The organism is Chitinophaga qingshengii (assembly GCF_014529935.1).
Taxonomy (GTDB): Bacteria; Bacteroidota; Bacteroidia; order Chitinophagales; family Chitinophagaceae; genus Chitinophaga; species Chitinophaga qingshengii.
The window spans coordinates 461,374-519,044 of the sequence record NZ_JACVFC010000004.1 but is presented as its reverse complement, the minus strand read 5'-3'; the positions used below and the strand labels follow the sequence as shown (position 1 = coordinate 519,044).

Annotated in this window: 39 protein-coding genes (2 of these 39 only partly in view); 10 read left to right on the top strand and 29 right to left on the bottom strand. The window is 48.9% G+C overall.

Features of this window, described 5'->3' with window-relative positions; all coding sequences use genetic code 11:
• Positions 1–242: the start of a prolipoprotein diacylglyceryl transferase family protein gene (locus tag ICL07_RS26530; RefSeq protein WP_188091076.1), read on the bottom strand. Its footprint begins 541 nt before the window's first position; only the first 242 of its 783 coding nucleotides appear in the window; the start codon lies at positions 240–242; the stop codon falls past the left edge of the window.
• Between the two features lie 44 nt (positions 243–286).
• On the opposite strand from ICL07_RS26530, the gene ICL07_RS26525 reads away from it, so the two are divergent.
• Positions 287–976, top strand: coding sequence for a peptidoglycan DD-metalloendopeptidase family protein (locus tag ICL07_RS26525; RefSeq protein ID WP_188091075.1), 690 nt, complete (start codon positions 287–289; stop codon positions 974–976).
• 60 nt (positions 977–1,036) lie between these two features.
• Here ICL07_RS26525 and ICL07_RS26520 read toward each other — a convergent pair whose 3' ends face one another.
• From ICL07_RS26520 to ICL07_RS26510, 3 genes are read right to left on the bottom strand one after another with little or no spacing between them, the layout of a single operon-like run.
• Positions 1,037–2,437: a RagB/SusD family nutrient uptake outer membrane protein gene (locus ICL07_RS26520; RefSeq protein ID WP_188091074.1), complete on the bottom strand. Its 1,401-nt coding sequence runs from the start codon at positions 2,435–2,437 to the stop codon at positions 1,037–1,039.
• 23 nt (positions 2,438–2,460) lie between these two features.
• Entirely contained in the window at positions 2,461–6,027 is a 3,567-nt protein-coding gene (locus ICL07_RS26515; RefSeq protein WP_188091073.1) for a SusC/RagA family TonB-linked outer membrane protein, read from the bottom strand.
• A gap of 26 nt (positions 6,028–6,053) precedes the next feature.
• The gene (locus tag ICL07_RS26510) at positions 6,054–7,073 is read right to left on the bottom strand and encodes a FecR family protein (RefSeq protein ID WP_188091072.1); all 1,020 of its coding nucleotides are present in this window, start codon (positions 7,071–7,073) and stop codon (positions 6,054–6,056) included.
• Positions 7,074–7,338: 265 nt separating this feature from the next.
• Here ICL07_RS26510 and ICL07_RS26505 point away from each other — a divergent pair, with 265 nt between their 5' ends.
• Positions 7,339–7,950 carry an RNA polymerase sigma factor gene (locus ICL07_RS26505; RefSeq protein WP_188091071.1) on the top strand — a complete coding sequence of 204 codons (612 nt, stop codon included), beginning with the start codon at positions 7,339–7,341 and terminating at the stop codon, positions 7,948–7,950.
• 54 nt (positions 7,951–8,004) lie between these two features.
• Entirely contained in the window at positions 8,005–8,856 is an 852-nt protein-coding gene (locus tag ICL07_RS26500; protein WP_188091070.1) for an endonuclease/exonuclease/phosphatase family protein, read from the top strand.
• An 83-nt stretch (positions 8,857–8,939) separates the two neighbouring features.
• On the opposite strand, the gene ICL07_RS26495 is transcribed toward ICL07_RS26500, so the two are convergent.
• Positions 8,940–9,695, bottom strand: coding sequence for a hypothetical protein (locus ICL07_RS26495; RefSeq protein WP_188091069.1), 756 nt, complete (start codon positions 9,693–9,695; stop codon positions 8,940–8,942).
• A gap of 145 nt (positions 9,696–9,840) precedes the next feature.
• Positions 9,841–11,145, bottom strand: a complete 1,305-nt coding sequence (locus tag ICL07_RS26490; RefSeq protein ID WP_188091068.1) for a M28 family peptidase — start codon at positions 11,143–11,145, stop codon at positions 9,841–9,843.
• A 176-nt stretch (positions 11,146–11,321) separates the two neighbouring features.
• On the opposite strand from ICL07_RS26490, the gene ruvB reads away from it, so the two are divergent.
• Complete coding sequence (gene ruvB / locus ICL07_RS26485) at positions 11,322–12,350, top strand: Holliday junction branch migration DNA helicase RuvB (protein WP_188091067.1); 1,029 nt, start codon at positions 11,322–11,324, stop codon at positions 12,348–12,350.
• A 114-nt stretch (positions 12,351–12,464) separates the two neighbouring features.
• Here the strand turns inward: ruvB and ICL07_RS26480 are convergent, their stop codons facing one another.
• The 3 genes from ICL07_RS26480 to ICL07_RS26470 all read right to left on the bottom strand — a co-directional run bounded on the left by ICL07_RS26480 (position 12,465) and on the right by ICL07_RS26470 (position 15,061).
• Positions 12,465–13,169 carry a response regulator transcription factor gene (locus tag ICL07_RS26480; protein ID WP_188091066.1) on the bottom strand — a complete coding sequence of 235 codons (705 nt, stop codon included), beginning with the start codon at positions 13,167–13,169 and terminating at the stop codon, positions 12,465–12,467.
• Positions 13,170–13,291: 122 nt separating this feature from the next.
• Complete coding sequence (locus ICL07_RS26475) at positions 13,292–14,083, bottom strand: DUF3108 domain-containing protein (protein WP_188091065.1); 792 nt, start codon at positions 14,081–14,083, stop codon at positions 13,292–13,294.
• Between the two features lie 9 nt (positions 14,084–14,092).
• A complete protein-coding gene (locus tag ICL07_RS26470) occupies positions 14,093–15,061 on the bottom strand; it encodes a lysylphosphatidylglycerol synthase domain-containing protein (protein ID WP_343071127.1) in 969 nt (322 codons plus the stop codon).
• A gap of 52 nt (positions 15,062–15,113) precedes the next feature.
• Between ICL07_RS26470 and ruvC the strand changes: the two genes are divergently transcribed.
• Both ruvC and ICL07_RS26460 read left to right on the top strand, forming a co-directional pair.
• The gene (gene ruvC / locus ICL07_RS26465; RefSeq protein ID WP_188091064.1) at positions 15,114–15,674 is read left to right on the top strand and encodes a crossover junction endodeoxyribonuclease RuvC; all 561 of its coding nucleotides are present in this window, start codon (positions 15,114–15,116) and stop codon (positions 15,672–15,674) included.
• A 175-nt stretch (positions 15,675–15,849) separates the two neighbouring features.
• Entirely contained in the window at positions 15,850–16,548 is a 699-nt protein-coding gene (locus tag ICL07_RS26460) for a response regulator transcription factor (RefSeq protein WP_078670371.1), read from the top strand.
• A gap of 2 nt (positions 16,549–16,550) precedes the next feature.
• On the opposite strand, the gene ICL07_RS26455 is transcribed toward ICL07_RS26460, so the two are convergent.
• The 4 genes from ICL07_RS26455 to rsmA form a co-directional block, all read right to left on the bottom strand.
• Positions 16,551–16,940 carry an HIT family protein gene (locus ICL07_RS26455; protein WP_188091063.1) on the bottom strand — a complete coding sequence of 130 codons (390 nt, stop codon included), beginning with the start codon at positions 16,938–16,940 and terminating at the stop codon, positions 16,551–16,553.
• Positions 16,941–17,110: 170 nt separating this feature from the next.
• Positions 17,111–17,584: a transcription elongation factor GreA gene (gene greA / locus ICL07_RS26450; protein WP_188091062.1), complete on the bottom strand. Its 474-nt coding sequence runs from the start codon at positions 17,582–17,584 to the stop codon at positions 17,111–17,113.
• A 186-nt stretch (positions 17,585–17,770) separates the two neighbouring features.
• A complete protein-coding gene (locus ICL07_RS26445; RefSeq protein WP_188091061.1) occupies positions 17,771–18,700 on the bottom strand; it encodes an NAD(P)-dependent oxidoreductase in 930 nt (309 codons plus the stop codon).
• Positions 18,697–19,527 carry a 16S rRNA (adenine(1518)-N(6)/adenine(1519)-N(6))-dimethyltransferase RsmA gene (gene rsmA / locus ICL07_RS26440; RefSeq protein WP_246485173.1) on the bottom strand — a complete coding sequence of 277 codons (831 nt, stop codon included), beginning with the start codon at positions 19,525–19,527 and terminating at the stop codon, positions 18,697–18,699. The genes ICL07_RS26445 and rsmA overlap by 4 nt, the downstream gene beginning before the upstream one ends.
• Before the next feature lie 16 nt (positions 19,528–19,543).
• Here rsmA and pdxA point away from each other — a divergent pair, with 16 nt between their 5' ends.
• On the top strand, positions 19,544–20,605 hold the full coding sequence (gene pdxA, locus ICL07_RS26435; RefSeq protein WP_188091060.1) for a 4-hydroxythreonine-4-phosphate dehydrogenase PdxA: 1,062 nt from the start codon (positions 19,544–19,546) through the stop codon (positions 20,603–20,605).
• Between the two features lie 3 nt (positions 20,606–20,608).
• Here the strand turns inward: pdxA and ICL07_RS26430 are convergent, their stop codons facing one another.
• From ICL07_RS26430 to ICL07_RS26370, 13 genes are all read right to left on the bottom strand, one after another.
• Positions 20,609–20,911, bottom strand: coding sequence for a winged helix-turn-helix domain-containing protein (locus ICL07_RS26430; RefSeq protein WP_188091059.1), 303 nt, complete (start codon positions 20,909–20,911; stop codon positions 20,609–20,611).
• A gap of 207 nt (positions 20,912–21,118) precedes the next feature.
• Positions 21,119–21,766 carry a hypothetical protein gene (locus ICL07_RS26425; RefSeq protein WP_188091058.1) on the bottom strand — a complete coding sequence of 216 codons (648 nt, stop codon included), beginning with the start codon at positions 21,764–21,766 and terminating at the stop codon, positions 21,119–21,121.
• A gap of 13 nt (positions 21,767–21,779) precedes the next feature.
• The gene (locus tag ICL07_RS26420; protein WP_188091057.1) at positions 21,780–23,933 is read right to left on the bottom strand and encodes a TonB-dependent receptor; all 2,154 of its coding nucleotides are present in this window, start codon (positions 23,931–23,933) and stop codon (positions 21,780–21,782) included.
• A 155-nt stretch (positions 23,934–24,088) separates the two neighbouring features.
• Positions 24,089–25,762, bottom strand: coding sequence for a tetratricopeptide repeat protein (locus ICL07_RS26415; protein ID WP_188091056.1), 1,674 nt, complete (start codon positions 25,760–25,762; stop codon positions 24,089–24,091).
• Positions 25,763–25,774: 12 nt separating this feature from the next.
• A complete protein-coding gene (locus ICL07_RS26410) occupies positions 25,775–26,776 on the bottom strand; it encodes a PorP/SprF family type IX secretion system membrane protein (RefSeq protein WP_188091055.1) in 1,002 nt (333 codons plus the stop codon).
• 26 nt (positions 26,777–26,802) lie between these two features.
• Positions 26,803–40,929, bottom strand: a complete 14,127-nt coding sequence (locus ICL07_RS26405) for a T9SS type B sorting domain-containing protein (protein ID WP_188091054.1) — start codon at positions 40,927–40,929, stop codon at positions 26,803–26,805.
• A 378-nt stretch (positions 40,930–41,307) separates the two neighbouring features.
• Complete coding sequence (atpA, locus tag ICL07_RS26400) at positions 41,308–42,885, bottom strand: F0F1 ATP synthase subunit alpha (protein ID WP_188091053.1); 1,578 nt, start codon at positions 42,883–42,885, stop codon at positions 41,308–41,310.
• A gap of 82 nt (positions 42,886–42,967) precedes the next feature.
• Positions 42,968–43,528: an ATP synthase F1 subunit delta gene (atpH, locus tag ICL07_RS26395; RefSeq protein WP_188091052.1), complete on the bottom strand. Its 561-nt coding sequence runs from the start codon at positions 43,526–43,528 to the stop codon at positions 42,968–42,970.
• Positions 43,529–43,589: 61 nt separating this feature from the next.
• Complete coding sequence (gene atpF, locus ICL07_RS26390; RefSeq protein ID WP_188091051.1) at positions 43,590–44,084, bottom strand: F0F1 ATP synthase subunit B; 495 nt, start codon at positions 44,082–44,084, stop codon at positions 43,590–43,592.
• A 154-nt stretch (positions 44,085–44,238) separates the two neighbouring features.
• Positions 44,239–44,496, bottom strand: coding sequence for an ATP synthase F0 subunit C (gene atpE, locus ICL07_RS26385; protein WP_078670146.1), 258 nt, complete (start codon positions 44,494–44,496; stop codon positions 44,239–44,241).
• Between the two features lie 39 nt (positions 44,497–44,535).
• Complete coding sequence (gene atpB / locus ICL07_RS26380) at positions 44,536–45,699, bottom strand: F0F1 ATP synthase subunit A (RefSeq protein WP_188091050.1); 1,164 nt, start codon at positions 45,697–45,699, stop codon at positions 44,536–44,538.
• A 236-nt stretch (positions 45,700–45,935) separates the two neighbouring features.
• Positions 45,936–47,696 carry an ABC transporter ATP-binding protein gene (locus ICL07_RS26375; protein ID WP_188091049.1) on the bottom strand — a complete coding sequence of 587 codons (1,761 nt, stop codon included), beginning with the start codon at positions 47,694–47,696 and terminating at the stop codon, positions 45,936–45,938.
• Between the two features lie 470 nt (positions 47,697–48,166).
• Positions 48,167–50,356, bottom strand: coding sequence for a hypothetical protein (locus tag ICL07_RS26370; protein ID WP_188091048.1), 2,190 nt, complete (start codon positions 50,354–50,356; stop codon positions 48,167–48,169).
• A 267-nt stretch (positions 50,357–50,623) separates the two neighbouring features.
• Here ICL07_RS26370 and ICL07_RS26365 point away from each other — a divergent pair, with 267 nt between their 5' ends.
• Entirely contained in the window at positions 50,624–51,307 is a 684-nt protein-coding gene (locus ICL07_RS26365) for a response regulator transcription factor (protein WP_168807594.1), read from the top strand.
• Between the two features lie 102 nt (positions 51,308–51,409).
• A complete protein-coding gene (locus tag ICL07_RS26360; protein ID WP_246485172.1) occupies positions 51,410–52,528 on the top strand; it encodes a sensor histidine kinase in 1,119 nt (372 codons plus the stop codon).
• A gap of 2 nt (positions 52,529–52,530) precedes the next feature.
• On the opposite strand, the gene ICL07_RS26355 is transcribed toward ICL07_RS26360, so the two are convergent.
• The gene (locus ICL07_RS26355) at positions 52,531–53,856 is read right to left on the bottom strand and encodes a porin (protein ID WP_223152108.1); all 1,326 of its coding nucleotides are present in this window, start codon (positions 53,854–53,856) and stop codon (positions 52,531–52,533) included.
• Positions 53,857–54,027: 171 nt separating this feature from the next.
• Between ICL07_RS26355 and ICL07_RS26350 the strand changes: the two genes are divergently transcribed.
• Positions 54,028–54,936: a helix-turn-helix transcriptional regulator gene (locus ICL07_RS26350; RefSeq protein WP_188091047.1), complete on the top strand. Its 909-nt coding sequence runs from the start codon at positions 54,028–54,030 to the stop codon at positions 54,934–54,936.
• 73 nt (positions 54,937–55,009) lie between these two features.
• On the opposite strand, the gene ICL07_RS26345 is transcribed toward ICL07_RS26350, so the two are convergent.
• Both ICL07_RS26345 and ICL07_RS26340 read right to left on the bottom strand, forming a co-directional pair.
• On the bottom strand, positions 55,010–56,494 hold the full coding sequence (locus ICL07_RS26345) for an MBOAT family O-acyltransferase (RefSeq protein WP_188091046.1): 1,485 nt from the start codon (positions 56,492–56,494) through the stop codon (positions 55,010–55,012).
• Positions 56,481–57,671, bottom strand: the 3' portion of a protein-coding gene (locus tag ICL07_RS26340; protein ID WP_188091045.1) for a GDSL-type esterase/lipase family protein. The gene runs 90 nt beyond the window's last position; only the last 1,191 of its 1,281 coding nucleotides appear in the window; its start codon lies off the right edge, out of view; its stop codon occupies positions 56,481–56,483. Before ICL07_RS26340 ends, ICL07_RS26345 begins: the two co-directional genes overlap by 14 nt.

Genomic DNA, 57,671 nt, shown 5'->3' with positions numbered 1-57,671 from the left:
GGAGGATTCTCCAGCGCTCCCAGTAAACGACTGCCCAGCAAGGCGCCAAAAGTAGCGCCGATAACAGACCAGATACGGTTGCCACTATCCACTTTATCACCCTGGCGCCGGCGCAGATACAGGAAATAACGGAAGCCGATAAACATACCGAGCGTTTCCGTTAGCACATGTAACGGGAAATGAAGCGCACCAACAGACACATATACAGGATACTCCACGGGGTAACTGATTATTTTATACACAAATTAATATTTATATTTAGATGTACAGTTTAAGCTGACAAAATATGTTACAGGAGGTATTAAAACAACACCAGTCCACCTTCCAACCCGTGATCACGCTGTTCCATCCCGATGAACAGCTGCTGGTCATGGATTTTACTGCCAACAACACATCTCTTACTAAACCTATCCTGAACAACATAGACCGTTTTTGCCGCTACATTACCCGTACCCTTGCCGATGCCGGTTGCCGGCTGGGTATTGGCGGATATAATGAACACCGCACGATCTATGCTGTCAGTCCACATTTCGACGCGGGAGAAGAGCCCCGCCGGCTGCACCTGGGTATCGATGTGTGGGGCGCCGCCGAAACACCGGTATCCGCGCCGCTCAAAGGGCATGTGCACAGTTTCCGCTTCAACGACCATTTCGGCGACTACGGCGCTACTATCATTCTCGAACATCAACTGGACGGCTATACGTTCTATACATTATACGGACACCTCAGCATCTCCAACCTGCGAGGGCTATACGAAAAAATGCCCATAGCCGCCGGACAAGCGTTTGCCTGGTTCGGTACCCCGGCGGAAAACGGCGGCTGGCCCCCTCATCTGCATTTCCAGATCATTGCCGATATGATGCACTACCGGGGCGATTATCCCGGCGTATGCCGCTACAGCGAACGGGAAAAGTACCTGCAAAATTGTCCCGACCCCGATCTGATCCTCCAACTGAACCGGAATACACACGGATAAAAAAAAGGCCGCCGGCAATCCGGCGACCTGCTTGTATGGTTGGTTGGTTTTTGGTTTTTCCTATTTCGAGTTCTGCTGCAAAGACTTGTTATAAGCCAGTGCTTTCACCGAAAAAGGCATGATCCACATCAGCGACTCCGGCTTGATGGAATACGTGTTTGTACCCTCTACCTTGTTGATGGTAGCCTTGTATTGCGGATCATTATTGAAGCGGCGAAGGGTGAGGTAGTGCAAGCCGGTGCCGCGGTATTCGCATAACAGTTCACGGCGTATCAGGCGGATAGCCTCTTCTGTAGTAGTGGCCGTAACATCCGCATAGTTAGCCGGCAGTATACGTTTACGGCGTACTGTATTCAGTGCCGTCATCGCCTCTCCAGGCTTGCCGTTGCGGGCGAGGCATTCTGCTTTCACATAATACATTTCAGGCGTACGGATACCACCTACGTTGACGTTGTCAGTTCTCCGGTAAGACCAGATCGTTTCCGCATTGGCGCCCAGGCTCCTGGGAGCAAAATTCACCAGCCGGCGCACATCGCCGTTGTCATACAACGCAGAATCCGCATAACGCATAGAAGAGGCATAGAAGCCCTGGTTAGGCACAATACCGCCGCCGTAATGGAATATATAGTTTTCCGGGCTGGTAAACTCAAACTTGGGCACCGTTACTGAAGGCGTCGGTTTTTCCAGGACGGTCTTATTCTCATTATAATAGCCCACATAATCGAACAGTGCGCTGTTTTCAGCCAGTGCCTGATCGGCAAAAGCCGCCGCTTCACTGTAATGCTTCATGAACAGGTGAACACGCGCCAGGAACGCGTAACTGGTGCCTTTACTGGCATACAGGCTATTTTCCGCTACCCTGGGCAAGTCTGGCAGGGCGGCAGTAACCTCCTGCAGGATAAAATCATAGATCTGCTGAACAGACACCTGTTTAGGCTGATCTTCCGGATCACCTGTGATATTGAAGGGTACCGCAGGATCTGTGTTGGCAGTAGCGGCATCATACATTTTAGCGTAGGATGTAACGAGGTAGAAATACAACATACTCCTGCCAATACGTGCCTGGGCCACCAGCTGCGCTTTCTCCGCTGCGGTACCTGTAGTAGCATCGGGCACATTGTTCACCAGTGTATTGTAAATAAAAATACCACTGTAGGCACTGTTATATCCTCCATCATCCACCACCAGCTCCGCCCGGTTTTTGTCTTCCTGCCAGTTAAAATTGATGTTGGTAAGGTTGACGGCCACCTGCTGCTGTAACGGTTGATAAAACTCATTACCCACCACTACCTGGTTGGTATAATCAAAAGTGTGGGCGTTTTTACTTTCCATCAACGGCTTATAGTCCGCCAGCGTTTGTGGGATTTTTTCTCCCTTGGGCACAATCTCCAGGTATTTTTTACAGCTGGCAGCGCCTATCATCAGGCTTCCTCCCAAAACAAACAGCATAATCTTTTTCATATACATATCTTTTGTGCTGATGATTAAAGTGTGATGTTAAAGCCTGCGTTATAGGTGGGCATTACCGGCAGGTAACGGCCGCCCGTACGCAGGTTTGCGGCTTCAGGATCTATTCCCAGTCCATTAAACCCGATATAGAACAGGTTATCTGCCTGGAAACGGATACGGGCATCCGCTATCTTAGCTTTTCTGATCCATTGTTTGGGCAGCGAGTAGCTCAGTGCCAGGTTGCGCGCCTTAATGTAGGAAGCACTCACTACATTTTGATCACCGTAACGATAATAAGCAGGACGGAAACTGGTTCTACGCGGATCGTATTCCCAGGAAATACGGGGCACATTCGTGTACTGTTCATCACCCGGTTGTTTCCAGACTTTATCAGCCACGCCGCTCAACAGCGTACCGCTATTAGGCTGGATCTCAATAACGGCCGCATCGCCGCGCATGACATTACCCAGGTGGTAAACGAACATAAAGGAGAACTGGAAATTGCGCCAGTTGATGTTATTAATCAATGCGCCGCTGAAAATCGGAACAAGGGAACCACTGTATACTGCGATATTAGGATCAGTCACCGCTACGTTGGCAGCGACACCATCCAGTGTATATATCATCGGTTCGCCGTAATTATTGAGTCCGGCATAGGGATAACTATACATGCTCTTATACGGCTTGCCCTCCAGGAAATTACTTCCGTTCTCCGCATCAGATATTAAAATGGAAGCGGTGCCTGGTTTGAGGTCCACACGGGTCACTTTGTTTTTATTATAGGAACCGTTGAGGGTAACATCCCAACCGAAATTACGCTGGCGAATAAGCTGCCCTTTCAGCATCAGCTCCACACCTTTATTCTCCATGGCGCCGTTGTTGATAATAGCAGAAGCAAAACCCAGCGCCGGATCAATGGTGACAGTAGTCAACAGGTCATCGCTTTTTCGCTTATACACATCAATTGCACCAGACAAACGGTCCTTCAACAAGGCAAAGTCAACACCGAAGTTGGTGGTGGTAGTGCGCTCCCAGCGCAGATTTGGATTAGGCGGCGATTTAATATTCCCTATCTGGTTGTTCGTTAAGGTGTTCAGGGTATAAGAGACTGTCATAAACGGCCCGGCATCCTTTGCCACATTACCATTGATACCGTAGGAAGCCCGCAGTTTCAGGAGATTGAGCCAGGAAATATCTTCCATGAATTTCTCTTTGCTCATGATCCAGCTGCCACCTGCAGACCACATCGGCCGGTATTGATAAGCCGGATTGGTACCAAACAGGTTGGAGAGGTCATACCGGATACTGCCGCTAACCATGTACTTCTCATCGTAGGTATAGCTGCCGTTTCCGTAGAAAGAGAAATAACGGTTGATGGTCTCTCCTTTTGTCAGCAGATCTTTATAACTGTATATCCTTCCTGAACGCCTGTTTAGCCCGGTGATACCGTTGAGCAGTTCCGCCGGGTTATTGATCGGCACATATTGCAATGTGAGCGGGTCGTAGCCCCACATAGCCATAAAATCCCGGTTATTTTTTAATTCACGGGTTTCAGATCCGGCAATGGCAACGATTTCATGGCTACCGAAAGATTTGTTCACATTCATCTGGTTACGCAGCGTATAGGCGCGCAGGTAGTTATTGAATGTACGGTAGCCGTTGCCCTGCGGGAACTTATTCGCCACATTTCCTTTGGTGTCCAGGTAGGTGAAACTATTCAGCTTATCCCGCATATAGTAGGATTCCGCCTCCAGGAACTGTTCGGATTTCCCGCTGTTCTTTTCATACTGGAACATGCCTTCGTAGGAAATCCAGGGACGTATTCTGGCCGTTAGTTTGCCGTAAACACGGGTTCTCAGGTCCAGTTGCCGTACCTGGTTGTAGTTTTGTTCATCCTGCAACACCTGATCGATTGAATTGAGATTGTATTTTTTATAGTCGGCTATTTCGTCGGTCCGCAGCCGGTTCCGCAGTGGCAGCGGGTTACCGTTCTGATCGAAGATGGGCTCGAAGGGCAACTGGTCGTTGATCGCATCCGGCAGGTTCATCGCATCTGCGCCAGGGCCTTGGGAATCGCCATAATTCAGGAACACGCCCGCTTCCGCTGTCAGCCATTTGTTAACGGTCAACACATTGCGCAGGTTCAGGCCCAGGTTTTTATTGTTATCGCTGCGTTGATATCCCTGTTCATTGCGGAAAGTGGCGGAAAAGTTAAAAGCATTACCGGTAGTAGCTTTGGAGAGGGACAGGTTATATTGCTGATTAGCAGCAGGACGCAACAGCTGCAACACCTGTTTGTTGTACAGATTCATCCCCCGCAGCTGATTCATTTGTGCATCCGCTTCCTCCCGCGTAATTTTCCCTTCTGCCAGTTGCAGCATGATCTCCACAGCCGGTGTAACAGCGCCGGCATAGTTGCGCAGGCGGCTGGCCTCCTGTAACGGATTGGCTTTATATCCCGGGTTGTTGTCAAAATAATTTAGCGTGAGGTCTACCATTTCACTGGCACTGGCTTTCTTCTGATAGGAAAGGTCATACTTCGGTTTCACGGCAAAGTCGCCCGAGAAGGCAATACGGGTGGTACCTGCTTTGGCTTTTTTGGTGGTGATAACGATAACACCATTAGCTGCCCGCGCACCATAGATAGAAGCTGCAGCAGCATCTTTCAGCACGGTGATATTCTCAATATCTTCCGGGTTGATGTTGGGAATAAAATCTTTCAGTTTCATGGTATTGATGTCATAGGCCGTATTTTCCACCGGGAAACCGTCGATCACATATAAAGGCGCACCAGTGGCTTTGAACGTACTGGTACCACGGATACTGATATCACCATTATAGCTGACCACACCTGGCAACGTACCTTCCAGCACCTGTTTCAGGCTGGAGATACGGCGTTTCTCCAGGTCGGCAGCTTTTACGGTAGCAAAAGCACCGGTAGCGCGCTCTTTGGAGATGGTCTGATAACCGGTAACCACCACTTCATCCAGTGTTTTGCTTTCCAGGAATACGTTGATCATAGCGCGGGTACCCACCAGCTCCCGCTTCCGCTCCATGCCGGCATAGGTAAAAATCAACGCCATAGCATTCACCGGCACGCTGATAATATAATAACCGGTATTATCGGTGACCGCCCATTTCTTTCCTCCTTCCAGCTGAATGGTTACACCCGGCAGCGGTGTATTGGCGTAGTCTTTCACCAGACCGCTGATAGTACGAGTTTCTTCATCGGCCGGTGTAGCGCCGGGAACCAGGCTCTCCGCCTTCTTCTCTTTGTGCTGACGGGCTACAATGGTGTAATGGTTTTTGTCTACATACAAAAACAGCAGCTCAGCAGGATACAGGATGCTTTTCAGCACTTCTTCCACCGGGCGGTCTTTCATACTTTCTACCACTACGTTGGTGGTTTTGTTTTTCAGCAGAGCGCCTTCATACATAAAGGTAGTGCCATAAATAGCGGTCACCCTTTCCAGTGCATATTGTACCGGCACAGGCGCTGCTGTGCGGATGACGCGTTGTTGTGCCCTTGCCACAACACTGGTGAGTAACAGTACGCATAGGTACAGGAAGCCACGAAGGCTTTGTCTGGTACAAATCCTCATTGATCTTGGTTTTTATATTGATCTGTTTAATATCCGCGCTGCCCGTTATCTTTCAGGTACAGCGTATCATTGTTCTTTTCAATTTTTACATTCAGTATTGCAGACAATTCAAACAATACATTATTTACATTATCCAGGGATAACGTCCCTTCCAGGGTGCGGTTGGCAATGGATGTATCTTGCAGTATGATGGTAAAACCATAGGTATCCTGCAATGCGTGTATAATATCCCCGACAGTGGTTTGTTTTAATAACATTTTATGGTCGCGCCATGCCAGTGCAATGTTGGCGTCAGCGGTATTTTTCAGCAGCTGCTGTTGCTGATTGTTATACGTAGCTTGTTCATTTGGTTGCAGTATCAGTATTTGTTCTTTTTCGGGAGAAGAGACTTTTACCTTCCCTTTTTGCAGGTATACCTCGGTAACGCCTCTACGCCGTTTTACATTGAAGACAGTGCCCAGCACTTCTATCTTCACGTTGCCTGCATGCACCGTAAAGTGCTGCGCGGCGGGCATTTCAGCATGCCTGACATCGAAGAGGGCTTCACCATCCAACCATACTTCCCGACGGCCATCTTTCCAGGTATGGTAGGTCAGCGTGGAGTGAGCGTTCAGAATAACCACCGATGAGTCGGGCAGTTTCACCCGGACTTGCTGACCATAGCCGCTTTCCACCCGATGCACACCTGAGGATTGCAGGAAGTACCAGGCTGTCAATATCAGTAGCGGTAACAGTACTGCCGCCGCCAGCCAGCGTTTGCGGTAGCTCCTGGTAATAGGCAACACCGGTGTTGCCGTAGTGATACCGGCCTGTATCTGCGCCCATACCTGTGCCTTATCTCCTGTTGCAGGGGTGATACGTTCCAGACAGCAAATAGCCTGTAATGTTTCCACCGCCTGTTCCATCGCCGCTGCATTGGGTGGCGCGCCGTCCCGGTAAGCCTCCCAGAAGGCTGTCGCCTCCGGTGTGGCATACCTCACCCACTCCCGGAAGAAGGCATCTTCCAGAAAATCATCTTTCGTAAATAAATAATAGTTCTTCTCCAATTATCAGTTCTTCGTTTGCAGCACAGTAATCATCACAGGAGCGTTAGTAACAACAACCCCATGCTCCAACAGAACACAAGGAATTCGCAAAACACCCCACTTTTTTTCAATTTTTTTATAATTTTTTAATTAAAACTTATAGAAGTACTGATTTTATTGACATTATATGCATGTATATTTTTCATATTTATTTATGATTATATGAGAGCGGAACAACCGGGTACGGCTATACATTTTTTTGTACATTTAGCCGATTAAGCGGGAGATGGACCTTTTAACAGTAACTGACACTACACTCTGGACAGCCATACAACAAGGCGATGAACAGGCGTTCGCTCAACTGTACGACCGTTATTTTGAACGGTTGTATGAGTATGGTATGCGATTGCATGCCAACGATGATGTAGTGAAAGATGTGATACAGGAATTATTCATCAAACTGTGGACAAACAAAGAAAATCTTAGCACCACGGTAGATGCCCGTCCCTACCTGTTTGTAGCGCTACGCGGCACATTGTACAACCGGCTGCGTCCCCGGCGGAATGCCATACTTGTGGCCTTCGATCAGCAGGAACATGATTTCCTGGCCCACTTCTCTACCGAGCACGCCTATATTAAAAAGGAACAGCTGCAGGCCAAACATCAGCAGTTATTACAGGCGTTGAATCAACTCAATGCACGCCAGAAGGAAATCCTGTATCTCCGTTATTTCGAGGAACTGGATTACGATCAGATTGCCGGTATTATGGGCATTTCGGTGAAAGGCGCCTATAAACTCTCTGCCCGCGCACTCAAAAACATGCGGGAGCTGCTGGGTATTTCCACTGCTATCCTGCTCACACAGCTTGCAGCATTAAAAACAGCCATTTATCCTTAGCAGCTTGACATAAAGCCCCGTGATTGATATTTTTACCAGCTAAACAGTTATTATATGAGAAAGATATGGCTGACAGGCGTGTTATCCCTGCTCATGGGCGCAGCAATGGCACAGGCGCCGTTGCAGGTAATGACATTCAACATCCGGCTGAATACCAAAAGCGATAGTCTGAATGCATGGCCTTACCGGAAAGAAAAAGTAGCATCGGAAGTATTATTTCACCAGGCCAATACCCTGGGAGTACAGGAAGCACTGTTTGACCAGATGGAAGACCTGCGCCGGCTTTTACCTGGCTACAAATCCATTGGAGGCGGCCGTGAAGACGGCAAAAACAAAGGCGAGTTCTCCGCGATCTTCTATGATACGACGCGGTTGCAATTACTCAAAACGGAGACATTCTGGTTATCAGAAACCCCGGAAGTCCACGGCAGCAAAGGCTGGGACGCCGCTATTACGCGTATAGTAACCTGGGGCCTGTTCAGGGATAAACAAACCAAAAAGATATTCTATCATTTTAACACTCACTTCGATCATATGGGCAAAGTGGCACGCCGTGAAAGCGCCCGCTTCCTGTTACAACAGGTACATAAGATTGCCGGCAACACACCGGCTGTTATCACGGGCGACTTCAACGCCACTCCGGAAGATGAGCCTATCCGCGTAGTGATGGACAATAACAATCCCCTGCATTTCACTGATAGCAAAAGTATCAGCGTAACGCCGCACTACGGGCCTACCGGCACTTTCAACGGATGGCACCCGGCTGAAGTAGATGACCAGCCTATCGACTATATTTTTCTGAAAGGGAAATTTAAGGTATTACAACATGCTTCCATCTCCCAAACATGGGGCGGTCGCTTTGCATCCGATCATTTTGCCGTATTGGCGAAAATCATACTGCAATAATTAAAAACAAAGAAGGCAGGGAAATGACAAGCACCTTTCCCTGCTTCTTTGCAAGCTTTTTGCCGAATAGTTTACGTTCACAATCAATCGTGGGTGTGTTCAACGCTCATGCTGTTTTCCAGTGCGTCCACCACTTTGTTATGCAGGTTTCCGTTAACGTCTACACTGATTTTAAGTTTTCCACTGGTGAAAGAGCCGGTGAAATCACCCACCTGCAGTTTGGTTAAAATCAGGTCCATTGAAATTTTGAGAGAGCCTTTCCAGTCGATTTTTTTGTCTGTCACCACCACATCTTTTCCTTGCGCCTGTAATTCGATCACGCCGGAGAGCAGGATTTCCATCGGGATTTTTTTGCCATCCCAGGTCAGGAATCCTATTAACCTTACTGCAGGATCTTTTTTGTCGCCTTCCACTCTGGCATACACTTTCACCTTTTGATAAGTGCCCAGCGGGATTCTGATAGCGCCCAGTTGTGCGGGGATTTGTTTCAGGTCAATCTGACGGTCTGTTTTCAGCTTAAATTCCAGTTCATCTTTTCCGCGTTTGGCGTCGAAGCGGATTTCCCTTAAGCGGGCAGTGGCGGTGTCCCACGTAATGTCGAACCCTCCGGAAGCCTTGGCCATGGAGGCATCGCCGGTAATGGCTGATAAACGGCCCGCGGCATCGGGTGTTAACGTGTACGTTGGATTTACCGCAGCGATTTCGTAGTTGATAGATGTAGAGTCCTTCACATCAGGCGTTGGTTGCTGATCAGGCCCCGACATGTCTTTTGAACATGATGCGAGCATCATGGATGCAATGCCAAGCGCACCGCAGAATTGTAGGATTCCGGTTTTCATATTGATATGGTTTTAAATGACTACTTGGGGAAATATTGGCCATAAAAATAAACAAGAAAACCGAAAAAAGAACAGATGATGTATTAATTAAAAATAAAAAATCCGGTTGCGTGACGCAACCGGATGAATATATGATGTCGCTTCCCTATTGGGAAACAGGGGTAATACGTGTAGGCGTTGACGTTCCATTCACAATCGTTCCTGAACTCACCGCAATCGCTTTAATAATATCTGTAATGTTTTTAACATCGAGTGTAGACACCTCATCTTTCACGGTATGATAGTATTTGTCTTTATCAATCTGCGTGGTAGAGATCGTATGGGCAGGCACGCCCAATTTGGCCAGGTTAGCGTTGTCTGAGCGATAAAACAGGTTTTGCTCCGGATAAGGATCGGGATAAAAACGGAAAGCAGAACCACTCAGATTCTTTTGCAGGATCGTACCAAAATCTGATTTTTCAAACCCGGTAATAAACGCGCTGTTCTTACCAAATTTGGATTCCTTACCGATCATTTCAATGTTAAACATCGCGACTACTTTCGCAGGGTCCATTTGCTGAGAGAAGTAAGCAGAACCGTAGCCACCCATCTCTTCTGCGGTGAAGGCTACAAAAATCAGCGAACGGGCAGGCCGTTTCTTCTTATAATAATCTGCCAGCATAATCACCGCGGTGGTACCGGATGCATCATCATCCGCACCGTTGGCGATACTGTCACCATCAACCGGCGGTAATATACCCAGGTGATCATAGTGACCGGAATAGATCACATATTCATCTGGTTTGGCTGCACCTTTGATCATCCCCACCACATTGGTGAATTGTTGTGCGTGAATGCTGCGGGTTTGATCTACTGACCAGTTATCATCCGCCTTCAACGGTTCTCTTTCCAATATCAGCACCATTTGCCGGGTGGCCGTATCGGCGGGCACTTCCTGCTCGGTAGCATACATACGGCTGGAGATAGAGCCTTCCAGATTAGCCAGATAGGCATCTAAGGAAGGAGCCAGCCAGGCCACTATGTTCTTTTGCATGGACTTGCGTTTGCCTAAAACAGCACGCAGCTCATCCGCATTAGTCACCTTTATTTCCAGGCATTGGGCGGTATCCCGGTGCAGCTGTACATGCCTGGAGGCGCCTATTGTCAGTACCGGCCAGTTTTGGGCAACACCGTTCACCGTCAGCGTAGTGGCTACTGTATGAAGACCATAACGGGAAAAACTTTGCAGGTAATTTTGTTCACCGGACAACGGTGCTAAACCAGCTTTCCTAAATTCATTGCTGATAAAGGCAGCAGCCTTGTCAATAGAGGGCGTTCCCGATTGACGGCCCTGCATATCGTCGGCCGCCAGCGTGTTAATAATGCGGGCTACTTCTTTTTGCGATATCTGCTGACCGTAAGCGGAGGTAAGCATACATCCCGCAGCCAGCGATAAAATCATTTTTTTCATGAGCAGTCTGGTCTTTTGTCTTTTTGGTTGTTTAGCGGTGGCATCAGCCGGCTGTAAGATACAGTCATCTGTTTTACCAGTATACAATGCTAAGGATTTTCCGGCGGGTTGCATTAACATGTTTGTAGGATACCGCAATCGGCTGCATTTAATTTGGTATTTTTGATCAGTATATTATGTCCAATCCGCAATTAAGACCAGAAGAAAATAAACTCAGTGCCGCTGAGAAGGAGTTTGAGAACAGTATCCGGCCCCGGGAAATCATAGATTTTTCGGGCCAGGAGCAGATCATCGAAAACCTGAAGATATTTATCAAAGCCGCCAAAATGCGGGATGAAGCGCTGGACCATGTTTTGTTCCACGGTCCTCCCGGACTTGGGAAAACCACCCTGTCGCGCATTGTGGCCAATGAGCTGGGCGTAAATATCCGGGAAACCTCCGGGCCGGTGATCGAAAAACCTGGTGATCTGGCCGGGTTGCTGACCAACCTGGAAGACAAGGATGTACTGTTCATCGACGAAATACACCGGCTGAGCACCGTGGTGGAAGAATACCTGTATTCCGCCATGGAAGACTATCGCATCGATATTATGATTGATACCGGGCCTAATGCCCGTTCTATACAGCTGAACCTGCATCCTTTCACGCTCATCGGGGCTACTACCCGTTCAGGGTTGCTCACCGCTCCCCTGTTGTCCCGTTTCGGCATCAAGTCGAGGATGGAATACTACAATGCCGCCACACTACAGAAGATCATCTGGCGTGCAGCCGGTCTGTTAGGGACTAAAATCACTTCTGATGCCGCCGGAGAGATTGCCCGCCGTTCCCGTGGTACCCCCCGTATTGCCAACGGCCTGCTGCGCCGCGTGCGCGACTTTGCCATGGTAATCGGTAACGGGGTGATAGACCTGGAAATAGCGCAACTCAGTCTCAAAGCCCTCAATGTAGATGAATACGGCCTCGATGAAATGGATAACCGTATTCTGCGGGTGATCATCGAAAACTTTAAAGGCGGACCGGTAGGTATCACTACCATTGCTACTGCGGTGGGAGAAGAAGCCGGTACCCTGGAAGAAGTATATGAACCGTTCCTGATCCAGGAAGGTTTTATCAAACGTACGCCCCGGGGCCGTGAGGTAACGGAAAAAGCGTATGTGCATTTGGGTACTACACCGTTCAGAGGTGGCTCCAATCTGTTATTCTGATCAATCCAGGGATCTGCATAAAAAAAGCACCCACCGTGTGGGTGCTTTTTTATAAAACACAATATGTTATTCACTTCAATCTTCGCTAACCAGCGAAAATCATGTATTCCACGGTTACAGTTCTTTCACTACCAACCTAAACCCGTTACCATGAATATTCACGATCTCGATATTCGGATCGTCTTTCAGGTATTTGCGGAGTTTAGCGATGTATACGTCCATACTGCGGCCGTTGAAGTAGGTATCGCTGCCCCATATCTTTTTGAGGGCCAGTTCCCTTGGCAGGAGGTCGTTTTTATGTTCGCAGAGCATGTGCAGCAGTTCGTTTTCCTTAGGGGAAAGCGTGTGGCTGTCGCCGTTATGGGCGAGGGTGCGTAAGCGGGAGTTGAAGGCGTATGAACCGATCTGGAATTCGTGTTGTTCTTCTTCCTTGCTGTTCAGTTCCTGGTTGCGTTTCAGGATGGCTTTGATTTTCAGCAGCAGCAGTTCGCTGTCGAACGGTTTGGCGATATAATCATCGGCCCCCAGTTTATAGCCCTGGATGATATCTTCCTTCATGGTTTTGGCAGAAAGGAAAAACAGCGGGATATCGGGGTCTACGTCCCGGATTTCTTCCGCCAGTTTGAAGCCGTCCATATTGGGCATCATAATATCCAGCAGGCAGATATCGAATTTTTCGCGGCGGAAAGCGGCCAGTGCCAGGATGCCGTCGCGGCATAATTCCACATCGTAATCATTCAATTCCAGGTAGTTTTTAAGTACCATGCCCAGGTTGGTATCATCTTCTGCCAGTAATATCTTCGGTTTACGTTCTTCCATAATCATAAAGGGTTGATTATAACAAATATAAAGTTTTTCTGCGGCCTGAAAGGTCGGTAAATTTTGGACGGCCACAGCCCAAAGAATTGTTAAATCTATTCATTTTCAGGCCGGTAAATATTTTATCGTTGTTTGATCAACGAACTAAAGGGGTAGCGGAGGTGATTGTAATTAACCATGTCTACAATAATATTCCCTACGGAGATGGGGCTTTCTACCCGCAGCGGTACCTTATTACCATCGTCGCTGACCCATACCGCCATTTTCTCTCCACCCTCAAAGATGGTGCCTTTGATCAGCAGGGGCTTGAATTTGATAGCCCTGAATTTGCCGAAGCGGGTATTGACTTCTTCTTTACCAAGATACCGGATATAGATATTATACACCTGGTCATCCAGGAACATGGCGAAAGGTATTTTATCGCCTTCCTTGTATTTGGAGAAGTCGATATTGCGGGCGTAGTAGATGGCGCTGATAACGTCCTGCACACAGGGTGGTACGGTAAAGGTACCGTTGGTACTGGTGGCCTGGTGGGCTGCCTGGTTAAATATGACGTTGTTATAAATTTTATAACCGCCTTCGTTTACATTGCGGAGGAACTTCAGTGGCTGCATGGTGGCCGTGTCAAGCCAGGTTTCGTACTTATCGCGTACTTTAAAGATCCAGTCGTACGCGCGGAAGGTGCGGCCATCGCCGGTGATGTGGTATACATCGCGGTTAGCGAAATGTTCGAGGGCGACAGTAAAAACGGCCTCCCCGGCGCCGACGTACATCTTACCAAGGTTATACATCACCTTAAAAGTGATGGTTTCTCCCACATTAAAACTGGTATTACGGATAGAACAGAATTCATTTTGCGCACGAGCGGGGGTTACACAGGCGAAGCATAAGATGATGAGTAGAAGATACCTCATTGCTGGAAGCTATTTGTCCTTAAAAATTTTTACACCCAGGAGCAGCACACTTCCCATTACTGCCGGTAAACAAAGGTTGATTAACCAGATACCACCGGTGGCTGCTATAATAACGGCCGTATTAGTGCTGAGCAATCCGAGAAAATAGATGCTGACTTTGCCACGGATTCCCAGCTCTGCGATCGCAATGGTAGGCACCATGGCCATTACCAGGTAGATTACGCTATTGAGCAGAAAAGCCTGCCACCACAAAAACTCCAGACCCAGCGCGTCCAACAAAATCAAATACTGTGCCGAGAAGACCACGTACCGGATGGCTGAAAGCAGCAACAGGTAACGTAAATCGCTGGCAGAGTAGCGTACTATAATCTGTACAAACACCTTCGCTTTTCGCAGGAATTTGACTTTTTCAAATACAGCCAGAATAATCTGTAGCCGAAAATATAACAATATCGTCAGCACACAAATTACTACCAGGATACCAAACACGATTTTCTCCCAGAAATTAGGGGGGAAATAGCTGTTTTCCTTTACCAGCGTAAAGTTGTTGAGATAATAAAGCATACCTATTAACCCAAAAATAACAGTCACAATCAGCTGGCTGAAGCTTCCTACAATGGTAGCAGCGATAGCTTTGAGCTTATTATGGTTTTTCAGGTACAGGATACGCCCACCGTATTCGCCTATACGATTAGGGGTATTGATAGAAAGGGATACCCCCGATAGAATGGCGCTGAAGGCTCTGAGAAAAGAGATAGGCTCGAGGGGGCGGACCAGCTTTTGCCACTTTCTGGCTTCCAGTCCCCAGTTAAAGAACATCAGCAACAGCACCAGTAATAGCCCCATCCATCCTTTCTCCTGCAGCGTTCTGCTCATATGCTGCAGTGATTGTTCCAGGTTTTCCCGGTGGGTCAACTGGCTATAGATGGAGTATGCCAACCAGGTAAAAAGCCCTGCTCCTAATAAGTAATTGAGAATTATTTTGGTACTTTTGTTCAGATATCAAGATTTTTGCAAAAATATACTGTGGTTGGCAAACAAGGCAAAAATAATTCTAGGCATTGACCCCGGCACCCTTGTAATGGGATATGGACTGATTCAGGTGGAAGGAAAAAAAGCCAGTCTGATAGACATGAATGTCCTGAAATTATCCCGGACCAAGGACCATTACGAACGCTTACAACTGATTCACGCCCGCGTAAATGAATTGATCAAGGAGTTCAAACCATCCTGTTTTGCCATTGAAGCGCCTTTCTTTGGGAAGAACGTACAGAGTATGCTCAAGCTGGGCAGGGCACAGGGAGTGGCTATTGCTACCGCTATGCACGCCGGCCTGGCAGTAACGGAGTATTCACCCAAGAAGATCAAACAGTCTGTCACCGGCAATGGTAATGCTGATAAGGAACAGGTATGGCTGATGCTGCAACGTATTCTCAGTATCGCCGAACGTCCCGACTACCTGGATGCGACCGATGCACTGGCAGTTGCCGTTTGTCACTTCTACCAGGAAAGCAGCCCGCTGGCCGCCATCAGTAAAGCCAAAGGCTGGGAACAATTTTTGCAAAAGCACCCGGAACGGATTTCACGGTAGCTAAAAGGTTATTTCATAAATTCGTAAAATGTAGTTACTTTGTTTGAAATTGTTCATCCTGAATAAACGGCTAACCCGGCCATAGCCGGAAAATTAGCATCACTATGAAAAATGACCATCATTTGTTAAGCATGAATTGCGCAACAAGCTTTTTATTAATCAGCATCAGGCAAATATGAAAGCAAGAATCCTATTGGTGGAAGATGATGAATATATTGGTGCAGTTACAAAGAAGCGGTTGGAAGAAGCGGGCTACGATGTTGTGCACAGTATAGACGGCCAGGCCGCGTGGGAACAGTTCCAGTTACGCACTTTCGATATTTGTTTGCTCGACGTGGTAATGCCCAAAAAAGACGGCCTCACGCTGGCGCAACAGATCCGCACGGTTAATGACCACATTCCGATTCTCTTCCTGACTTCCAAAAATGAAAAAGAAGACCGTATAGCCGGCCTGCGGACCGGTGCTGACGACTATATCAGCAAACCATTCAGCATGCAGGAACTGATCCTGCGTATAGAAGTGTTCCTGAAAAGAACACGGAGCCAGATCGCCAAAAGAAGCACCACCTTCGCGATCGGTAAACTGATGTTTGATTATGAAGACCTCCGCCTGTACAATGAAACAGGTGAAATCTCCATTTCCCTTACCCAGAAAGAAGCCGAACTGCTCAGATACCTGTGCGAAAACCCTAACAAAACACTGAAAAGGGAAGATATCCTTTCTCATGTATGGGGAAAAGACGACTACTTCCTGGGCCGGAGTATGGACGTTTTTGTGACCAAACTAAGAAAACACTTTAAGTCAGATCCGCATGTAAAACTGGAAACACTACACGGTGTCGGATTCCGGTTCAATATCCCTGTGAAGTCATAATACTACAGCTGCGCCACTATCTGTTCCTGGATAACTTTAAACTCCTCCTCTGACAGTTTCAGCTTGCCGCGCGAAAAATTCATGTCTTGTACGGAATTAATCGGAATCAGGTGCATGTGCGCATGGGGTACTTCCAACCCTACCACACTCACTCCCACCCGGTTGCAAGGTACCACCCGCTCAATAGCCTGCGCTATCGGCTTGGCAAATACCAACCACTCCCTCAATAAATCATCCGATACGTCAAAAAACTTGTCTGTTTCCACTTTGGGAATGACCAGCGTATGCCCTTTCATTAAAGGGAAAATGTCCAGAAATGCGTAAAAATGCTCGTTTTCAGCAATCTTGTAACTGGGAATCTCGCCTTTAATGATCTTGGTGAAGATTGTCATATTTGATTATTTTGATATTTAACTATTGGATACGGGTTTTCCATTTCCTGATAAAGGGATTTGCCCCCAAAATACCGAAATCAAATAACTAAATATAAAAATGAAAAAATGCCCAATAAAAAAGGGGTTGCAGTGATGCAACCCCTTCGATATTGTGCAACAGCATGGGGTTATGCCGTAATACTCTCAATCTTGAATTTGATCACGCCATTGGGCGCCTGTACATCCGCAACGTCACCTACCGTTTTACCCAGCAGCCCCTTCCCGATGGGAGAAGTAACAGAGATCTTACCCGCCTTCAGGTCTGCTTCTGTTTCAGAAACCAGCTGGTAAGTAACAGTTTTCTTATTGGCGACGTTGGTAATAGTAACCTTACATAAAATAGATACTTTGGATGTATCGATGGCGTCTGCACTTACAATACGGGAAGTGGCAATAGCAGCTTCCAGTGTCGCGATTTTAGCCTCGTGTATACCCTGCGCTTCCTTGGCGGCATCATATTCGGCATTTTCCTTCAAGTCTCCCTTTTCTCTTGCCTCGGAAATAGCACGTGCAATTTCGGCACGACCCTTTGTTTTAAGGATGCTAAGTTCGCTCATCATTTGGTCCAGGGTTTCTTTCGTAACGTAGTTTATGCCAGACATAACCTGCTTGTTTTTTATGGTTATAAGAAAAAAAAATCAACGCCTCCATTTGCACAGAAGCGTTGTTTACTGGTGTTATTGCAAATATAATAAATTTTGGAGGAAAGAAAAATAAAGCGCCCTTCCGAATTAAATCAATTGAAAATCAACAATTTAATTCGGAACGCTGGTTCCAGGGATCAGAACCTACAGGATGTTCAGCTTCTCTAACACGATGCGCGCCATCTTAATGCTCGCTTCATGGGAGTAACCGGCTATATGTGGCGTCACCACTACATTCCGGGCGTTCAGCAACCAGTTCAGCTGCTCTTTTTCTGCCGGCGTATAGGTGCTCATTTTTTCATTTTCCAACACATCAAGACAGGCCCCACCGATAAGACCCTGCTGCAGCGCCGCTATCAGGTCAGTATTGTTCACCAGCTTGCCCCGTGCGGTATTCATAAACCAAACCGGCTTATTAAAAGACTGGAAGAAAGACAGGTTGGCAATATGCAACGTCTCCTCTGTCAGCGGCAGATGCAGGCTCACCACATCGGCATTGGTGAAGATGTCAGTCAGACTGGCCTCTTTTACATCGGCCGTACCGAAACCTTTCTTGTACTTATCATAGGCCAGGATATTCACATCAAAACCTTTGAGCTTACGGGCAAAGCTGCTTCCGGTATGACCAAAGCCGATAATACCCACCGTCCGGCCATTCAGCTCAAAACCGCGGTTACCGTCGCGCTCCCAGATACCTTCCCGCAACTCCAGGTTGCTCCGCAGGATATTGTTGACCAGGCAAAGCAACATACCAACTGCCTGTTCACCTACAGCGTCCATATTCCCTTCGGGACTGCTTACACAGTGTATCCCCTTGCTTTCGGCATAAGGTACGTCAATCAATTCCATACCGGAACCCAGCCGGCCTATCCATTGCAACTGCCGTGCATGGTCGATAATATTTTTATCTACCCGGATACGGGTGGTCACAATCAGTCCCACACAATCCTGGATGGCGCTGTAAACTTCATCATAAGAGATGGAAGGTTCATATACAATCTCAAAGCCTTTGCTCTGTAACTGGTCTGTTAAATATGGATGTACCTTGGCGGTAATTAATACTTTTCTGCTCATATCATCTTATGGGATAAGGCTGCAAAATCAGCAACAGTCAATTCTTCGGCCCGTTTGGTAAAAATCGGGTCCTGTAAGGTTTCCTTGTCAAACAAAGGTTTCAACGGATTACGGAGCTGCTTGCGGCGCTGACCGAACGCTGTTTTCACCAATACGGTGAACTTCCGTTCGGAAGCTATGTCTGCCGGCTGCTCCAGCCGGGTAAGCCGGATCACGGCCGACTTCACCTTAGGCGGCGGATTGAAACAATTTTCATGTACCTCAAAAAGATACTCCACCTTATAAAAGGCCTGCAACAACACACTCAGGATGCCATACTCCTTGCTGCGATGGGCAGAAGCAATACGGAGCGCTACTTCCTTCTGGAACATCCCTACCACTACATCTACCTGCTCCCGCCATTCCAGCAAACGGAACATGATCTGTGTAGAAATGTTATACGGGAAATTACCGATGATCCGGAACTGACCTTCAAAAGGCAACGCGGTATCCAGGATGCTCTCGTTGATTAGCTTGCCCCGGATGGCAGGATAGGTTTTCTCCAGATAGGTCACCTTTTCCTTGTCCAGCTCCACAGCCTTGAAATCAATGCCCGGCAGCTGCAACAGGTACTTCGTGATGGCTCCGCCACCCGGACCCACTTCCAGCACTTGCTGGCCTTCAATTACAGGTAAGGACTCCACAATCTTCCTGCACATATTCTCATCTGTGAGGAAATGCTGTCCCAGCGATTTTTTTAATGTATACATGCGTGGCTGCAAAGATAAGCCTGTTTCTGCCAAAGCGGTAATATTTTCTCCCGCAAACTGGCTATATTTGCCTTTCATTGGAGGCATTATCAGTATGAGTAGTACACAAATCAACAAACCGGTTATCGGCATCACCATCGGTGATATCAACAGCATTGGCGCAGAAATCATCATCAAAACGTTCCTGGACGCCAGGATGATGGAATGTTGCACGCCGGTGATCTTCGCATCTAATAAAACCATCAACTTCTACCGGAAGCTGATGAATGAAAACAACTTCAACTACCAGTCCATCAAGGATTTCACCCGCCTGAACCACAAACAGGTGAACGTGTACAACTGCTGGGAAGAAGAGGTGCAGATCACACCGGGGGTACTCAATGAAGCTGGTGGCAAATACGCCGCCCGCGCCCTGGAAGTAGCCATCCAATGCCTGAAAGAAGGGCATGTACAGGGTTTGGTAACTGCCCCGATCCACAAAAACAATATTCAAAGCGAGCAGTTTAACTATACCGGTCATACACCTTACCTGAAAGCAGCCTTCAATGCGAAAGACGTACTGATGTTTATGACGGCAGACAATATGCGGGTGGGCCTCCTCACCGAGCATGTGCCCATCGCGGAAGTGTCTAAGTTTGTGACCAAAGAGAATATCCTGGCCAAACTGCAACTGATGAGAGAAAGCCTCGTAAAAGATTTTGGTATCGATAAACCCCGCATCGCGGTATTGGGCCTTAATCCCCACGCCGGCGACGAAGGACTGATCGGTAAAGAAGAAATTGACCAGATCGCACCGGCTATCCGGCACGCGAAAGGTAATGGTATCCTTTGTTTCGGGCCTTACAGCGCCGACGCGTTCTTTGCACGGGAAATGTATGCCCAGTTTGACGGGGTACTGGCCATGTATCACGACCAGGGACTGATTCCGTTTAAATCCCTCGCCAGCGGCGAAGGCATCAACTTTACAGCGGGCCTCAATATTGTCCGTACTTCACCGGACCATGGCACCGCCTTCGATATCGCCGGTAAAAACCTGGCAGATCCTCATTCCTTCAGACAGGCCATCTTTACCTGCCTGGATATCATCGAACAACGGGAACGTTACGCCGAAAACACCCGTAACCCCCTGAAGAAAACTGAACTGGCTTCCGAATAGCGCCTATCCTTTTGACTTGCCAATCTTCAGGTAAGCCTGGATAGCATGTACATAATTCTCAAATGCCTTTTTGCCCGCAGGCGTAATCTTACACAACGTCTGCGGATAATTATCCCTGAACTGCTTGACAACTTCTATATAGGAAGCATCCCGCAATTTGTTGATCTGCACACTCAGATTGCCTGCTGTTGCATTCGTCCGCTCCTTTAGCAGCGTAAACTCCGCCTCTTTTTCACTCAACAAAATATTCATGATTGCTAACCGCAATTGTGAATGCAATACCGGGTCCAGATCCTTAAAATCCATATTATTTATATATTTAGATATTTTATTATTTTATTATTGGATTGACGGATTTTGGGATTTACGGATTTCGGGATTCATATAGCGAAGACCAGCATTTGATGAACTTAGATCTCAACAAATTATTCCTGATTATGAATCCCGAAATCTCGAAATCCGTAAATCCGTAAATCAAATAGCCAAATTTTAAAATTCTTAAATTTTAAAATCTTACTGCGCTTTGGTCAGCAACTCTTTCGCATAAGGCTCACCCCAATGAGGCGCGATATTGCTTTCCGGTTTAAACGCTGCATATTTCTGCAGGGCCGTTTCCAGCATTGTTTTAGCTTTTGATTTGCTACCGCCGAACTGTTCGGGGGTAAACAGCAAAGATTGTCCCAGTAACAGGTACACACGTGGATTTTCCGTGTTATAGGTTTTAGCCAGTTCAATCTGCTGACCGGCTTCCATACCATATTTCATACCTCTGCTGGCCGGATCTACCATCAACCGGGCAGATGCTACAAGTGAACGGATACAGGCGATCTCTGAATTTTTAGGCGCCAAAGCATCGGCTTTATCCAGATTGGCGGCAGCTTTATCCGCCAGTTCATCGATCTTGCCTTTATCCTGGCCTACAAAGCAGGACATTACCTGGCAGTAAGCGGCATAGTAGTAAGGCAGCCACTGTGTTTTTTCTGCTTCGGCGATACGTTCAAAGGTGTTGATTTTGGCGACCAGCGCATCAGGGGCAAAAGCTGCACTGCTGTCCAGATCGGACACCTGTTTGTTCATGGCGTCCTGGAATTGTGCGGATTGCGCTACAGCGGCTGTAGCCAGCCCGCCGATCATAAAAAGGGAAAGGAGTAAACGTTTCATATGTATGTGTGAATTATAAGTTATTAATAACGTCCTGTCTTCTGTCGATACCGAAGTTCATAAACATTCCCAGGAAAATGAACCGGGGCACGCTCGGCGTAATCTCTCCGCGACGCAGCCCGTCACTGGAATAACGATAACCGAATACCTGTTTATTTCCCGGCGCATTGCTTACACTCAACACAAAAATGGTAAAGGCCTTCCGGATAGTCGTCAGATAACTGGCGCTCACCCCTACTGCATGATAATCGATCGTCTTGTCCGACATGAATTTATCTGCCGGCAGATTAGGATTATAATAAGGGCGACCGGTAGCAAAAGTATAGGTCAACCCGATATTGGTGCTCAGCTTCGGAATAAAATGTTTGTACACCAGGCTGGCAGTATGGGTAGCGGCAAAGTCCGGCTGCACTTCCTTCGGATAATTCAGGTAATCCCGTTTGGTATCCAGGTAAGAATAGGATATCCAGTAGTCCACGTTTTTGATGGTTTTACGGTCCCGCCAGAACAGTTCAATTCCTTTCGCATATCCTTTTCCGTTATTGTTGTAGCCGGGCACGGTCTTTACAAGATCTGCATATTGTTTGTAAAAAATTTCTGTGCGGAAAGTATAATCCGTGGCTACCCGCTGATAACTGGCAATGTAATGGGTCGCTTTCATATAGCCGAGCCCGTGATCAAAACGGATATACTGCGGTTCCGGCTTCTGGTAATAATCGCCATAGGCAACGGAAAACTGGCTGTAGTTATCCACTTTATACGCCAGCGACACACGCGGCGCCAAATTCATTTTAGCCAGTACAGAGGAGTATTCCGCTCTGCCGCCTACGCGGCCTACAAAACTGGGGGTGAAATAAATATCCGCTTCGGTAAACGCAGCGGTGTAATTATCTGCATAGTTGAACGGTCTCCGGTTGTAGGAAAACTGTTCGACGGCATACTGGTATTCACCGCCAAAACGCAGTGCGGAAAAGGGGCCCAGGTGGCGGGTGAGCATCACGCGTGACTGGGCCAGGGAAGAACGGACCCGTATATCGGCCGGGATCTGGTCTTTGCCAAGTGTATCTGTGGTGATATTATCACGGTTGGCGCTAAACGAAGCGCCGACGTATAAACGCCAGTCATCGCCCAGGTTCTCCCGGTAGGTCATATTCGTATAGAGGTTGCCGTTACGAACCTGGTAGGATTCCGTATTTCCCGGGTATTCAATGCTGGGTGAACTGAAGCCCATCTTACTCCAGTTACCGTAGCCGTAAAACTTGAGCATGCCGGTGGAAGAGGTTTTCCGGCGGAAATTCAGGGAGGTACCAATAATCTCCGGACCCAGGTTGGGTGTTTGTTTAGGCTTCACCACCTGGAAATAGGGCGCCAGGTTAGTATAATCTCCTTCTACACCCCAGGAAGTCTTTTTGTCGTTGGAAAGGTTCTCCACACCGGCACTGGCGCCGATAACGGAAACGCCTATACTGGAGGAGGAACGTTGCGGCAAATCTGTGGACTCCAGTACCAACGCGGAAGACAGCGCTTGTCCATATTGGGCGGAATAACCACCGCTGCTGAAGGTGGTGCCTTTAAAGAGAAATGGTGAAAAACGCCCACGGCCCGGTACATCCGGTAAACTGGAAGAGAAAGGATTTCTCACCAGCATACCATCGATGAGTGTTTGTGTTTCGTAACCGGTACCACCGCGCACAAAGAGCCCTTCGCGGTCGTTGGTTTGCTGCGCTCCCGGCAGTGTTTTGATGGCGTTCACAATGTCTGCGCCTGCTCCCGCCGTAGTGACGATATCCAGTGGTTTTAATACTGTTCCCTTTTTATCATCGCTGGCTTCAAAGCTGCCAGCGGAGATGGTTACCACCCGAAGCGCACTCACAGCATTCTTTAATATAACCGTCAGCTGCTCCGCACTTGCTGTATTGATTTTTATTTCCAGCGGCTGATAGCCACTCAAGCTGGCCGTCAGGATGCGTTCCCCCACTTCAGCGGTAGTAAAGGCGAAGCTGCCATCTGCTTTGCTGGTGGCGCCGTCATACGAACCTTTGATGTATACGTTCACACCCGGTAACGGATGTTTTTTGTTGTCCGTCACTTTGCCGCTGATCTTATGTTGCGCCAGCAGCACCATCGGAGAGAATAAAAAGAATAGGTAGAGGTTGATCCTGAACATACTTTTGGAGTTAGGCAACCTGAAGGTAAACTAGTTTATGATATAAACAAAATTATTTAAAAATATTTTTATATCATATTGATTACCAAATTAAAACCCGAAGCAAATGCCCCGGGTTATGGTGTTCAATGTTTTTCCCTTCAACGGAACGGCGTTTATTTCGTTCGTTTCTTTTTAGGTGGATGACCGTGTCCTTTGGGGTGTTTTACCGGATGGGGCCGGGGTATCTCTTTTACAGCAGGTGTGGGACAAATGGATTTATATACCGGTGTAGACCCATCCCAATTTTTGGTATCAAACGCCACACTTTCTATATGATCAGGATAGTGCACCCGGATAACATATTCTGCATCAGGTTCCAGCTTCGCTTCTATTTTCCCCGAAGGCGGCATAATCATGTAGCACCAACCCATATCCCTGGTTTTGTTGTACAGGTAAACACAGATTTCGGTACGGGCGCAGATATCCACGGTAAGGGGTATACGCAGTAACGGCACTGGTAACGGCCTCAGCTCCGGCAACGCCGGCGGCAGGTTGAAGCTGTAAATATCATCTCCCCCTTTACCTCCGGGCCTGTTGGATGAAATAAAGCCATCCCGGCTGGTTTGCGGCACATAGTAAAAATCATCTGTGCTGGAATTAAAAGGTGGCAGCAGGTTTACCGGCGTACTCCAGGTAGCCCGGTTACCGCTACTGGCAAATACATCGTAGCCTCCTAAACCAGCTTTGCCTTTACTGGCATAATACAGCATATCGTTGGCCCCTGTCACCGGGAATGCGTCATCATCGGCGGTATTGATGAGTGAGCCACAGTTCTGCGGTTTTCCCCAGGTATTGTCGGCCTGTTTTTCACAGTACCAGATATCAGTTTCCCCGCTGCCACCGGGCATATCAGAGGCTATATACAGAATGTTACCGGCTTCATTCAGCGCTGCATGTCCTATCGAGTAGTCGTTACTGTTATAGGGGAACGCCACGGGCGGCTGCCACTTGTTCTGTTGCCTTACAAACACCAGCAACCTGAGTTGTCGGGTACCATATACCGGCCTTTCCTTTTTATTGTAAGGCACCCGGCGGGCGGGATCAGTCACGGTAACATAGGCGGTATCACCCCCTGGCGTAAAACACACCGGGCCTACGTGATAAGGATAGTTATTGATCACGGCAGAGAAATCTTTCACATAACCGATACCGGATTGCCCGTCTTCCGCTTCATACAACTTACCGTAACCGGCGTTATTACGGCCATAACGGCGACGGGTACCCTTAATATACCATATATCTTTCCGCACACTATCTGATACAAACACCACATGGTTACCATGCCAGGTAGTACCCCAATCATTTTTACCGGTGTTAACACCCGTTTCATTTCTTAGTTGCACCGCCCCGGGAATTCCCGACCAACGGGCAGCGGAGTCACAACCGGCGATACGCGCGGCTACCCGCTGCTTATCGGGATATTGGGCAAATTGTTGCCGGGCTTCCTCATAACGGCCCAGGCATTTCAGCATATCTCCATAATGCAGCCGGGCTTCTGTGTTTCCCGGATTGTCCTGCAATAGCTGAGCATACCAGTAAGCCGCTTTATCATACTGGTTATACAACCGGTAGGATGTAGCCAGTCTTTCTTTGATCTCTGCGGCATGTTTGCGGCCCTCCCGGGTACGCAGCAGCCGCTCATACAATCCCGCCGCCTGGGCATATTCTTCCCGCCGGAAACGGATATCGGCTGTTTTACTGATGGAAGGTTGCTCCTGGGCAACGGCCGTTATCGTAATGCTACACAGTATACCTGCCGTGAAATAATTGGTCAGTGTTTTTCTCATGCCTGCGATATTTTAGAAGTACCGGGGACTCCGGGTACGGGATTCGTATTTTTTGCTGTTGAACAGGAAACCTACGGAGATCTCATGCGATCCTTGCTGATAACTGGCCATCTTGCTGACGGTGATGTCGTACGCATATCCAATACGCAATTGTGGCGTCGCATAAAATTCCACCAGTACACTGGCAGCATCCAGCTGTTCAAGGTCCTTGGCCAGCGCCGGTTTGCTCCAGAGTTTGACGCCGGTGCGATAGGAACCGCCTACCCACAGACGGTCTGCAATCAACAAAAATGCATTCAGGTCCACGTTGGTAGGACCTTTAAAATCTTCCTTCACCAGTATCGACGGTTTTAGTTTAAGGTTCTCCGATAAATTCAGCAGATAACCGGCGGTAACATACAGGTGCTGTGTTTTACGCAGGGTATTGTAATTGTATCCACCCCAGTAGTAGTTAACATTGGTGGTATAAAGAGAAAACAGGTCCATCACAGAAGCGCCGATATAAAACTTCGGCGTATAATAGTACACCCCGAAACGGGCGTCCGGTACTATTTTGGAGGTTTTCCCCAGCGGAATGCTCTGGTCCAAGTCATCCACATATTTCAATGCGGTACCATCTATGCTGTATTGGGTGATACCGCCGCCTAAGCCGATACAAAGGCGTTTGGTATCTTCCTCATCCAGCGGAATACGATAAGAGTAAAAACCGTATGCCGACAGATTCTCCTGTGGCCCCAGTTTGTCCAGCATGACCTGTGCCCCTACTCCTACCCTTTCGTCTTTGGCGTTGGTAAGACCATCTATCGATATCCCCGCGGTCGTCGGCGCTCCGGGGAAGTCCACCCACTGATGGCGGTAGATGGCATTCAAATACCAATCCTGTTTGTATCCTGCGTAGGCAGGGTTTACACTCAGGCCATTAAACACATACTGGCTGAACTGCAAATTCTGTTGTGCAGTGGCGGGTAGTAACCCTATACAGCCGCATACAAATAGTAATAATCGCTTTGTCATATGTGTGGACTGATTTTTAAAATTGATTACCGGAGTAACTGTATCCAGCCTTTGTACGATCTTTCTCCATTCGCTGTATTCAGTTTCAACACGTAGTAATAGGTGCCTTCACTCAATCCATGCCCGTCCCATTCGTTCTGATAGTTTTTAGATTGATATACCTGGTTACCCCACCGGTTATAGATAAACAATGATGAATTTGGATAACGGGAGATACCGATGATCATGAACCGGTCGTTTTTACCGTCACCGTTAGGAGTGATAACGTTGGGGATGAAAATATCATCGCCGGATACCGTTACGGGCTGCGTAGTGGCGGTATTATTGGACAGATCCGGGTCTTTTACGGCACTGGTCACGGTAGCTGTATTCACTACTGTTCCGGTGTTGTTAATGCGGGCAGTCAACTGTGCGGTGGCCGTTTGTCCGGATGCCAGTACCGGGATTTCCCACACAACAATTCCGGATACTGCATCATAATGCGTGATACCGGCGCTCACATCAATGCCACCAACGAGACCAAGGTTACCGGATAGTGTATCCCTCACAACGATAGATTTGGCTGAATCCGGACCTGCATTGGTCAGTGTTATGCTGAACACCGCCTTGCCTCCTGTTTGCAACGGCTCATGATTCATCAGCACTTTTTTCAACTGGAGGTCCGCCAGTTTCAGGTATAGCCGTTGTGCCACTTTTGTAACAACGGTACCGCTTGTATTGTTGGCTGGATTGGTATCAATTGCACCATTCGGGGCTGTAATGGTGGCCACGTTATTGAGGGTTACCGGTGCCGGCACTACGCCGCTGATGCCCAGCCTTACCTCGCCACCGGCCGGGAAATTGCCGATAGTGGCTGTCACCGTACCGTTGCTGACATTCACCTGCACATCGCCTGCACCACCGCTGAGTGTAAGCACTGCACCACTGATATTATCGATACCGGCAGGCAATACATCGGTTACCACAGCGCCATCACCGGCTGCCAGGCCATTATTACGGGCAGTGAGTACATAATTGATAGTATCGCCACTGCTAAGCATTGGCGGACCGTTTTTAGCGATGACCAGGTCCAGGTTCCGCTGCACCGTGGTGGTTGCGGTAGCCGTAAAGTTTTTGCCTTCTGTAGTCGCTGTTGCGGTATTGGTGAGCACACCGGCAAAAGCAGGATTGATACTTCCTTTCACCGCGATGTGTACCATATTATCGCCTCCTGCGGGTATCTGAACAGATACATTCACGGTGTTGCCGCTACCAGTGCCGCCGCTCAATACCTGTGCTGCGCCGGTTACTGTGGTAGTCCAGCGTACACCGGTAATGTTGGCCGGTACCACGTCCTGCACTGTTACCTGGCTGAGATCGCTCAGGCCGGGATCGGAGACGATGATATCATATTGGATACTGTCGCCCGCATTGGCGGTACGCGGCGCTACTTTCACCAGTTCTACGGAGTTGGTTTTGATAATGCTGGTCTTCACGGTATCGCTCATGAACTGGCGGCCATCGGTAGTGGTGAGTATCGCGCTGTTAACGATACCGCCGGCTGCCGCATTGCTGCTGAGCTGTCCATTGATGATCACCCGGATGCTGTTACCTGAGCCGGCGTTGATATTGCCGGTTACGTTTACATTGTTGCCTGTACCGGTGGCATTGGCAGTAACAACGGCATCACCGGTGGCAGAGGCCTGCCAGGTCACCTTTGTCAGTCCGGCCGGTACCAGGTCCGTAATACGGATACCGCTGGCATTGGACGGCCCCTGGTTGGTGGCTGTGAGCACATAGGTAACCGTACCGCCGGCATTGGTATTAGCCGGACCTGTTTTGGTGATATTCAACCGGGCCTGGTTATTCACAACCGTCGTCACAGATGACGGATATACCTGACCGTTATTGTCGGTGGTTTGTGCGGTATTGACAATCGTACCGGTAAAGCCGGGATTTACCACACCGCTGATCATTACCTGTATACCGTTACCCACGCCTGCCGGCACATTACCGGTGAAGGAAATTTGCTGACTGGTACCGGATACCGGCGTACCTGCAGCCAGGGTTGCGGTACCCTGTGTAACGATAGTCCAGGATACCTGTCCTATTTGTGCCGGTATCAGGTCTTTCACGGTCGCGTTGATCAGGTCAGACGGACCGTTATTGCTGAGTTGAAGCGTGTACAGCAAATTACTGCCGGCAGCGGCTTTAGCCGGACCGGCCTTGCTGAACACAACACCCGGTTGTTGTACCAGTTGTGTTAACACACTATCCTGTGCCACCACACCTCCGCCATTGGTCACCGTGGCGATATTTTTCACGATACCGCTGGCGTTAGAGGCGATGGTGCCTGTAACGGTCACCAATACACTGTGGCCCGCACCTGCCGGTATATCAGCGCTGAGATTGACATTGTTGCCCGTACCGGCAGCAGCGCCGTGTATTACAACGCCGGAACCGGTGGCGGTCCAGGTTACGTTGGTAACCGCCGCCGGCACCACGTCTGCAATGGAGATATTCGTCGCATTGGAAGGCCCGTTATTGGTGACCTGTAAAGTATACGTGATACCACTGCCGGCAGCCAGGCTATCCGGCCCGGATTTACTGATTTGCAGGGCAGCCTGCGATGTAACGGTAGTCACTACCGGCGGCGTATTAACGGTATTGCCGCCGAAAGTATAACTGGCGGTGTTGGTCACGGTACCGGTTAATGCAGGATCGGTATCTCCTTCTATGGAAATCACCACACGGTTAGCAGCGCCCGCAGGTACGCCCGCAACGAGGGTCACATTACCAGTCTGATCAGACACATTACCGCCCTGTATAGTAGCTGCACCAAACGCCGTTGCAGACCAAACCGGGTTCAATAACTGAGCTGGCAGCAGATCACTTACCTGGATACCCGCAGCATCACTCGGGCCTCCGTTACTGAGCACCAGGTTATAACTGATATGCCCGCCGGCAGCCACAGTAGCCGGACCGGATTTGGTCAGCTGTACCGATGCTTTGTTGTATACACGGGTAATCACTCTGTTGGAAACAGTGGTCACATTATTTAGTGTAGCCGTTGCCGTATTACCAACCGTATCGGCAAAAGATGCCTGCATCCTGCCATTGATGGTAATATGGATGAAATTGCCGCTTCCCTGGGGGATGTTGGCCACCAATGTTACATTACCAACCTGGTTTTGCAGGTTTCCACCATTGATCGTGGCGGTGCCGCCAGCGGTAGCCGACCAGTTGACCTGCTGCAACGGAACCGGCAGTACATCTGCAATTTGGATATTGGTAGCATTGGATGGGCCATCATTATACACATCGATGGTGTACGCCATCATACTACCGGCAGCCACGGAATCAGGACCCGCTTTCACGATCCGAAGTTTACTCAGCTGCGTGAGGATGGTGCGTGCCGTATCTGTTACAGGCACGCCATTAGCCGGTGTTATGGCTGCCACGTTGGTAATAGTGCCCGCATTGGCGGCAGCATCTATCTGACCATTCACCATCACCATGATGGTACCACCCGCCGGAACATCTGCCTTGAAGTTAACATTACCACTGTTGTTGGAAATATTGCCACCGGCAATGGCCGCGCCGTTGGCAGCGGTGGCTGACCAGGTGGCCTGTTTCACTTCCTGCGGCAACACGTCGCTGATAGTGGCTCCCACAGCGGTAGACGGACCATTATTGGCAATAGCGATACTATAGGAAATATTACTACCCGCAGCAATAGTAGCCGGACCAGATTTGGTAATCACCAATGCTGGTGTATTGTTGATACGGGTATCTACCGTGTTGCTCAGCAGGCTTCCAGCCACTGCCCGGTTACTGATAGTACCACTAAAGGCAGGATCAGTTGTACCGTTGATCGTTACGGTTACCTGGCCATTGGCCGGGATATCAGCTGTCAGATCAACGCTATTACCGGTGCCTGTACCCGGATTGGTAATGGTAGCGTTAGTAGCAGCACCGCTCCAGGTAACATTGGTAACCGCTGCCGGCACGGTATCCCGGATAACAACTCCAGTCGCATTGGACGGACCGTTGTTACGTATCAATAGCGTATAGCCAATACTGTTACCTGCTGTAGTAGTAGCCGGACCAGATTTGACAATGCTGATACCTGTCGAGGCTGTCACCACGGTATTCACGGTAGCCACAGCCGGCAATGGATCAATAACACCGGCGGGCGGCATGGCAACAGCCGTGTTCACCAGTGTTCCGGTGAAGCCCGGATCTACCACACCTTTCACATGAATAGCTATTTCTCCGCTATAAGCCGGAATATCTGCTGTCAGCGAAATATTATTACCAGATCCGCTGGCACTGGAAACAGTGGCATTAGTGGCAGTGGCCGTCCAGGTAACACCGGTTACACCTGCAGGTACCACATCCTGGATGCTGGCGCCCATAGCATCAGCCGGACCGTTGTTCGTTACATTAATCACATAATCGATCGCCTCTCCGGCAAACATGGCGGTGGGACCGGATTTGGTGATACGCAGGTCCACGGAGCGGTTTACGGAGGTTGTCACGGAACTGGTTTTAGTTGTACCTGTCACCACGCTAACTGTATTCACAATAGTGGCACCGGCGGTAGTTTTCACAGTACCGTTAATAGTAATGGTGATCATACCGGTATTGCTGCCGCCGAGCATACCTGTCAGGCTAATGTTATTACCTGTGCCGCCGGTTTGCGATACAGAAGCGGTACCTGTAACGGTGGCCGTCCAGTTGTTGACGGTAATATCCGCCGGTACTGCGTCAGTGATGGAGATACCGGTGGCATCTGAAAGACCGTTGTTACTGAGCACAATTGTATACGTGATCGGATCATTTACATTCACCGATGCCGGACCTGATTTAGAAACCTGTACTCCAATATCGGTAGTGATGGCAGTAGAAATACTGCTGCTGTTATTACCCGGGATGGTTTCTGTCACATCAGCCGGAGGTGTTACCGTAGCGGTATTGCTGATAGTACCGGTAGCTCCCGGATTCACTGTACCGGTAATCGTTACCAGGATAGCGTTGCCATTGCCCGCTTTAATATCTCCATTGATGGTGATCGCATTACCGGTAACCACCGGCGCATCGGCTATAGCATTCCCTGTAACGGTAGCCGTAACATTGTTGAGGATAATATCTGAAGGCACAACATCCGTAATAATAGCATCCGTTACATCAGATACACCACGATTGGTGATCAACAGCTGATAGGTAATATTCTGGCCCGCATCAATATTAGCCGGACCTGATTTCACCATCACCAGGTCAGCCTGACGGCTTACCGCAGTAATAGCAGTAGCATTCACCGGTTGCGGGTTGTCAACACCTGCCGGAGGTGTTACGGTGGCAGTATTGGTAATATTGGTACCACTAGTGGTGGATGGATCTATTTTTCCTTGTACAGTGATGACAATGCTGCTGGTATCTGCCGCCATATCAGCTGTTAGATCCACATTACCGGTGCCGCCGGCTGTAGAGACAGTGGTATTGGGCCCGGTGGATACCGCTGTCCAGGTTGGCGACAGAATATCTGCCGGAATAGCATCATGAATAGCCACTCCTTTCAGGTTGGAAGGTCCTGCATTGCGCACGGTCACCACATAGGTGATATTAGCACCTGCGGCGGCAGTACCCGGTGCGCTCTTCACTATCCGCAGATTAGCGCTGCGGCCAACAACCGTATTAACGGTAGACGATACCGGTGTTTGACCGGTAATCGCTGCGGTAGCGGTATTTGAAAGGCTATTGCCGGCAAAGTCAGGATTCAGTTTACCCGTTACCGTTATATCGATGCCATTTCCGGTGCCAACGGGAATATTACCAGTCAGTGCCACGTTACCCGTACCACTGGCGGCACTTACTGTAGCGGTACCGGAGGCGGCAGCTGTCCACGCCGGTTGCAGGATAGCCGGATCCAGCACATCATTGATGGATATGTTCGCCGCGTTGGAAGGCCCGTTGTTGGCCAGGTGAATAGTATATTTTATGGAGTCCCCTGCAAAAGCACGGCTCGGGCCATTCTTCACAATATCCAGCATGGACTGGCTGTAAACGGTCGTCACAGCGGTATCACGGCCCGGCGCCGGTTGATCGGCAGAAGAAACATTAGCCACATTGACCAGGGCAGGACCGGTATAATTTGGATCGACTGTTCCTTCTACCACTACCAGGGCACTGCTGGCCGGACTGCCGGCCGGCATATTGGCATTAATCACAATCTGGTTACCGGTACCGCTCTGACCTGCGGTAATCACGGTGTTCCCAAAACCAATCACATCCCAGGTGACATTGTGAATAGCGGCTGGTACAGTATCACGGAACTGTACACCATTAGCATCTGAAGGCCCGTAATTCCTGAAACCGATCAGGTAGGCAATATGCGCACCTGCTGCAATCTGGTCCGGACCAGCTTTTATCACCGACAGCGCTACTTCTTTCACTACATGGGTAGTCGTTGTATTGGAATTCACCGGCGGTTGTCCGGCGGCGGTAGCCGTTGCCATATTGAGGATACTACCGGTAAATGCCGGGGCTACCGTGCCTTTGATGGTAATGATCATCATATTACCTGCGCCGGCGGGGATAGTACCGGTAACAGGTATATTATTGCCTGTCCCTCCGGTCGTCTGCAAAGTAGCCGTACCACGTGCTTCGGCAGACCAGGTGATGTTCTGTACCATAGCCGGTACGGCATCGGTTACCGTAACACTGGCAGCGTCAGAAGGATCCACGTTGGTCACCGTCAACGTAAAGGTGATAGCACCTCCCGCAGCAACGGTATCCGGAGCAGTCTTCACAATCTGCAACACCGGTTTGTTCAGCACTGCCGTTTTAACGGTATCGCTCCACACGGTATCTTTTGCCTGCATGGCCACATAAGCGCTGTTAGGCAATGTATCGGCAAAGCCGGGAGCTACGGTACCGCTAACGTCTACGAATATATGATTACCTGTGCCGGCAGGCAGATTACCGGTAACGAGTATATTATTTCCTGTGCCGGTATTCCCGGTCAAAACTATGCCATTGGCGGCGACAGTGGTGGTCCAGGTTACCCCGGTGATCTGCGCTGGCACCACATCCTGAATCTTCAGATTACGGGCATCAGACAGGCCATAATTGGTAGCTACCAAACGATAGCTGATTTGTTCACCCGCATTGAGTTGAGCAGGTCCTGTTTTGGTAAGGGATATTACCGGGTTGTTGAGTACCTGGGTGGATACTGTACTTTCTACTGCAGGCTGTCCTGTTACACCGGCGGTGGCGATGTTTACCAATGTACCGGCAGCAGCAGGGCTCACCGTGCCGCCAATTGTTATTACTACCTTACCGGTACCTGCCGGTATGTTCGCGATTACCTGTTCCGGGCTGCTACCACCAGCAGCGTTACCAATGATCATTGCCCCTCCGGATGCTACCGCCTGCCATTGTATATGTTGAATAATAGTCGTGTCAAGTATGTCGGCGATGCGCACGTTTTGCGCATCGGAAGGACCGGCATTGGTCACTGCCACCACGTAGGTGATCTGGCCTCCGGCCGATATACTGGCAGGCCCGGACTTACTGATCTGCAATTGTGGCTTATTCACCACCTGCGTATTAACCGTATCAGACATCACCGGCGGCAGTCCGCCTGCAACACCTGCGGCAAAGTTAGTCAGCACACCGGTAAAGGAAGGAGCGACAGTGCCCGTGATTGTTATCAAAATCGTATTCCCGTTACCGGTAGGAACATTACCGGTTACCTGGACATTGTTACCAGTACCGGTAGCGCCGCCGGTAACCGCCGCGCGGCCATTGGCAGTAGCTGTCCAGCTAACATTGGTCAATGCCGCAGGTACCGCATCAGTAATCACGGCACCTTGTGCATCAGACAAGCCCCCGTTGCCAACAGCTACAGTATATGTCAGCTGTTGTCCTGCGGCAACGGTATCAGGAGCACTCTTACTCAGGCTGAGTGCCGGCACATTCTGTACATTCGTCGTCACCAGTTCAGATACTGCCGTATGTCCGCCACCGGCGTCTGCTGTGGCCTGGTTCCTGATTTGACCGGTGAAGGCCGGATCTATCTTACCACCAATAAATATCAAAATGTAATTGGTGTCTCCGGCAGGAAGATCTCCCACCACATGTGCCACATTACCCGTCACATCTTTGGAAATCACTTTAGCCTTTCCAAAGGCGGTAGTGCTGATGGAAGGATTTGGTATAGCCGCTGCCAGGGTATCTGCCAGCGCTACATTATAGGCGTCGGACGGGCCGGTATTATATAACTTCAGAATGTACAGCATGGTGCCACCGGCTGTTGCACTGGTTGGTCCCTGCTTCGTGATCACCAGTCCAGGGTGTTGATTGATGAGTGTTTTCACTTCGTTGGAATTCACCGGTTGCTTACCCGGTACCGTTACCGTAGCGGTATTCACAATATCCCCTGTTGCACTGCTCATCACCGTACCTGTAACGGTAATCGTTACCTGGTTGGCGGCGCCGGCGGGAATATTGGCATTTACACTAATGGCGTTACCGGTACCGGTAGCGCCGTTGTTGATCAGAGCGGCACCGGAAGCCGTAGCCGTCCAACGGACATTACGGACAGAGTTTGGCCCTACCAGGTCTGTGATAGCAGCATTTACGGCATCAGAAGGACCGGTATTGCCTACCGTGATGGTATACACGATGTTAGTACCTGCATCAATGTTAGCCGGACCGGATTTTTGTACTTGCAGGCCAGGCTGTGTGATGATGGCTGTTTTATTGATGGCCCTGGCCGTATCAATATTAGCCAGTATAGCCGTGGCCGTATTGACCAGGGTGTCAGTGGCGCTCGCACTCACTACGCCATTCACCTGTACCTGTACAATGTTGGCTGCACCAGCAGGAATATTGACAGTGGTACGTACGGTATTACCACTACCGGACACCGGTGCACCCGTAGCCATAGAAGCCACGCCCGATGTGGTCACATTCCAGGTCACACTTTGGATGGTAGCCGGCACCAGGTCTTGCAATACAATACCGGTAGCATCTGAAGGACCCGCATTGGTCAGGTTGATGAGATAACTGATACTGTTACCCGCTACCACGGTACCGGAAGCAGGACCAGCTTTGGAGATCGTCAGACCGGTTTGTTTGTTCAGCACGGTATTCACTGTATTGGAAGATACCGGCGTTTTACCGGTTGGCGTAATGGTGGCAGTATTATTAAAACTGCCGGTAGCAGCGGAACTGATCAGTCCTTTGATCGTTATCAATACCGTATTACCGCTACCCGCCGGGATACTGGCAGTGAAATTCACGTTACCCGTACCGCTTGCCCGGCTTGCTGTCGCACTGCCTTGTGTGGTCACTGTCCAGGATGCATTTTGTACCGGCGTAGGTAAATTATCCGCCACCACTGCATTGATCAAATCAGATGGCCCATTGTTATTGATCTGTAGCTGATAAGCGATAGTATCTCCTGCAACAGCTTGTGCAGGGCCGGTCTTCGCAAGGGTAATACCATATTGCAGATCAGGGTCATCGGTATCCGTAGCGGTATTACGCACGGGATTAATATTCGTATAGCCGGCAGGGATAATAACGTTCGCCGTGTTCACCAGAGAGCCGGTGAAGCTGGAGGGTATATTTAACGTTAACGTATAAACGATTGTTGATCCTGCCGGCATATTCAACGGCTGGTCAATGGCGCCGGTACCGGAGTTGGTCGGCTGCGCCCCATTAGGGGAAACAGCTGTCCAGGAGGCCACGGTAACACCGGCTGGCAGCGGATCACGGAAAGTAGCCCCCAACAAATCAGAAGGCCCTTTATTGACCACTGTTATTTTGTAGCGGGTGGTGGTACCCGGTACATACAACGGCGTATTATCTGTTTTATCTACGGTTATTTCTACGGTTTTGTTTACCGGCGTTACCACAGAAGCGCTGTCCACACCGGGGTCAATAGCACCGGCCGGCGGTATGAGGTATACAATATTACGGATACTGCTACCACTATATTGTGAAGATACAGTTCCGCTGATAGTAAGGACTACAGACTTTCCGGGAGCCATGGTGAGCCCGCTCCACTGCTGGCTGACAGGATCGTAGGTACCTTCCGATGCGGAGAAAGCGGCACCCAGGAATCCTACCGGCAGCGAGTCCGCCACGGTAATGATCTCGTTTGGCTGAATAGTAGAAGGCCCATTGTTGGTCATCGTTACCTGATAAGTCAGGGGCTGACCAGCCACCACGGAGGAGGGTGTAGCGGTTTTTGCGACTACCAGATCTGTTTGCGCCGCGGTCACCTGTATGATAACCCGGGCGGTAGCGCAAGCGCCCTGGTTGTCGCATACCTGGTACACATAGGAATCTGTTCCGGTAAAACCGGCATTGGGCGTATAGGTAAAGGTGCCATCTGCCCGTTGTACTACCTGTCCATGTGCAGGCGGCGTTACCGGGGTAGTCGTTACCGTTAGTGGCTGATTTTCCGGATCACTGTCATTGGTGAGCACATTACCGCTCACCGGTACATCCCGGGGCGTGGTGTATTGGTCGTCCACCGCAACCGGCGGGTTGTTGGGCACTGTTCCTGTTACACTGGAAGTATTATTGGACTGGTCCGGATCCGGTACGTCCACCGCTGTGGCGAGCAGACCGGTATTGCTGATCACATCACCACCTTTGGCAGCAGTGGATACAGTACCTCTTACAGTGATCACAATTTTATTTCCTGCCGCAAAAGGAATAGCAGCGCTGGCATTGATCATCGGGCCGCTGCCGGAAGCAGGGCTTAAAGACACGCCGGCGCCGGTAGATACGGAAGTCCAGGTGGCACCGCTCATCATAGCGGGTAACGCATCCTGTACGGAGAAGCCGGCAGCATCGGAAGGCCCCAGATTCTCTACTGTCAACGTATATACGAGCGGACTACCGGTTTTATAGGAGTTGCCCGCATCAGATTTGGTGATCTTCAGGTCAGCCTGGCGCCTATAAGTCAGCACCACTGTATCTACCGAAGGAGGGCAGTTACCATTGCTGATCGTCCATGTAAGTGTGGCGCTGGTATTGGGTTGCAGCGTAACGTTTGTATTGGGGTTACCGGCGGTAGTAACCGCAGCGCTGCCTCCTATCACCGCCCAGGTACCGGTGCCGGTAGCGGGAGCATTGGCGCTCATGGTAAAGAGGCCGTTATTATACTTGGTTTGATCAGGACCCGCATTGGCCGCCGCAGGTGCAGCATACACGGTTATCTGTACCGTATCGGCAGTAGTGGCGCAGGCTCCGTTGTTGATGGTCCATATCAGCCGATAAACGCCGGGGACCAGGTTTTGTAAAGCTGTATTGTTTTGATTGGCGCTAACAATAACAGCATTGTTAGGCCCTGCTATCTGTGCCCAGGTCCCCATGCCGGGTGCGGCAGCGTTGCCCGCCAAGGTGGTGGTGGCAACGTTACACAGCGCCTGGTCCGGACCAGCATTGGCCACCGGGCCTGGAGTATTGACAGTCACGACCACGGTATCCGGCGGGGCGGTGCAGGAACCGTTGCGGGTGGTCCATATGAAAGTATAACTACCGGCTATCAGCCCGGTAACTCCGGTATTATTTTTAGCGGTATCGGCAAAGGCGGCCGTATTGGGACCGCTTATCTGTCGCCATCCACCAGTGCCTACTACTGGCGCCGTTGCTGCCATCGTAGTGGCGTTAACGTTACACAGATTCTGGTCAGGTCCGGCAAGCGCCAGGCTGGGGGTCGCATCTATCCTGAGTAGCATCGTGTCCGTGGAGCTGGCGCAGCTGCCGTTATTAATAGCCCATACAAAAGTATAGGTACCTGGTACCAGGTTGCTCACACCGGTAACCGCCGTGTTCTTATTGACGATTGTCGCAGTATTGGGGCCGCTCACCTGTTGCCAGGTACCCGTACCGCTGATGGGGTTATTACCATTCAGCGTGGCGGTGGTGGCGTTACACAACGCCTGATCCGTACCGGCATTAGCGATAGTAGGTTTATTGCGCACAAAGGTGGTGTCCCGCAAAATATTGTTACAACCGCCACCGGAAGGAGCGGCGTCGCATTCATGATTGGGGTTGACAGGCACCGCTACGGTAGGATCAGAGGCATCCACATCCAGGTCGGTAGCAGAACGCAGCAGGCTTGCTTCAAAGATGGCCAGGTCTGCAGGCGCCTGTGTAGTCACCACTACGGAGAACACATATGTAGCGGCTGCGCCACTGGTAAGTGTTACAGAGTCGGTATAGCCCGTGGTACTGTTGGAGCTGCCTACTCCGAAGGTACCGCTGCCGGCAGTAATGGTGCGGCTTACCAGGGAAATATTATTGATGGCCGTAGGCACACTGAAGCTGAACTTTCCATTCACTGCTGAATCGGGACCATTATTCCTGATATTGATCTGTACCTGGTAAGGTGTATTCAGGCAGCCCTGTTTATTGGGGGGTGATACCGACGAAACTACCTGCAGGTCCATATTACGGCGGGTATCCACTACATCTGTAGCCGTATTGTTGGTGGTATTGGCTTCATAGGCGTTGGCCACTGTAGCGGTGTTGGTAATACTGTCCGGCGCGCCTACAGACACTTTTACGGGAATGGTGATAGCAGGATAGGTAGCGCCTGCGGCCAGCACGTCCTGTCGTGTAGCCGTTACCGTTTGCCCCAGAACAGCAAAGCTCCATCCTGTTCCGCTGGGAGTTCCGGCCGTCATACCGGTGGGAATTACATCGGTAACGGTGACCTGGCTGACGTCCGGTTTGGCATCTACGCCTGTATTTTTGATGGTGAGCACATAATTGCCGCTAAGTCCTTTTCGTAAGTTACCATTATGTGTTTTAGTGATAACCAGATCAGGTGCGATGATATTGGTGGAGGCAAGGGAGGTGTCATTCGATGCATCGGGATCTGTAATGCCGGTAGCGGAGGGCGTTACCCACATCTTGTTCGTCAGTGTTTTATTGGCAGGCATAGTCGCCACCGTACCCGTGACCGTAAAAGTACTGGAACTGCTGGCAGCCATATTCAGCGTGGCGTTGGATATATTAGTATTCGTATAGCCGCTGGCGGTATTACCGGCAAAACCATTGTTGGAGAAGCTAACACCGGTCACATTAAATCCATTGGCAGGTGAAAATACATCCTGCATGGGCAGGCCGGTGAGTGCGGAAGTAGTTTCATTGTAGACCGTCATTTTATAGGTCAGGGCATCTCCCACTTTGGCGATGGGTTTATCTACCAGTTTCTGTACCCGTATATTACCGGGTGTGGTGATGATGAGGTTTCGTACTTCGTGGCGGTTATAGGCGCCGCCGGTAGAAGCTGCGAAGCCCAGTTTTAACCGTGCCGGTGGCGGAGAGGTAAGCGTAATGGGGCCAAAGAGCGTTTGCAGGGTTCCTCCGGGGGTGGTGGTAGATTTTACAGTCAGGGTGAACTGCCCGGTACCCGTAGGCAAAATAGCAACCTGCACCCGGCGGTAAAACTGTGTTGGTGTGGGGCGGGTGCTGGTGATCACGTCATAATCCAGAGAGGCGCCCGCGGAGCTGCCGGCCAGGTAAGCGTAAGTCGGTGCTGGTCCCCGGGCGGAGATATAATCTTTATAAAGTGTTCCACAGTTGGCAGACACACCCCCTGTCTTTCCTTCACTGCAATTGGCGTAGTTGCCATATTCATCGATGCCTACCCCCACGTAACCACCAGCCAGACCGGTGTTGCCGGTAGAGGTGGACCCTGCGTATCCCAGGCTGCCGCCACGTGATCCGAGGCTAAAAGTGGCAGCGGTGATATTATCATTAAACAGGAATACGGAGAATCCATCCCCACCACCCAGACCGGGATTGGTACGTCGCCAGGCCACATATTCAAAGTCCATCAATACGCCCAGCGTGGAGGGAAAACCGGCATTCACGAAAGCATATCCAACCTGGTTGCCTACGTCTTCAGTGAGTCGTAACCAGCCTTGTCCTACCGGGTCATCTACACCGGAAGTTAGTTTGGCGGCGCCTCCCAGGGTAATGTTTCCGGCGGAACTACCTTTAAAATCTTCTGTAATGGTAAACTGTGCGCGGGCAGGAAGTGTTAACAACAGGCAGGCATATACGAACTGCCGGGCATCCGGGCGGATGCGGATCATTTTTTTTACCACGCATACGAACAAACGTAGACATACACCCATAGACGCATATTTAGACGGAGCTATCTCAGGCTGGGACACAAACAGTCATAGCTACTCACATGCAACCAGTAACCTGGGAGAAAATGTAAAAACCGGAAGAAAAATCGTCTAAAAGGCGGTAAAGGTTATGAACGGGGTAAAAACACGAAAGCGATTCAGGTCAAGTTTCATTGCTATTGCAATCAAATATATAACGGCCGGATCAATTAATAAAAAAAAACTACGTAAGAATAATCTTTAACAGTCTGAAAATAAATAATATGTAAATATTATTATATTTCATGTTTTTAAATAACCGTGGCGGATATACGTAAAACAAGAAGCCTCTGCCATATACTGGCAGAGGCTTCTTATATAAAAAAGGATTAAAGGCTTGTATTAGATGAACCGTGGTTTCAGTTCATTGGCCAGGGTCACCATTTTCTTCAGGCCGTCTTCCGGCAGGTTCCCTTTTTTGAATTCGCCCAGCACGTCTGGCAGGCGTACCTGCATTTCGTTCAGGAAGGCTTCTTCAAAAGCGCGTACTTGTTTAACCGGCACATCACGCAGCAGACCGTTGGTACCGAGGTAGATGATAGCAACTTGTTTTTCTACTGCCAGTGGGCTGAACTGAGCTTGTTTCAGGATTTCCACGTTACGGGCGCCTTTATCGATAACTGCTTTGGTAGCAGCGTCCAGGTCACCACCGAATTTGGAGAAGGCCTCCATTTCGCGGTATTGAGCCTGATCGAGTTTCAGGGTACCGGATACTTTTTTCATGGATTTGATCTGTGCATTACCACCCACACGGCTAACGGAGATACCTACGTTGATCGCAGGACGTACACCGGCGTTGAACAGGTTACCTTCCAGGAAGATCTGACCATCGGTGATGGAGATTACGTTGGTCGGGATATAAGCAGATACGTCAGATGCCTGTGTTTCGATGATCGGCAATGCAGTGAGGGAACCACCACCTTTTACCAGGTGTTTGATAGACTCAGGCAGGTCGTTCATGTTTCTGGCGATTTCATCGTTGTTGATGATTTTCGCTGCACGTTCCAGCAGACGGCTGTGCAGGTAGAATACGTCACCAGGATAAGCTTCACGGCCGGGAGGACGTTTCAGCAGCAGGGACACCTCACGGTATGCAACGGCCTGTTTGGACAGGTCATCGTATACGATCAGGGCAGGGCGGCCGCTATCACGGAAGAACTCACCGATAGCAGCACCGGCGAACGGAGCGTAGAACTGCAGCGGAGCAGGCTCAGATGCAGAAGCAGCTACGATCACAGTATAAGCCATAGCGCCGGCTTCCTGTAACGTTTTCATTACACCCGCAACAGTAGATGCTTTCTGACCTACCGCTACGTATATGCAATACACAGGTTTACCTGCGTCATAAAATTCTTTCTGGTTGATGATCGTGTCAATACAGATGGCAGTTTTACCAGTCTGACGGTCACCAATCACCAGCTCACGCTGACCACGGCCGATAGGAATCATCGCATCGATCGCTTTGATACCAGTCTGCATAGGTTCTTTTACCGGTTCGCGGAACAATACACCCGGAGCTTTACGTTCCAGCGGCATTTCATACAGTTCGCCGGTAACAGGGCCTTTACCATCAATTGGTGTACCCAGTGTATTTACCACACGGCCTACCAGTCCTTCGCCCACGTTAATGGAAGCGATTTTACCGGTACGACGTACTTTATCACCTTCTTTGATATCCTGAGACTCACCCATCAATACCACACCTACGTTGTCTTCTTCCAGGTTCAATGCAATCGCTTTTACGCCATTGCCAAATTCAACCAGTTCACCATAACCTACATTACCGAGACCGTAAATGCGGGCGATACCATCACCCACCGACAATACTGTACCTACCTCTTCGAGATCGGCAGAAGCATTGAAGTTGCTTAACTGCTGGCGTAATATCGCCGAAATTTCATCAGGTTTAATATCAACCATAATTATGCTTTTAAAAAAAGTCGTTAAAAAAGTTAGTATAACGACAACAGCTTTGCGTGTACGCAGCGGCTGCTGTTTTCACTTAACGTATCGCGGATACGTAAATATTCTGACTGAATTGTTTTTTAATATCGTGCAGGTCGCGTGCTACGGAAGCATCGAACAGGTTGTCGTTGGTTTCGAGTACGAAACCGCCGATCAGGTCTGCATTCACGGAAGTTTCCAGCTGTACCTGCTGGGGTATTTCGCTGGCCACTTTCTGACGGATCGCTTCCAGCGTAGCGCTGTCCAGCGGTACTGCCGAAGTGATCTTCACGGTGGCGATATTTTTAATCACGTTGAACTGGCGGGTGTATTCCACTGCTATTTCAGGCAGGAAAGCTTCACGCGCCTTGTTGATCAACAGGTTGATAAAAGCCAGCGTTGTAGCGCCTACACGGCCTTCCAGGATGGCGGCCATGATTTTTTGCTTTTTATCAGCCTTAATGATCGGGCTTTTCAGCAAATTCACCACATCGCGGTTGGACTTCACCAGTTGCTGCAGGAACAGCATGTCGTTCTGCACCGCTTCCAGCTGGCCCTTTTCCTGAACCAGGTCAATCAATGATTTCGCATACCTTGATGCTAAACGGGGATTCTGCATATATGCTTATAACTTTAAGCCATCAGCCTCCGGCAAATACCGGAGGCCAATAGTTAATATCTTAGTTCAATTTAATTTCTCCGGCCAGTTGTTTTACATAAGATTCCTGTGCTGATTTATCAGCCAGTTCTCTTCTCAGCACTTTTTCAGCCACTTCAATCACCAGTGTACCTACCTGGTTTTTCACATCCGTTAACGCAGCCAGTTTCTGGTTTTCGATAGCGGTGTAAGCTTCGGAGATGATTTTTTTAGCTTCAGCCTGAGCCTGCGCTTTCGCTTCGCCAATAATCGCGTCTTTCGCTTCTTTAGCTTCTTTCAGGATTTTGCTTCTTTCAGCTTTCGCTTCAGCCAGCACATGTTCATGTTCTGCTTTCATCTGCGCCATCTCTTCTTTAACCCTTTCGGCAGAGGCAATGGAATCTGCAATAGAACCTTCCCTTTCTTTCAAAACAGCCAGAATCGGAGTCCAGGCAAATTTTTTCAGAATCAGGAAAACGATGATGAAAATGACAAATGAAATAAGGAACAACCCTAACGCGGGGAGCAACAGATCCATGTTATAATGATTTATTGATTTTCGATTTTTTGATTTTTTGATTTGAGACTAGCGAATTTTTGAGTTCGATTAAAAAATCAAAAAATCAATACATCCCAAAATCAGAATTACTGCATCCATTGCCCTGTGCGCCGGATGCAGTAAAAAGTTTGGCTTACAGAACTACCGCCAGCAGACCAGCGATTACACCGAAGAGGGCAACACCCTCAACCAGCGCAGCAGCCAGGATCATGTTTGCACGGATGTCGTTAGCAGCTTCTGGTTGACGAGCGATAGACTCCAGAGCGCTCTTACCAATGTTACCTACACCAATACCAGCAGCGATAGCAGCGATACCAGCACCAACAGCACCACCAGCTTTAGCTAAACCAGATGCAGCAGCAGCCTGCAATAAAACAGTCAAAAGTGCCATAATGAATATGTATTTGTATTTAAGAAATTACAGAATTAATTAGTGGTGGTCATCATGCGCACCTTCCATCGCCTGGCCGATAAATACCGCTGTCAGGTTGGCAAAAATGAACGCCTGGATAAACGCTACCAGCAACTCCAGCATCATCATAACAATGTTGAAGGCAATGGTAATCGGCAGGAAGCCATAACCAGCCGCCTTGCTCAATGATCCAAATATGAACACCAGGGAAATAATACTCAAAATGATAATGTGACCCGCCAGGATGTTGGCAAACAACCTGATCGCCAGTGACACAGGCTTGGTAATCACGCCAATCAGCTCTACCGGAGCCAGGATGATTTTCACACCGAAAGGTACCGGAGGGTTAAAAATGTGACCCCAGAAATGTTTGTTGGTGGAGAACATGGTAGCCAGGAAGCTGATAACTGCCAGCGCCGCTGTAACAGCAATGTTGCCGGTTACGTTCGCAGATCCGGGCAACAGACCCAACAGGTTGTTGATCAGGATAAAGAAGAATATAGTCAGGATAAACGGTGTAAACTTCTCCGCTTTTTTACCAGGAATGTTGGGCTTGGCTACCTCGTCACGCATGAAGAGAATCACCGGCTCAATCAGGTTCTGGAAACCTTTAGGCGCCTTTTTGGAACCACGTACCTTGTAAGCTTTCGCTACGTTCAGCATAATGATCACCAGCAGAATAGCTGCAATCAGCATGGAAGAAACATTCTTGGTCATGGAAAAATCGTAGATCTTCTCCCCTGTAGGCATACCGTTCGCATCTACTGCGATAACGGAACCTTCCCTGAAATTAGCCGGATCCAGCCCTTTTTCATGGAAAAAGTGGGCGTTCGCGATCTGATAACCATCGTACGCCTCGTGTCCATGATGGAAATGAGACGCAGAAAATACAGAAAGACCACGTGAAGGGCTATAAATGATAACCGGCAGCGGCACAGTATAGTGGCTGTCGCCAATGCTGAAAAAGTGCCAGTCATAGGCATCTTTAACGTGACCGAGAATTACTTCCTTAGCATCAAATTTTTTTGGCTCTTCTGCAGCTGCTGCCTCAGAAGAATGCGCTTCTGTTGCATGTTCTGCGCCTTCTGCAGGAGCTGCAAAAGAAAAATTACCAAAACCGTGAAGGCCTAAAACCATCACAAGTGCTACCACTCTGTGTTTGAACTTACTGAAAGAAATCACCGTTTTCTGAAATTTTGCGCAAAGATAAACGTTTTTAACTCAAAAATTCAGCGACTATGCAAAAAATGATGGATATATTGTAAATATATTGATAATCAGCAGCTTAAATAGTCGCCAAAGGGAATTATAATCCCCCGAAAAAAACATAAAAAAGGCAGATCTCTGAGTGATCTGCCATATATATTTTTTTATTATTTATTATCAGCCTGACGGCCTCTGCAATCCCGCCGCAGTACCTATACCTTGTTGGCATTGAATTGCATACTGTGCAGCTTGTAATAAAAGCCTTCCAGCTTCAATAACTCCTCATGCGTACCCATCTCCCTGATCTCTCCCTTGTCCAACACGATAATTTTGTCCGCTTTACTGATGGTGGACAAACGATGGGCAATAATTACCGCGGTCCGGTCTGCTATCAGCTTGTCAATGGCCTGCTGAATCATATACTCCGATTCGGTGTCTACAGAGGAGGTCGCCTCATCCAGCACCAGGATAGCCGGATTGTACAATAAAGCCCGTACAAAGGAAATTAACTGCCGCTGCCCTAAAGACAGGGTACTGCCCCGCTCCATCACCTGGTAATCATAGCCGCCGGGCAACTGCATCACAAAATCATGTATCCCGATCAACCTGGAAGCCTCCTCCACCTGCTCCCGGCTAATAGCCTTGTTGTGCAGGGTAATATTGTCGTAGATAGATCCGGCAAACAGGAACACATCCTGCAATACCACCCCTATCCTGCTACGCAGCGCCTCCAGCGAATACGACGGCAGATCAATACCGTCAATTTTGATACTACCCTTCTGGATCTCGTACAACCGGTTCAGGATACTGATAATGGTGGTCTTCCCGGAACCGGTATGCCCTACAATGGCGATCGTATCGCCGGGGTTGGCCTGGAAAGTAACATCCTTCAACACATACCGGTCATCTACATAAGCAAAGGATACATGATCAAAGGTAATGGCGCCCTTCATCTGCTCTCCCTTCTCCTGGCCCCGGTCCGGAATGTAATCCTGGTTGTCCAGTACCTTAAACACCCGCTCACTGGCTACCATCCCCATCTGCAGGGTATTGAACTTATCGGCCAGCATCCGCAGCGGACGGAACAGCATATTCAGGTACATGATAAACGCAATCATCACCCCCTGGGTCACTTCATAGTTCAGCACCTTGTTGGAACCCCACCATACCATCAACCCCAGCGAAATAGCCAGGATAATTTCCACCACCGGGAAAAACACGGAATAAGCGAAAATAGCATCGATATTGGCTTTGCGGTGCTCTTTATTGATCTGTTTAAACCGGGCGGATTCCCGCTTTTCCGAGGTAAACGCCTGTACTACCACCATACCGGTTAAATGCTCCTGCACAAAAGCATTGAGCGCCGATACGGCGTTACGTACCCGGTAAAAGGACTTGTTCACACTCTCCTTAAACACATACGTGGCAAAAATCAGGATCGGGAAAGGTGACAGGCTTACCAGTGTCAAACGCCAGTCTTCTATAAACATCACCACCAGAATGGCAACAATGGTCAACAGATCGGAAACAATGGAGATAATACCTTCTGAAAACACGTCGTTGATGGCTTCAATGTCATTCACGGTACGGGTTGTCAGTGTTCCGATCGGCGTTTTATCAAAAAACGCCAGGTTTAAATGCACGATCTTCCTGTATACCGTTACCCGCAAATCTTTTACCACCGACTGTCCCAGCCAGTTGGTGAGATAAGAGAAGTAAAACCGTACTACCGATTCTACCAGCAATAAGCCGATCTGCAGAATAGTGACGGTGACCAGCATACGCATGAGCTGGTTGGCGATGTATTTGTCTACGGTAACCTGTATCAGATAGGGCCTCAGCGGAGAGATCACTGCGAAGATCACCGTCATGATCATAGACAGGTACAGTGCCCGCTTGTAAGGCGCCGCGAATGTGAAGATGCGTCGCAGTAAACTGAAATCAAATACTTTCTTTACGGCCAGATTTTCCAAGGGAATTACGGTTTAAGCTAAACTATATAACAAACCTACCAAAATATTCAGGGATTTCTTGATTTACGGTTTTTTGATTTCGGGGATGATAAAAAAGCGAAGACCAAAGCGATTCCTATTTAGGGATTTTTTGATTTACGATTTTTTGATTTTGGGGATGATAAAAAGCGAAGACCAAAGCGATTCCTATTCAGGGATTTTTTGATTTACGATTTTTTGATTTTGGGGATGATAAAAAAGCGAAGACCAAAGCGATTCCTATTCAGGGATTTTTTGATTTACGATTTTTTGATTTTGGGGATGATAAAAAAGCGAAGACCAAAGCGATTCCTATTTAGGGATTTTTTGATTTACGATTTTTTGATTTTGGGGATGATAAAAAAGCGAAGACCAAAGCGATTCATTTACCCGCTTTGGTCTTCGCCTTCTATCCCCGAAATCAAAAAATCGTAAATCAAAAAATCCCTAAATTATTTCATGATCTGGCGGTAAGCCTTGATGAAGATAGCACCCAGGTTTTTGTGCGGTGGCACATAGTCGCTGAACAGCTCCCTGTTACGGGCATCGGGGGCAAATTTTTTGGCCAGCTGCGCCCACATCACTACCCAGTCCACATTCTTACCGGAACGTACCACATCTTCCAGGCTGTGGATAATTGGTTCGTTCACAAAACGGGTACCTACCTGTTTGGAGGAAATGATATGCGCCTCCGGTGATTTTTCCAGTACGGTGGCCAGGTTATGATATCCGCCACAGGAGCCCAGCACTACGATCTTGGCAGAACTTTGCAGGTTGTCCAGCGTAGTATTGATATGATAACTGTGACCACGGTGAATGAAGATGGTCGGGTGAATATCGTTTTCATCGAGGTATTCAGACAACCGCTGAATGGCTTCTTTATCGCCGGGTTCATCTATCGGCAGATTGGCGTAGATGGTGGTAGGCTTGCCTTTCAGGGAAGTGATGGTGATCCAGTATTTGTTTTTCACGGATTTCCAGTCGGCAGACGGGAAGTTGCTCATAAAGCTGGCAAAAGATTCCTGTCCGTCTTTATCACCATAGAAAAACACCTGCTGATACACGCGGCCGCTATCGCTTTGAAGGGTGTTGAAACCAACGTAGTTGATCGGCGGCAATGACAGTTCAGCAGCAATATCAGTGGCTTTGGATGAATCGTTCTCCCCTTTGGCGGATTCTGTTTCGAACAGGCTGCTCAGCAATTGGTAGATAACAGTACCTCTTCTGTCGTTATGTTTTTTCACATAGACCAGGTTCTTTTTCACCTCTGCCCGGAGGAAGTTGAGCAGCTTCTCGTCGCGGATACTGCCAAAGGAGTTGGCCACGTCCACGGCATCTTCCAGGTCTTCAGTTTTCTCCAGGTTCTGCACATATTTCTGCATCAGGTAGTTGGAGTTTTCCGGCGCCATAGATTTCAGGAAATTGTCCAGGGTATTGAAACCGGCAGCCATGGCAATGAATTTCTTAAAGCGGTCGAAGTTGACCATCATCAGCAAACTATCGCCGCGCGGAGGTTTCATGCGTATCATCATCTGGTCGTATAAACCAGCGTTGTTATGGTTGGTATAGCTGGAGGTATACAGTTCTTCCTGACCGTTGATGATCAGGTAGTATAGTTCTTCCGGTGTAAAGTCCTTCACGATACGAAAACGTACCGGGGCAGATTCTTCGTGCAGGTCGTTCACTTCGCGGATATACAGCAGTGATTTGGCCTGCATATTTTCCATCATCGCCTTCATCCCGAAAGGATTGTGGCCTTCGGCTTTCATTTTCTGCAGCGCGATCATGGACTTCACCATCTGTTTGTAGTAGGCGTAGTCGTTATCTACGATTTTCTCCAGCTTCTCCACGGTGGTGGAGCCATCCATCAGCTGATCGATGAAAGGCAGGATCTTGGTGCTTTGGGGAGATTGTCCGATGCGGACGATCAGTTGCACGATAGGGTCCTGGTTTCTTTTGATCACATTGGCCATGGGCGTATAGGAAGTAGCGTAGGTCAATACCTGGTTAGGATATTTACGTGCTACTGCCGCAATAATGGAATCGGTGCCCGGGTAGTTGAGGTATTCCTGCAGTTTAGGCATCACCGTTTCCAGGTTGTTAAAGGCGTATTTGGAGAACACTTCGCCCCTGGCGGCTTTATAGCCGGGGTTATCGTGAAAGATTTCTATAATACGTTCAGACCCTTCAAAGGAAAGGGTTTTAACATACGGTTCAATGCTTTTTCCTTTGATATCGGCCCGCATCATGTTACGATAGGCAGTGATCATCGCTGGCGCCTCTTCCGGCTCGATGCGGTGACGGGCTCTTTTCAGGTTGTAATCCCGGAGAACAGTATAAAGACCAGTGAGGTATTTTACTTTGAGACGGTGATCCAAGGCTGAATCCCGTTCTATTTCCATTTGCATGTCGTCCACTTCCTTCATGATGGCGTTGGTCACCTGCAGGTTAATGGTTTGATCATCGGACACTTTCACCATATCATCCGCCTTACCGTCGAATTTGGAGGCAGCTGCCTGTTCTTTGTCGATGTTGTCATGGAGCCCCTGTCTGTTGATAGGTATCTGTATATGACCGCTTTGTGCGTGGACCCACGTGCTTTGAGAAGCAGCGAGCAATAACAGCAATAGAATTTTTCTCATTGTAGATGTACTTTTCACTCGGACCAGATAGCAAATTTACAACCAAATTATCATAGCTGGACACCTGTCCCCTTTAATGAATCAAAATCATAAATATATAAATATCAAAATTAGGACATATCACCCTCTAAGGGATTTCTCTGTACCTTTGCGGGAATGTCATGTGAATCCGGATGGTACTGAATTAACAATTTCATAATGTTAACTTTCCATTAATCACGGAACCGGCTTTATAATTTTGTGCCGTCTTTTTAAAAGCAAATTTTTATGGTAGACCAAGCGGTTGCAGGAAAAATACTGGTAGTAGATGATGAGCTGGACATACTGGAAATCATCAGCTACAATCTCAAAACGGCGGGTTACGAGACCGTAACAGCCAAAGACGGCAGCGAGGCTATTCAGAAAGCGAAAATATTCCGCCCCGACCTCATTATGTTGGACATCATGATGCCCAACAAAAACGGTATCGACACCTGTCGTGAACTCAGAAAAATTCCTGACTTCAAAGATACCATGGTGCTATTCCTCACAGCGCTCAATGATGAAAAATCTGAAATTGATGGTTTAAACATGGGCGCCGATGATTACATCGCCAAGCCTATCAAACCTAAATTACTGGTAAGCCGTATCAATGCTTTGTTCCGTCGTCTGCACAAGGCAGAAGAAACAACGGTGCAACTGGGCGACCTCATTATTGACCGGGAAAAATTCACGGTTACTTACAAAGGCCAGGAAATTATTCTCGCTAAAAAGGAATTTGAACTGCTGCAGTTACTCGCCTCTAAACCAGGCCGCGTATTCCTGCGCAACGAAATCCTGAACCAGGTATGGGGCACAGAAGTGATTGTAGGTGACCGTACCATCGACGTACATATCCGTAAAATCCGGCAGAAAATAGGCATCGACCTGATCACCACCGTGAAAGGCGTAGGCTATAAATTTGAAATGTAATACGGAGACCTCTCCCCGATAAAACACCAACGGAAACCACATTTCCTGCACCAGAACTATTGTTAACCGTGATGCTATGGGCGGGCGGCGAATGGCTTTTTTATGGCAAGAAAGAAATTTACAGTAATTTCCCATTATTATACCAATTACTCACTCTGGAGTATGTTTAAAGCTAAAAACCTGTCCCCGCAGAAGCTCGCGGGATTTACCGCCCTCATCCTCTCAGCCATTATTGCGCTGGGCAGCATGCTGGTAGATGGCAGCTGGCAAGTAACGCTGGCCGCCTTTGTTCTCACCTTCCTGGTGTCTTACTATCTCTATCTCTACACGCTGCAGAACTTTATCTACCGGAAGATCAAACTCATTTATAAGTTTATCTATCAGACAAAAGCTTCTAAAAGAGAAGAGTTTTTCCAGAAAAATATTCTTCCGCTGAAAACTATTGAAGAAGTAAGTGAAGATGTGGAAAAATGGGCCAGCCAGAAAAGGGAAGAACTGGAAAACCTCCGTCGCAACGAAGCCTTCCGTAAGGAGTTCCTGCTCAACCTCTCCCATGAGCTGAAAACGCCCATCTTCGCGGTACAGGGCTATATCCATACGCTGCTGGACGGCGCCCTGGAAGATCCTGCGGTGAACAAAATGTTCCTGAAAAACGCGACTAAAAATATTGACCGTCTTTGCCGCCTCCTCGATGACCTCGACGAGATCTCCAAACTGGAAAGCGGTGAAATGACCATCAACGCGGAAACCTTTGTGATACAGGACCTGGTGAAAGACGTGTTTGACACGCTGTCCCTGAAAGCCAATACCAAAGGCATCAAATTCAATATTAAAAAAGGTTGTGAAGCACCCATCCCCGTACTGGCCGACAAAGAAAAAATCCGCCAGGTACTGATCAACCTGGTAGACAATTCCATTAAATACGGTAAACCCGATGGTCACACCGTGGCCAGCATCTACAACATGGATGGTAAAAGAGTACTGGTGGAAATATCAGACGATGGTATTGGTATGGCAGAAGAACATCTGCCCCGCGTGTTTGAACGTTTCTACCGTACCGACCGCGCCCGCAGCCGCGACATCGGCGGCACCGGTCTGGGCCTCGCTATCGTAAAACACATCGTGGAAGCACACGATCAGTCTATTACCGTTCGCAGTAAACCGGAAATCGGCAGCACTTTCGGCTTCACTATGGAAGCCGGTAAGGAGTCTATGTTGTAGGACTAAAACCGGTATTGCATCCTGCAGGTCAGCACATTGTCCTTGAGGTCGGAAGTGTAACCGGGGAGATTCGTGCTTTCATTTTTCACCCAATCATAATACACCATAAATTTCAGGTGCTCGTTGGCATAGTAAAGATATCCCAGGCCCCACGTGTTATAGCGTATATCCGCCGGCGTGAGACCGGTACCCGGCGCTATCTCTTTCCCGCTTACGTTTCTATTGGGATCATACCAGTCGTATTTCACCACTACCTGATGTTTCTCGTTGCCCAGGTGCTGAATGAAATACAGATAGGCGCCGTCAAAAGGCCGGATGTATAACGGTAATCTTTTTCCCTGCGCATCTGTCGGGATAACGCCCGGTGTTTCGGTGGTAGCCGCGGTAGCAGTCTGGGAACCACGGATATACTCCACCCGGAATTGGGTATACCCTTTCTTTGGTCCGTTCGGAATTTTCAACTGCACATCTGCCCCGTAATAGTGACGGGGTGCAATCTTTCCCACATTCAGGTCGTTGGAGTCCAGCACAAATGTTTTCTGACCGTTCGCCGTACCCATGCGGTAAATGGAAGGGGTAAACTGCTGCATGCCGCCGTACAATACAGATGCACCGGCAGACAATATCCATTTGTTGCGCTTAAACTGGTAGGGTTTCATGGCAATACGGGCAATCAGATCTTTATGACTATCAAAATCCGTGGTAGCGGTAAGTCCCTGACCGTTGAACAAACCAACATCAATTTTCAGGTAACGCAGCGGATGGTCTTTACCACGGGGTTCAAAAGATATCATAGCGCCCAGGTCACGCTCTGTTTTCATCAGTATCTGCGACATGCGTCCACGCTCCGGTGTTTCACGATCGCCCGATGACAGGTTTACCTCATACCCGAAAGGCCGTGCAAACATCCCGCCCACCAGGGAAAAGAGGTTGAATTTTGTATCAAATACCCGTCCGTAGAAATCGCGGATAAACACGCCCCTTTCGGTACCGTCAAACTGGAAGGCAAACTGCACCACCGGCATGTCTGCGTGGTTGTAAAGCTCATAGTCCATCCGGATACGGCCCCGGCGCAAGGTGAAACGGTTGTCCACGGCATTGGGGAAATCGCCGCCGGCATAACTGCTGATACCTTTGCCTTGCGCCATCTGGTACTGGGGTTGGATATATCCGCTGAAACGCAGTGCATCGTACTTATGGTACATGGAAATCATCCCTTTTCCCAGTTCTGTGGTAGTATCAATCATATCCATGAGAAACTGGGCCTTTACTGCCGTAAAGGAGCTCAACAATACTGCCGTGAGCAGCAAAGATCTGAACAGTCGCATCTGCGCAAAAAATTTGCGCAAAAGTAGGGTTTTCAACGAGATATTTGCAGAAAGGCCCTATAAACCGTTTTTTAGCCTGATCCCGATACCCGTTAATCCCTCGTTAATCCGCAGCGCTTCCGGGCAGAAAACGGGTCCAAAGGACTAAATTGAAGGTGGATTATGTCACTTATGAAAACAGTTACCCAGGAGTACTGGGCATGGAAAGTCCAACTGGCCATTGCCTATGCCCACAACAATTCCCTCAGAGAAATCAATCTGCAAACGGTAGCAGATATGCTCTCCGTTTCCAAAGACAACTTTTCGCATAAATTTTCCCGGCTGATGGGTGAGCCATACGCCCGGTATGTAAAACGTACCCGGTTGGAGGCAGGCGTAGGATACCTTCGCCATAGCAACTTTTCTATCACCGAGATCAGCGAAAAATGCCAATACTCCAATGAATCATTTTCCAAAGCTATCAGGGGGTGGTTTAACACCAGTCCAACCGGGCTCCGTAACCGGGAATACATGCCGGCAGAGCTGTACACCCTGGAACAAACCAGGATTGCCACCGCTTCCCAACAGGATTTCCCCGAACACTTCAACATGGAAAACACGGTTGACTGCCGGCTGCCTGCGTGTACACTTTACTACAAAATACTTCCCAGTGGCAACGACCCGGTAAAAGGCATGGTGGTATCGATGGCACGCTACTCCCGGCAACTCCGCGATCTTATTCCGGAACTGGCCATGGAAGATGCCCGTATCATTACCGGCACGCTGGATGTGGTGCCCGTTACCACCTACGACCGGATGATGATGTATGTAGGGCTGCTGTTACCCCACACACCGGCGAATATGATGGCGCATTACCGGATGCTGACAGCATACCAGGAAGCCTATGGCCTGGTAGGCAGGGAAATCGAGGAAGGTCACTATAAAAAACTGAAAGTCCCGCTCAGCTTTGCTGACGCGGGACTTCCCATGTATAAATTCATTAATGCTAATTGCCGGGTGGGACACTTTTATATGCGGACCAACCACTTCTTTATTTCGCTGCCTGAGCCGAGTGTATCGGAAATCTACATTCCCGTTTAGCTATTTGGTTATTTAGTTATTTGATTATTTAAAGAACGCTTGGGCATCCTTTAAATAATCAAATAACTAAATATTAAAATTGGAAATAGATCGGAATCATCGGTTGGGTGCTCTTCACCTGTACCAGCAGCCAGATAAACACCACCATCACCACCACGCAGCCTATTACCGGCATGCGGCCCAATACGCCGGCCATCTTCAGCTCTGCTTTGGCTGGCAGGAAGTGCAGCACAAAACCCAGTATCATTACCCAGAACACGGCAGTATAACCTGCATACAGTTCCATAAAAATATTCGGCTGGAAGTCGTACGCAATCTGGTGTATGAGCGACCACGCATCATGGAAGGTAGCTGCTTTAAAGAATATCCAGCAGAAACATACAAAGTGGAAAGTGAGCAGTATACCGCCAACTTTCAGCAGGTTAGCCTGCCAGCCGGTGACCACCGTTTTCCTTTTTTTCTGGCGATCAATGCGCACCTTGTCAATAGCCAGGGCAGTACCATGCAGGCCACCCCAGAAGATGAAATTCCAGCTGGCGCCATGCCAGAAACCACCGATCAGCATAGTCAGCGCCAGGTTCACATATTGACGCACCTTACCCTTACGGTTACCGCCCAACGGGATATACAGGTAATCGCGCAACCAACTGGACAGGGAAATGTGCCAGCGGCGCCAGAACTCTGTAATAGAAGCACTCTGGTAAGGCGAATCGAAGTTCGGTGGAATTTTGAAGCCGGTCCACCGGGCAATACCAATGGCCATATCCGAATAACCCGAGAAATCGCAATAGATTACTAACGCGTATCCATATACGCCCAACAGGCACTCCAGTCCGGTATGTTTGCTGGGATCGTCAAAAATATACTGTACAAAATTCTGATAGATAAAGTCGGAGATCACGATCTTCTTAAATAAACCACCTACGATCAGGGCCATGCCTTTACCAATATCTTCACCGTTCAACCGGTATGGCTGGTGTATCTGCGGGATAAAATCGGCGGCACGCACAATGGGGCCCATCATCAGTTTCGGGAAGAAGGACAGGAAAAACAGGTAATCCATGAAACGGTTTACCGGCTTAATTTCTCCCCGGTAAACATCGATCGTATAACTCAGGTTTTCAAAAGTATAGAACGAGATACCAATGGGCAGCAACAGGTGCAATGGTGTGATATGCCCGTTGGTGACATCATTGATAATACCGATAAAGAAGTCTGTGTACTTAAAATAGAACAGCAGCCCTATATTCAGCAGTATACTGAATATCAGCAATGATTTTTTAACCTGCTGACTGGTGGTATTATAAATCCACCGCGACAGGTTAAAGTCCACGATGGCCGATAGTACCACCAAGCCTACATAAAACCCGCAGGCTTTGTAAAAGAAGTAAAGGGAGAAGAGGGTGTACACCCACACCCGGCCTTGCTGGCTGCGGCTTACCGCGAGGTAACACAACAGGAAGACAGCAAAAAAATAGAAGAAGAAGGCACTGTTAAACAGTACCGGGTCTGATGGGTTGTACAACAGCTGAGACAGCAGCTTATTAACGTCGATCATCCGAATTGACTTGGTTTTTCTTTTTTACCTGTAAATATTGACTGTAGGACTGTTGCAGTGCTTCATACAGCAACTGTCCCTGTAACTGGTATCCTCTTACATTAAAGTGAATATGATCCGGGGCCCATGCACCTGAAAACCGGCTGGATTCCGCTCTATTAACGGCGTTAAAATTCCAGCAGGCGATACCGTGTTGCCGCGCATATCCTGTAATCTGTTGCGTTACCATTGCAATGTAAGGATTGGGATAATACGAGGTGGTATAGTAGGTGTGGTATTTTTTCTTGCCGACTTTTTTACGGACTGCTTTTTTCACGGCCCGCATACAGTCGGGGGGTGTGGTAAGCAGGATGCTGGCCGATGGTAGCTGTTCGCGTACAAGCGTAACTGTTTTATCGATTTCATCGCGGAAAGCCAGCGGGTCGAAGCGGCCATAGGCTTCATTGGTGCCCAGGGAGATGATCACCAGCCGGGGCTTCAGTACCGCCATTTGTGCGATCAGGATGCTGTTAAGATCGTTATAATGCTGGTACATGGCGCCATTGATACCTACACTGTGATACAGCACGCCATTGCGGCCGTTGAACAGTACTGCCCCATAAAAGCGGAAAGGCAGGCTTCCTGTATTCTCCCAGCGTACCTGGAAGTTCTGGGACGTTTGCAGGAAATCGAGGGTAGCCATTTTGATGGTAGGTGTACCGGGAAATGGCATGCCGGTTATTTTTATGTCTGTCGCATCAGGACAAACGATGGTGTTGTTGTCAGTAGCGGCGTCGTAGAACAGCTGTACTTTCCGGAAGTTGTTATCCATTGCCGCGTCCTGTTTCCCGGTAAAAGAGAGGGTTGGCGCCGGCGCCTGTGTCTGGATGGCGATAGCGCCGGGGCCCAGTACAGGTGGTTTATAGCGGTCAATCACTCTTTCAGCCGTCCAGCGGGCGGTACTGTTCCAGCGGTAGTCTTCCGGTCCGTTGGTACCGGCCAGGTTGTACGGGAAAACATATCCTCTGCCGGCGTAGCCGAACTGCTGCTGTAGTAAAGCAGCCGTAGTAAAAGGATAAGAGCCTGCCTGTACATGGGAGTCACCCAGATGAAGTATGGATACCACGTTACTGTCTGCATGATGCAGCGCACTAAATGCACGGTACAGGGCCGTATCCTGTTGGATCATATTGGCCTG

What these genes read in the sequence shown, in the direction of transcription:
- ICL07_RS26525 (WP_188091075.1), top strand. Translation starts at nt 287, where the DNA reads ATGTTACAGGAGGTATTAAAACAACACCAGTCCACCTTCCAACCCGTG.
- ICL07_RS26520 (WP_188091074.1), bottom strand. Translation starts at nt 2,437, where the DNA reads ATGAAAAAGATTATGCTGTTTGTTTTGGGAGGAAGCCTGATGATAGGC.
- ICL07_RS26515 (WP_188091073.1), bottom strand. Translation starts at nt 6,027, where the DNA reads ATGAGGATTTGTACCAGACAAAGCCTTCGTGGCTTCCTGTACCTATGC.
- ICL07_RS26505 (WP_188091071.1), top strand. Translation starts at nt 7,339, where the DNA reads ATGGACCTTTTAACAGTAACTGACACTACACTCTGGACAGCCATACAA.
- ICL07_RS26500 (WP_188091070.1), top strand. Translation starts at nt 8,005, where the DNA reads ATGAGAAAGATATGGCTGACAGGCGTGTTATCCCTGCTCATGGGCGCA.
- ICL07_RS26495 (WP_188091069.1), bottom strand. Translation starts at nt 9,695, where the DNA reads ATGAAAACCGGAATCCTACAATTCTGCGGTGCGCTTGGCATTGCATCC.
- ICL07_RS26490 (WP_188091068.1), bottom strand. Translation starts at nt 11,145, where the DNA reads ATGAAAAAAATGATTTTATCGCTGGCTGCGGGATGTATGCTTACCTCC.
- ruvB (WP_188091067.1), top strand. Translation starts at nt 11,322, where the DNA reads ATGTCCAATCCGCAATTAAGACCAGAAGAAAATAAACTCAGTGCCGCT.
- ICL07_RS26480 (WP_188091066.1), bottom strand. Translation starts at nt 13,169, where the DNA reads ATGGAAGAACGTAAACCGAAGATATTACTGGCAGAAGATGATACCAAC.
- ICL07_RS26475 (WP_188091065.1), bottom strand. Translation starts at nt 14,083, where the DNA reads ATGAGGTATCTTCTACTCATCATCTTATGCTTCGCCTGTGTAACCCCC.
- ICL07_RS26460 (WP_078670371.1), top strand. Translation starts at nt 15,850, where the DNA reads ATGAAAGCAAGAATCCTATTGGTGGAAGATGATGAATATATTGGTGCA.
- ICL07_RS26455 (WP_188091063.1), bottom strand. Translation starts at nt 16,940, where the DNA reads ATGACAATCTTCACCAAGATCATTAAAGGCGAGATTCCCAGTTACAAG.
- greA (WP_188091062.1), bottom strand. Translation starts at nt 17,584, where the DNA reads ATGTCTGGCATAAACTACGTTACGAAAGAAACCCTGGACCAAATGATG.
- ICL07_RS26445 (WP_188091061.1), bottom strand. Translation starts at nt 18,700, where the DNA reads ATGAGCAGAAAAGTATTAATTACCGCCAAGGTACATCCATATTTAACA.
- rsmA (WP_246485173.1), bottom strand. Translation starts at nt 19,527, where the DNA reads ATGAAAGGCAAATATAGCCAGTTTGCGGGAGAAAATATTACCGCTTTG.
- pdxA (WP_188091060.1), top strand. Translation starts at nt 19,544, where the DNA reads ATGAGTAGTACACAAATCAACAAACCGGTTATCGGCATCACCATCGGT.
- ICL07_RS26430 (WP_188091059.1), bottom strand. Translation starts at nt 20,911, where the DNA reads ATGGATTTTAAGGATCTGGACCCGGTATTGCATTCACAATTGCGGTTA.
- ICL07_RS26425 (WP_188091058.1), bottom strand. Translation starts at nt 21,766, where the DNA reads ATGAAACGTTTACTCCTTTCCCTTTTTATGATCGGCGGGCTGGCTACA.
- ICL07_RS26420 (WP_188091057.1), bottom strand. Translation starts at nt 23,933, where the DNA reads ATGTTCAGGATCAACCTCTACCTATTCTTTTTATTCTCTCCGATGGTG.
- ICL07_RS26415 (WP_188091056.1), bottom strand. Translation starts at nt 25,762, where the DNA reads ATGAGAAAAACACTGACCAATTATTTCACGGCAGGTATACTGTGTAGC.
- ICL07_RS26410 (WP_188091055.1), bottom strand. Translation starts at nt 26,776, where the DNA reads ATGACAAAGCGATTATTACTATTTGTATGCGGCTGTATAGGGTTACTA.
- ICL07_RS26405 (WP_188091054.1), bottom strand. Translation starts at nt 40,929, where the DNA reads ATGGGTGTATGTCTACGTTTGTTCGTATGCGTGGTAAAAAAAATGATC.
- atpA (WP_188091053.1), bottom strand. Translation starts at nt 42,885, where the DNA reads ATGGTTGATATTAAACCTGATGAAATTTCGGCGATATTACGCCAGCAG.
- atpH (WP_188091052.1), bottom strand. Translation starts at nt 43,528, where the DNA reads ATGCAGAATCCCCGTTTAGCATCAAGGTATGCGAAATCATTGATTGAC.
- atpF (WP_188091051.1), bottom strand. Translation starts at nt 44,084, where the DNA reads ATGGATCTGTTGCTCCCCGCGTTAGGGTTGTTCCTTATTTCATTTGTC.
- atpE (WP_078670146.1), bottom strand. Translation starts at nt 44,496, where the DNA reads ATGGCACTTTTGACTGTTTTATTGCAGGCTGCTGCTGCATCTGGTTTA.
- ICL07_RS26370 (WP_188091048.1), bottom strand. Translation starts at nt 50,356, where the DNA reads ATGAGAAAAATTCTATTGCTGTTATTGCTCGCTGCTTCTCAAAGCACG.
- ICL07_RS26365 (WP_168807594.1), top strand. Translation starts at nt 50,624, where the DNA reads ATGGTAGACCAAGCGGTTGCAGGAAAAATACTGGTAGTAGATGATGAG.
- ICL07_RS26360 (WP_246485172.1), top strand. Translation starts at nt 51,410, where the DNA reads ATGGCAAGAAAGAAATTTACAGTAATTTCCCATTATTATACCAATTAC.
- ICL07_RS26355 (WP_223152108.1), bottom strand. Translation starts at nt 53,856, where the DNA reads ATGCGACTGTTCAGATCTTTGCTGCTCACGGCAGTATTGTTGAGCTCC.
- ICL07_RS26350 (WP_188091047.1), top strand. Translation starts at nt 54,028, where the DNA reads ATGAAAACAGTTACCCAGGAGTACTGGGCATGGAAAGTCCAACTGGCC.
- ICL07_RS26345 (WP_188091046.1), bottom strand. Translation starts at nt 56,494, where the DNA reads ATGATCGACGTTAATAAGCTGCTGTCTCAGCTGTTGTACAACCCATCA.